At 68.6% G+C, this 56,604-nt stretch carries 54 protein-coding genes (2 of these 54 running past the window's edge); 33 read left to right on the top strand and 21 right to left on the bottom strand.

The window, feature by feature from the left end; all coding sequences use genetic code 11:
- Both IJ15_RS0119875 and IJ15_RS0119870 read left to right on the top strand, forming a co-directional pair.
- Positions 1–106: the final stretch of a response regulator gene (locus IJ15_RS0119875; RefSeq protein ID WP_031940094.1), read on the top strand. The gene continues 521 nt to the left of window position 1, outside the view; 106 of the gene's 627 nt are visible here — the last part of the coding sequence; its start codon lies beyond the left edge, outside the window; the stop codon is at positions 104–106.
- 22 nt (positions 107–128) lie between these two features.
- A complete protein-coding gene (locus IJ15_RS0119870) occupies positions 129–635 on the top strand; it encodes a DUF2505 domain-containing protein (protein ID WP_031940093.1) in 507 nt (168 codons plus the stop codon).
- Positions 636–642: 7 nt separating this feature from the next.
- Here IJ15_RS0119870 and soxR read toward each other — a convergent pair whose 3' ends face one another.
- Positions 643–1,104, bottom strand: a complete 462-nt coding sequence (soxR, locus tag IJ15_RS0119865) for a redox-sensitive transcriptional activator SoxR (RefSeq protein ID WP_031940092.1) — start codon at positions 1,102–1,104, stop codon at positions 643–645.
- Between the two features lie 124 nt (positions 1,105–1,228).
- On the opposite strand from soxR, the gene IJ15_RS0119860 reads away from it, so the two are divergent.
- Positions 1,229–2,455, top strand: a complete 1,227-nt coding sequence (locus tag IJ15_RS0119860) for an arginine deiminase (protein ID WP_031940091.1) — start codon at positions 1,229–1,231, stop codon at positions 2,453–2,455.
- 7 nt (positions 2,456–2,462) lie between these two features.
- Here IJ15_RS0119860 and arsC read toward each other — a convergent pair whose 3' ends face one another.
- Positions 2,463–2,810 carry an arsenate reductase (glutaredoxin) gene (gene arsC / locus IJ15_RS0119855; RefSeq protein ID WP_197059870.1) on the bottom strand — a complete coding sequence of 116 codons (348 nt, stop codon included), beginning with the start codon at positions 2,808–2,810 and terminating at the stop codon, positions 2,463–2,465.
- Positions 2,811–2,881: 71 nt separating this feature from the next.
- On the opposite strand from arsC, the gene IJ15_RS0119850 reads away from it, so the two are divergent.
- The 4 genes from IJ15_RS0119850 to IJ15_RS0119835 all read left to right on the top strand — a co-directional run bounded on the left by IJ15_RS0119850 (position 2,882) and on the right by IJ15_RS0119835 (position 6,140).
- Positions 2,882–3,568, top strand: a complete 687-nt coding sequence (locus tag IJ15_RS0119850; protein WP_031940089.1) for an NAD(P)-binding oxidoreductase — start codon at positions 2,882–2,884, stop codon at positions 3,566–3,568.
- A 42-nt stretch (positions 3,569–3,610) separates the two neighbouring features.
- A complete protein-coding gene (locus IJ15_RS0119845) occupies positions 3,611–3,970 on the top strand; it encodes a GntR family transcriptional regulator (RefSeq protein ID WP_031940088.1) in 360 nt (119 codons plus the stop codon).
- A gap of 99 nt (positions 3,971–4,069) precedes the next feature.
- A complete protein-coding gene (locus IJ15_RS0119840) occupies positions 4,070–4,501 on the top strand; it encodes a DoxX family protein (RefSeq protein WP_031940087.1) in 432 nt (143 codons plus the stop codon).
- 82 nt (positions 4,502–4,583) lie between these two features.
- Positions 4,584–6,140, top strand: coding sequence for a BCCT family transporter (locus IJ15_RS0119835; RefSeq protein WP_031940086.1), 1,557 nt, complete (start codon positions 4,584–4,586; stop codon positions 6,138–6,140).
- Positions 6,141–6,151: 11 nt separating this feature from the next.
- Here IJ15_RS0119835 and IJ15_RS0119830 read toward each other — a convergent pair whose 3' ends face one another.
- On the bottom strand, positions 6,152–7,225 hold the full coding sequence (locus tag IJ15_RS0119830; RefSeq protein ID WP_031940085.1) for a phosphatidylinositol-specific phospholipase C domain-containing protein: 1,074 nt from the start codon (positions 7,223–7,225) through the stop codon (positions 6,152–6,154).
- 64 nt (positions 7,226–7,289) lie between these two features.
- Positions 7,290–8,822, bottom strand: coding sequence for a dolichyl-phosphate-mannose--protein mannosyltransferase (locus tag IJ15_RS0119825; protein ID WP_031940084.1), 1,533 nt, complete (start codon positions 8,820–8,822; stop codon positions 7,290–7,292).
- A 50-nt stretch (positions 8,823–8,872) separates the two neighbouring features.
- Here IJ15_RS0119825 and rsmI point away from each other — a divergent pair, with 50 nt between their 5' ends.
- Positions 8,873–9,712, top strand: coding sequence for a 16S rRNA (cytidine(1402)-2'-O)-methyltransferase (gene rsmI / locus IJ15_RS0119820; protein WP_031940083.1), 840 nt, complete (start codon positions 8,873–8,875; stop codon positions 9,710–9,712).
- 100 nt (positions 9,713–9,812) lie between these two features.
- Here rsmI and IJ15_RS26170 read toward each other — a convergent pair whose 3' ends face one another.
- The gene (locus IJ15_RS26170; protein WP_156112167.1) at positions 9,813–9,986 is read right to left on the bottom strand and encodes a hypothetical protein; all 174 of its coding nucleotides are present in this window, start codon (positions 9,984–9,986) and stop codon (positions 9,813–9,815) included.
- A 280-nt stretch (positions 9,987–10,266) separates the two neighbouring features.
- On the opposite strand from IJ15_RS26170, the gene IJ15_RS0119810 reads away from it, so the two are divergent.
- Entirely contained in the window at positions 10,267–14,319 is a 4,053-nt protein-coding gene (locus IJ15_RS0119810) for an nSTAND1 domain-containing NTPase (protein WP_031940082.1), read from the top strand.
- On the opposite strand, the gene IJ15_RS0119805 is transcribed toward IJ15_RS0119810, so the two are convergent.
- The 3 genes from IJ15_RS0119805 to metG form a co-directional block, all read right to left on the bottom strand.
- On the bottom strand, positions 14,240–15,541 hold the full coding sequence (locus IJ15_RS0119805; RefSeq protein ID WP_031940081.1) for an aminodeoxychorismate synthase component I: 1,302 nt from the start codon (positions 15,539–15,541) through the stop codon (positions 14,240–14,242). The genes IJ15_RS0119810 and IJ15_RS0119805 overlap by 80 nt on opposite strands.
- 88 nt (positions 15,542–15,629) lie before the next feature.
- Positions 15,630–16,931, bottom strand: coding sequence for a DUF2786 domain-containing protein (locus IJ15_RS0119800; RefSeq protein ID WP_031940080.1), 1,302 nt, complete (start codon positions 16,929–16,931; stop codon positions 15,630–15,632).
- Between the two features lie 42 nt (positions 16,932–16,973).
- On the bottom strand, positions 16,974–18,551 hold the full coding sequence (metG, locus tag IJ15_RS0119795) for a methionine--tRNA ligase (RefSeq protein ID WP_031940079.1): 1,578 nt from the start codon (positions 18,549–18,551) through the stop codon (positions 16,974–16,976).
- A gap of 20 nt (positions 18,552–18,571) precedes the next feature.
- Here metG and IJ15_RS0119790 point away from each other — a divergent pair, with 20 nt between their 5' ends.
- Entirely contained in the window at positions 18,572–19,411 is an 840-nt protein-coding gene (locus IJ15_RS0119790) for a TatD family hydrolase (RefSeq protein ID WP_031940078.1), read from the top strand.
- 64 nt (positions 19,412–19,475) lie between these two features.
- On the opposite strand, the gene IJ15_RS0119785 is transcribed toward IJ15_RS0119790, so the two are convergent.
- A complete protein-coding gene (locus IJ15_RS0119785; RefSeq protein ID WP_031940077.1) occupies positions 19,476–20,480 on the bottom strand; it encodes a pirin family protein in 1,005 nt (334 codons plus the stop codon).
- Between the two features lie 202 nt (positions 20,481–20,682).
- On the opposite strand from IJ15_RS0119785, the gene IJ15_RS0119780 reads away from it, so the two are divergent.
- The 5 genes from IJ15_RS0119780 to IJ15_RS0119760 all read left to right on the top strand — a co-directional run bounded on the left by IJ15_RS0119780 (position 20,683) and on the right by IJ15_RS0119760 (position 26,450).
- A complete protein-coding gene (locus IJ15_RS0119780; RefSeq protein ID WP_031940076.1) occupies positions 20,683–21,810 on the top strand; it encodes a resuscitation-promoting factor in 1,128 nt (375 codons plus the stop codon).
- Positions 21,811–21,819: 9 nt separating this feature from the next.
- Entirely contained in the window at positions 21,820–22,947 is a 1,128-nt protein-coding gene (locus IJ15_RS0119775) for a resuscitation-promoting factor (RefSeq protein WP_031940075.1), read from the top strand.
- Positions 22,948–22,976: 29 nt separating this feature from the next.
- Positions 22,977–23,870 carry a 16S rRNA (adenine(1518)-N(6)/adenine(1519)-N(6))-dimethyltransferase RsmA gene (rsmA, locus tag IJ15_RS0119770; RefSeq protein WP_031940074.1) on the top strand — a complete coding sequence of 298 codons (894 nt, stop codon included), beginning with the start codon at positions 22,977–22,979 and terminating at the stop codon, positions 23,868–23,870.
- A gap of 134 nt (positions 23,871–24,004) precedes the next feature.
- A complete protein-coding gene (gene lppU / locus IJ15_RS0119765; RefSeq protein ID WP_456238386.1) occupies positions 24,005–24,658 on the top strand; it encodes an LppU family putative lipoprotein in 654 nt (217 codons plus the stop codon).
- A 184-nt stretch (positions 24,659–24,842) separates the two neighbouring features.
- Positions 24,843–26,450, top strand: a complete 1,608-nt coding sequence (locus tag IJ15_RS0119760) for an ABC transporter substrate-binding protein (RefSeq protein ID WP_031940072.1) — start codon at positions 24,843–24,845, stop codon at positions 26,448–26,450.
- Positions 26,451–26,512: 62 nt separating this feature from the next.
- On the opposite strand, the gene IJ15_RS0119755 is transcribed toward IJ15_RS0119760, so the two are convergent.
- The 3 genes from IJ15_RS0119755 to IJ15_RS0119745 are packed head-to-tail and all read right to left on the bottom strand — an operon-like array spanning position 26,513 to position 29,882.
- Complete coding sequence (locus IJ15_RS0119755; RefSeq protein ID WP_031940071.1) at positions 26,513–28,774, bottom strand: heavy metal translocating P-type ATPase; 2,262 nt, start codon at positions 28,772–28,774, stop codon at positions 26,513–26,515.
- The gene (locus IJ15_RS0119750) at positions 28,774–29,664 is read right to left on the bottom strand and encodes a hypothetical protein (protein ID WP_031940070.1); all 891 of its coding nucleotides are present in this window, start codon (positions 29,662–29,664) and stop codon (positions 28,774–28,776) included. The genes IJ15_RS0119755 and IJ15_RS0119750 overlap by 1 nt, the downstream gene beginning before the upstream one ends.
- An 8-nt stretch (positions 29,665–29,672) precedes the next feature.
- The gene (locus IJ15_RS0119745; protein WP_031940069.1) at positions 29,673–29,882 is read right to left on the bottom strand and encodes a heavy-metal-associated domain-containing protein; all 210 of its coding nucleotides are present in this window, start codon (positions 29,880–29,882) and stop codon (positions 29,673–29,675) included.
- 322 nt (positions 29,883–30,204) lie between these two features.
- On the opposite strand from IJ15_RS0119745, the gene cspE reads away from it, so the two are divergent.
- A complete protein-coding gene (gene cspE, locus IJ15_RS0119740) occupies positions 30,205–30,408 on the top strand; it encodes a transcription antiterminator/RNA stability regulator CspE (RefSeq protein WP_031940068.1) in 204 nt (67 codons plus the stop codon).
- Positions 30,409–30,570: 162 nt separating this feature from the next.
- A complete protein-coding gene (locus IJ15_RS0119735; protein ID WP_231569600.1) occupies positions 30,571–31,050 on the top strand; it encodes a nuclear transport factor 2 family protein in 480 nt (159 codons plus the stop codon).
- On the opposite strand, the gene IJ15_RS0119730 is transcribed toward IJ15_RS0119735, so the two are convergent.
- Positions 31,035–32,003 (bottom strand): helix-turn-helix transcriptional regulator, encoded by a 969-nt coding sequence (locus tag IJ15_RS0119730; RefSeq protein WP_031940066.1) that lies wholly within the window; start codon positions 32,001–32,003, stop codon positions 31,035–31,037. The two genes, IJ15_RS0119735 and IJ15_RS0119730, sit on opposite strands and share 16 nt — an antisense overlap.
- 109 nt (positions 32,004–32,112) lie before the next feature.
- Between IJ15_RS0119730 and IJ15_RS0119725 the strand changes: the two genes are divergently transcribed.
- From IJ15_RS0119725 to IJ15_RS0119690, 8 genes are all read left to right on the top strand, one after another.
- Positions 32,113–33,072: an ATP-binding cassette domain-containing protein gene (locus IJ15_RS0119725; RefSeq protein WP_031940065.1), complete on the top strand. Its 960-nt coding sequence runs from the start codon at positions 32,113–32,115 to the stop codon at positions 33,070–33,072.
- Between the two features lie 49 nt (positions 33,073–33,121).
- Positions 33,122–33,865, top strand: coding sequence for an ABC transporter permease (locus IJ15_RS0119720; protein ID WP_031940064.1), 744 nt, complete (start codon positions 33,122–33,124; stop codon positions 33,863–33,865).
- Positions 33,866–33,927: 62 nt separating this feature from the next.
- Positions 33,928–34,866, top strand: coding sequence for a 4-(cytidine 5'-diphospho)-2-C-methyl-D-erythritol kinase (locus tag IJ15_RS0119715; protein ID WP_031940063.1), 939 nt, complete (start codon positions 33,928–33,930; stop codon positions 34,864–34,866).
- A complete protein-coding gene (locus IJ15_RS0119710) occupies positions 34,866–36,656 on the top strand; it encodes an ABC-F family ATP-binding cassette domain-containing protein (RefSeq protein ID WP_031940062.1) in 1,791 nt (596 codons plus the stop codon). The genes IJ15_RS0119715 and IJ15_RS0119710 overlap by 1 nt, the downstream gene beginning before the upstream one ends.
- Before the next feature lie 112 nt (positions 36,657–36,768).
- Entirely contained in the window at positions 36,769–37,266 is a 498-nt protein-coding gene (locus IJ15_RS0119705; protein WP_031940061.1) for a nuclear transport factor 2 family protein, read from the top strand.
- The gene (locus tag IJ15_RS0119700; protein WP_031940060.1) at positions 37,263–37,661 is read left to right on the top strand and encodes a VOC family protein; all 399 of its coding nucleotides are present in this window, start codon (positions 37,263–37,265) and stop codon (positions 37,659–37,661) included. The genes IJ15_RS0119705 and IJ15_RS0119700 overlap by 4 nt, the downstream gene beginning before the upstream one ends.
- Positions 37,662–37,678: 17 nt before the next feature.
- On the top strand, positions 37,679–38,395 hold the full coding sequence (locus IJ15_RS0119695) for a pyridoxine/pyridoxamine 5'-phosphate oxidase (protein ID WP_031940059.1): 717 nt from the start codon (positions 37,679–37,681) through the stop codon (positions 38,393–38,395).
- 29 nt (positions 38,396–38,424) lie between these two features.
- Complete coding sequence (locus tag IJ15_RS0119690; protein WP_031940058.1) at positions 38,425–39,459, top strand: enoyl-CoA hydratase/isomerase family protein; 1,035 nt, start codon at positions 38,425–38,427, stop codon at positions 39,457–39,459.
- Positions 39,460–39,465: 6 nt separating this feature from the next.
- On the opposite strand, the gene IJ15_RS0119685 is transcribed toward IJ15_RS0119690, so the two are convergent.
- From IJ15_RS0119685 to IJ15_RS0119655, 7 genes are all read right to left on the bottom strand, one after another.
- Positions 39,466–40,758, bottom strand: a complete 1,293-nt coding sequence (locus tag IJ15_RS0119685) for a HAMP domain-containing sensor histidine kinase (protein ID WP_031940057.1) — start codon at positions 40,756–40,758, stop codon at positions 39,466–39,468.
- Positions 40,755–41,456 carry a response regulator transcription factor gene (locus IJ15_RS0119680; RefSeq protein ID WP_031940056.1) on the bottom strand — a complete coding sequence of 234 codons (702 nt, stop codon included), beginning with the start codon at positions 41,454–41,456 and terminating at the stop codon, positions 40,755–40,757. Before IJ15_RS0119680 ends, IJ15_RS0119685 begins: the two co-directional genes overlap by 4 nt.
- 22 nt (positions 41,457–41,478) lie before the next feature.
- On the bottom strand, positions 41,479–41,877 hold the full coding sequence (locus tag IJ15_RS0119675; RefSeq protein WP_031940055.1) for a hypothetical protein: 399 nt from the start codon (positions 41,875–41,877) through the stop codon (positions 41,479–41,481).
- 108 nt (positions 41,878–41,985) lie between these two features.
- Positions 41,986–42,858 carry an LLM class F420-dependent oxidoreductase gene (locus tag IJ15_RS0119670; protein WP_031940054.1) on the bottom strand — a complete coding sequence of 291 codons (873 nt, stop codon included), beginning with the start codon at positions 42,856–42,858 and terminating at the stop codon, positions 41,986–41,988.
- 28 nt (positions 42,859–42,886) lie between these two features.
- Complete coding sequence (gene pnuC / locus IJ15_RS0119665; RefSeq protein ID WP_031940053.1) at positions 42,887–43,555, bottom strand: nicotinamide riboside transporter PnuC; 669 nt, start codon at positions 43,553–43,555, stop codon at positions 42,887–42,889.
- 34 nt (positions 43,556–43,589) lie between these two features.
- Positions 43,590–44,165, bottom strand: a complete 576-nt coding sequence (locus tag IJ15_RS0119660; RefSeq protein ID WP_031940052.1) for an NADPH-dependent FMN reductase — start codon at positions 44,163–44,165, stop codon at positions 43,590–43,592.
- A gap of 114 nt (positions 44,166–44,279) precedes the next feature.
- Positions 44,280–45,962: a peptide chain release factor 3 gene (locus tag IJ15_RS0119655; RefSeq protein ID WP_031940051.1), complete on the bottom strand. Its 1,683-nt coding sequence runs from the start codon at positions 45,960–45,962 to the stop codon at positions 44,280–44,282.
- Positions 45,963–46,113: 151 nt separating this feature from the next.
- On the opposite strand from IJ15_RS0119655, the gene IJ15_RS0119650 reads away from it, so the two are divergent.
- The 4 genes from IJ15_RS0119650 to IJ15_RS26165 all read left to right on the top strand — a co-directional run bounded on the left by IJ15_RS0119650 (position 46,114) and on the right by IJ15_RS26165 (position 50,343).
- Positions 46,114–47,742: a fatty acyl-AMP ligase gene (locus tag IJ15_RS0119650; protein ID WP_031940050.1), complete on the top strand. Its 1,629-nt coding sequence runs from the start codon at positions 46,114–46,116 to the stop codon at positions 47,740–47,742.
- A 98-nt stretch (positions 47,743–47,840) separates the two neighbouring features.
- A complete protein-coding gene (locus tag IJ15_RS24915; protein ID WP_037135733.1) occupies positions 47,841–48,134 on the top strand; it encodes a hypothetical protein in 294 nt (97 codons plus the stop codon).
- On the top strand, positions 48,131–49,474 hold the full coding sequence (locus IJ15_RS0119640) for a hypothetical protein (protein ID WP_031940049.1): 1,344 nt from the start codon (positions 48,131–48,133) through the stop codon (positions 49,472–49,474). Before IJ15_RS24915 ends, IJ15_RS0119640 begins: the two co-directional genes overlap by 4 nt.
- A gap of 92 nt (positions 49,475–49,566) precedes the next feature.
- Positions 49,567–50,343: a hypothetical protein gene (locus IJ15_RS26165; protein ID WP_156112166.1), complete on the top strand. Its 777-nt coding sequence runs from the start codon at positions 49,567–49,569 to the stop codon at positions 50,341–50,343.
- A 1-nt stretch (position 50,344) separates the two neighbouring features.
- Here the strand turns inward: IJ15_RS26165 and IJ15_RS25315 are convergent, their stop codons facing one another.
- On the bottom strand, positions 50,345–51,202 hold the full coding sequence (locus IJ15_RS25315; protein WP_051919251.1) for an RNase H family protein: 858 nt from the start codon (positions 51,200–51,202) through the stop codon (positions 50,345–50,347).
- 201 nt (positions 51,203–51,403) lie between these two features.
- Here IJ15_RS25315 and IJ15_RS0119620 point away from each other — a divergent pair, with 201 nt between their 5' ends.
- The 4 genes in view from IJ15_RS0119620 to IJ15_RS0119605 are tightly spaced (at most 14 nt apart) and all read left to right on the top strand, a layout consistent with a single transcriptional unit that may run on beyond the window.
- Positions 51,404–53,476 (top strand): hypothetical protein, encoded by a 2,073-nt coding sequence (locus tag IJ15_RS0119620; protein WP_051919249.1) that lies wholly within the window; start codon positions 51,404–51,406, stop codon positions 53,474–53,476.
- 2 nt (positions 53,477–53,478) lie between these two features.
- A complete protein-coding gene (locus IJ15_RS0119615; RefSeq protein WP_031940045.1) occupies positions 53,479–55,092 on the top strand; it encodes a class I SAM-dependent DNA methyltransferase in 1,614 nt (537 codons plus the stop codon).
- Entirely contained in the window at positions 55,089–56,375 is a 1,287-nt protein-coding gene (locus tag IJ15_RS0119610) for a restriction endonuclease subunit S (RefSeq protein WP_081880830.1), read from the top strand. The genes IJ15_RS0119615 and IJ15_RS0119610 overlap by 4 nt, the downstream gene beginning before the upstream one ends.
- A gap of 14 nt (positions 56,376–56,389) precedes the next feature.
- Positions 56,390–56,604 carry the 5' end (the start) of a hypothetical protein gene (locus IJ15_RS0119605; protein ID WP_031940043.1) on the top strand. 229 nt of this gene lie beyond the right edge of the window, so only the first 215 of its 444 coding nucleotides appear in the window; it begins with the start codon at positions 56,390–56,392; its stop codon lies off the right edge, out of view.

Raw genomic sequence — 56,604 nt, 5'->3', positions numbered from 1 at the left:
TGAGGCGACGGTGAAATCGCACCTGGTTCATGCGTTCACGAAACTCGAGGTCGACAGTCGCACGGCCGCGGTGGCGGCGGCTCGCGAACGCGGCCTGATCACCTGAGCTCTCCGGTAGCGTCGGCAGGATGCCGAAGCGATTCGAGTTCTCGGCCGATTTCGATCATCCCGTCGACCGGGTCCATGCGCTCCTGACCGACGAGGACTACTGGCGTGCGCGGATGCCGCCGCAGTCGCACGGATCGGTACGGGTCGACCGGGCGTCCGATGCCGACGGGTCTGCGCTCGTGACGGTGACGATGACCGAGACGGCCGACACCGACAGGTTGCCGGCGCTGGTACGCAAGGTCGTTCGCGGTGAGATGCGGATGCGCCGGATCGATACGTGGCGCGCGGTCCACGAGGGGCGAGCGTCCGGGACGCTCGAGGGATCGGCCACCGGCATTCCCGTCACGATCGACGGCGAGTACGTCCTCCGCCCGGACGAGCGCGGATCGGTGCTGGAGGTCCGCGGCACCGCCACGGTGCGAATCCCGCTGGTGGGCGGCCAGATCGAACTCCTGGTGCGGCAGATGGTGTCGCAGATGGTCGAGCGGGACCGAGCGGAGGCGCACCGGCGTCTCGACGGACGCTGACCGGATCTCAGTCGATCTCGACGTCGATCACCCGCGCGCCCGGACCCGCGGTGCCCAGTTCGTCGTGCGGGTTCGCCAGTGTGCAGCTCGCGAGGGACAGGCACCCGCATCCGATGCAGTTGGTGAGGTCGTCGCGCAGTCGGACGAGCTGCTCGATCCGCCGATCGAGATCCTGGTGCCACCTGCTCGACAGTCGGGCCCAGTCGGAGCGGGTCGGTGTCCGGCCGTCCGGCAGCGTGGAGAGCGCGTCGCGAATCTCGGCGAGGGGGATGCCGACCTTCTGCGACAACCGGATGAACGCGACCCGGCGCAGCACGTCCCGCTTGTAACGGCGCTGGTTCCCGCTGGTGCGGCGGCTCGAGATCAGGCCCTCACGCTCGTAGAAGTGCAGCGCCGAGACGGCGACGCCGCTGCGCTCGGAGAGCTGCCCGGGCGTCAGTTCCCGGGTGTTCCAATCGGGCATGTCCACGGTGCTCTCCCTTTCTGCGATGGCCACCGACGGCCCCAGACGACAACTGACGACAACCTGAACAATACTCGAGGATCCCGGGGTGGCGGGTGCCGACGGCCCGGTGCGGGACTACCGTTTATGCATGAGCGTGTTGGATCAGTCCGAACTGGGAGTCGACACCGAAGTGGGTGCGCTGCGGTCGGTGCTGCTGCATCGCCCCGGCGACGAGCTGCGACGCCTCACGCCCCGCAACAACGATCAACTGCTGTTCGACGGACTGCCCTGGGTGGATCGCGCGCAGGACGAGCACGACGCGTTCGCGGACGTGCTGCGCGGCCGCGGCGTCGAGGTCCTGCTCCTGTCCGATCTGCTCACCGAGACACTCACCACCAGCGGGGCCGCCCGGATGCAGGGCATCTCGGCGGCCGTCGACCCGCGCAAGCTCGGACACGTGCTGGCGCAGGACCTGGCGGCGTACCTGCGCGGGGTCCCGGCGGCCGACCTGTCGACGATCCTCACGTCCGGGATGACGTTCGACGAGTTGCCGATCGGGACCGGCGCGGCGACCCCGTCGCTGGTGCGGTTGATGCACCACGGCGCGGATTTCGTGATCGACCCGCTGCCGAACCTGCTGTTCACTCGGGATTCGTCGTTCTGGATCGGCGATCGGGTCGCGATCACCTCTCTCGCGCTGCCGGCGCGGGTGCGGGAGGCGTCGCTGACCGACCTGATCTACGCGCACCACCCGCGGTTCCGTGGGGTGCGGCGGGCGTACGAGTCCCACACCGCGCCCGTCGAGGGCGGGGACGTCCTACTGCTCGCGCCGGGGGTCATCGCGGTCGGGGTGGGGGAGCGGACCACTCCGGCCGGAGCGGAGGCGTTGGCACGCAGCGTGTTCGAGGACGGGCTGGCGCACACGGTCCTCGCTGTGCCGATCGAGCAGCGGCGCGCGTCGATGCACCTCGACACGGTGCTGACGATGGTGGACTCCGACGCCGTCGTGATGTACCCGGCCGTGCGGGACACCCTGTCGGCGTTCACCATTCGACGGGAGGACGGCGTCGTCGGGATCGGTGGGCCGGAGCCGTTCCTGGAGGCCGCGGCGACCGCGATGGGCATCGGCAAGCTCCGGGTGATCGACACCGGGCTCGACCACGTGACCGCCGAACGGGAGCAGTGGGACGACGGCAACAACACCCTTGCGCTGGCCCCCGGCGTCGTCGTGGCCTACGAGCGCAACGTCGAGACGAACGCCCGGATGGAGGCGGCGGGCATCGAGGTCCTGCGCATCTCGGGATCCGAGCTGGGGTCGGGCCGGGGCGGACCGCGCTGCATGTCGTGTCCGCTCGCGCGCGGTCCGCTGGACTGACCGACGGTTACAGGATCTCGCGGACCTTCTCGTACGGGCGGGCCAGGACGGTGCCCAGGTCGGTGACCACGAGCGGACGTTCGATCAGGATCGGGTTGGAGGCCATCGCGTCGAGCAGTTCGTCCTCCGACGCCTCGGTCAGCCCGAGCTCCTTGTACAGCGCCTCCTTCTTGCGGATCGCCTCGCTCGGGCGCAGGCCCGCGTCGTCGAGCAGCTTGCGCAGGCCGTCGCGGGACGGTGGCGTCTCGAGGTAGTTGACGACGGTCGGTTCGATGCCGGCCTCCTCGATGAGCTTCAACGTGTTCCGCGACGTGCTGCAGCGGGAATTGTGATAAATCGTTGCGGTCTTCGCCATGACAGCCATTCTGCACGGGGACAATGGCAGGGAGTGCGTATGCAGGTCGAATCCAGTGCGAGGAGTCCCAAATGACAGGTCGACGCATCGTCATCGCCGGAGGGCACGGCAAGATCGCCCGCCACCTGACCAAACTGCTCACCGCGTCGGGGGACCGTGCGGTGGCGCTGATCCGCAATCCGGACCACGAGGGGCCGGTGCGTGCGCTGGGTGCCCTGCCCGAGATCGTCGACCTGGAGCGGGCGACGGTCGACGAGGTCGCGGCTGTGCTGCACGACGCCGACGCGGTGGTGTTCGCGGCGGGCGCGGGTCCGGGCAGCGGTGCCGCGCGAAAGGACACCGTCGATCGCGGCGCGGCGGTGCTGTTGGCGGACGCCGCCGAACGGGCCGGTGTCCGGCGTTTCGTCCAGATCAGTTCGTTCGGTGCGGGCGAGCCGGTGCCCCCGGGCACGGACGCGGTCTTCGCCGCGTATCTCGAGGCGAAGACCGCCGCCGAGGACGATCTCCGACGGCGGGAGGGGCTGGACTGGACCATCCTGCGTCCCGGCGGGCTCACCGATGACGACCCGACCGGGGAGGTGACGCTCACCGAACCACCGCTCGACCGTGGCACGGTTCCCCGCGCCGACGTCGCAGCGGTGATCGCGGCGCTGCTCGAGCCCGGCGCGGACGGCGACGCGCCCCGGGCGGTGCGCCGCACATTGATGCTCACGAAAGGCTCGATTCCGATCCGGGACGCCGTAGCCGCATTACGGTGAGGTCACCGGCCTCGACGGCCGCGAAACGATGAGAGGGATGCAGTGGACATCGAGATCGACCACGACTCGACGACGCCACCGTTCGAGCAGTTGCGGGTGCGCATCCTCGAACTGGTGCACAACGAGGAGTTGGTGGCGGGCACGAAGATTCCGACGGTCCGCAAGCTCGCGTCCGACCTCGGCATCGCGCCGAACACGGTCGCCCGCACCTACCGTGAGCTCGAACAGCTCGGGGTCATCGAGACCCGTGGACGGCTCGGTTCGTTCATCGCGGCCTCCGGGGATCCGACGCGGACGAAGGCGCAGCAGGCGGCCACGGAGTACGTCGCGGCGGTTCGTCGTCTGGGGATTTCCGATGCCGATGCCGCGACCTTCGTGGCCACGGCGTTGAAGGGCGCGTGACACGTTTAGGTTGACGCTTCAACCTAAACGTGTCAGGGTGGAACCACCGAGAACGCGCTTCCGGTTCGTCCGCGCGTCCCACCACTTTCGAGGACCCTCATGAATTCCACCGCATTCCGCGACGCCAGCCTGCTCATCGCCCGGATCGGCCTGGGCGTGATCTTCATCGCGCACGGGTGGCAGAAGTTCTCCACCTGGGGCATCGACGGCACCCAGGCCGCATTCGCCGGAATGGACGTCCCGCTGGCGGACGTCTCCGCGATCGTCGCCGCGACGATCGAACTGGTCGGCGGTATCGCCCTGCTCATCGGATTCGCCACCCGGATCGCCGGCGTCCTGCTGTTCCTGAACATGCTCGGCGCGTTCTTCATCGTGCACGTCGGTAACGGCATCTTCGTCGGCGACGGCGGCTACGAACTGGTCCTGGCGCTCGGCGTCGGCGCGCTGCTGATCGCGGGCGTCGGAGCGGGCCGGCTCAGCGTCGACGCGGTCGTCGGCAAGAACTCGCGGGGCGTGCTGTCCGCCGGCTGATCGCACCGCCGCAAGCACCCGGGACGTCGCCACGACGCCCGGGTGCTTGCTTTTGCCGGTCCGGGTGAGCACCGTGTGAGGAATGGCAGGCGCACGCGAGCTGTCCGGGACCGATCGTGTCGTGTTCGGCGTGGCCGCAAGTGCCGTCGCCGCCATCGTGGTGTGGGGTCTCGCGGCCCCCGACAACCTCGAATCGGTCACCGGCGACATGCTGGACTGGCTCGTCACCAACCTGGGCTGGCTGTTCGTCATCGCTGCGTCGGGGTTCGTGGTCTTCACGCTGTGGCTGGCCGCGAGCCGGTACGGCCGCGTCCCGCTCGGCAAGGACGGGGAGAAACCCGAGTTCACCACCGTCAGCTGGATCGCGATGATGTTCAGCGCCGGCATGGGCATCGGGCTGATGTTCTTCGGAGTGGCCGAACCGCTGGCCCACTTCGTCGATCCGCCACCGGGAACCGACGGCGGAGTCGGTACGGCCATGGCCACCACGATGTTCCACTGGAGCCTGCACCCGTGGTCGATCTACGCGGTGATGGGGCTGTCCATCGCGTACGGCACCTACCGGCGGGGCCGACCGCAGTTGATCAGTGCGGCGTTCTTCCCGCTGCTGGGGCGGCGGAGCGAGGGGCCGATCGGCCGCATCATCGACATCCTCGCGATCTTCGCCACGATGTTCGGCACCGCCGCATCCCTGGGACTGGGTGCGCTGCAGATCGGATCCGGGCTCGAGGTGGTCGGCTGGATGGGCGAGGTCGGCACGCTGCTGCTGGTCGCGGTCGTCGCCGTCCTCACCCTCGCCTTCGTCGCGTCGGCGGTCTCCGGGGTCTCGAAGGGAATCCAGTGGCTCTCCAACACCAACATGGTGTTGGCGCTGGTCCTCGCGGTGTTCGTGTTCGTGCTCGGTCCGACCGTCCTGATCCTCAACCTGATTCCGACGACCATCGGCAACTACGCGGCCGATCTCGCGTCGATGTCCGCCCGGACGGCGGCGTCGAGCAATCCGGAGACGGGGGAGTGGCTGTCGTCGTGGACGATCTTCTACTGGGCGTGGTGGATCTCCTGGACCCCGTTCGTCGGGATGTTCCTCGCCCGGATCAGTCGCGGCCGCAGCATCCGGCAGTTCGTCGTCGGTGTGATCCTGATCCCCAGCCTGGTCAGTCTGCTGTGGTTCGCGATCTTCGGTGGCACCGGAATCAACGAACAACGCGAGGGCATCGACCTCGCTGGACGCGACACCACGGAGAGTCAGCTGTTCGGGATGCTCGAGCACCTGCCGCTCTTCGGCATCACGACCGTCCTCGTGATGGTCCTCGTCGCGATCTTCTTCGTCTCCGGGGCCGACGCCGCCTCGATGGTGATGGGCACGCTGTCACAGCGGGGCTCGCTCGCGCCCGCCCGCTGGGTGGTCGTCTTCTGGGGCCTGCTCACCGGTGGTGTCGCCGCACTGATCCTGTGGACCGGCGGCGCCGACGCACTCAACGGGCTGCAGACCATGACCATCATCGCCGCAGCGCCGTTCGTGATCGTCATGATCGGCCTGTGCGTCTCGCTGTACCGGGACCTGACCCGGGATCCGTTGATCCTCGCCGAACGGAAGGAACGCCGACTGTCGGTGCGGGCCCGGCAGCGCTGGACCTGACGCCCCGGTCGTCAGGACCGCTCGACGACCAGCGACAGCACCTGCGGAAGCGTCGTCCAGTCCGAGGACACGACGCTCGCCGAGCGCCCCGCCAGTTCGGTGACCCGAGCGCGCGCGGCGTCCTCGGCCGGGGCGACCGCGTCGAGCGTCGGTGCCACGTCGTGGGCGTCGGTCATCACCACCAGGTACCCGTTGTCCCGGTACCACCGCATGTCGATCCCGTCGTCGAGGAAGGCGCGTGCGTCACCGTCGAACACGACGAACCACGGCCGCAGATCCTCGTCGTACCGGGCCACGCGGGGATCGCCGGGCTGGGCCCGGTGCACCGCCGGGAACGCGGTCGCCAGATCCAGCCCACCCACGCGTGCCAGGTCGCGTAGGTGTGTCGCGTACGCGCGGTCGGTCCACCAGGTGTCGAGCGGATTCGTTTCCTCCACCGTCCCGGGGATCAGTTCGATCAGGAACTTGCCGCGCAGTTCGGCGAGATCGGGCCAGCCCCTGGCGCGGACCGCGTCGTCGAGGGTGGCCGCTCCGGACCGTTCGACGAGATCGCCCGGCCCGAACACCGCGTCGCCGAGTCGACTGCGCACCAGCGCGTCGAACTCGCGGGGACCGCGGCCCAGCGGATCGGTGAACCCGTCCTTCATCTCGACCTTGACCATGACCGGCGGGTGCGCGGGGTTGGCATCGTGCCACGCACGCAGATCGGCGAGACATCCGCCGAGGAACTGGTCGCGCGGGCCGGTCCGCAACTGCGCCGCCGACGTCGCGCCCGCACAGTTGTTGTCGTTGCCCACCGGGTTCGAGTGCGACACACGCCAATCCGGTCCGGCTGCGTTGGTCCACACGTCGATCTCGATCATGCCTGCGCCGGCGTCCAACGCGTCCGCGAGGAACGCGTAGCGCTGCTTCTCGTACGTGTTGTGCACCCCGACCGACGTGACGTCGGAGAATCGCGGACCGCCGTCCCGACCGGAATCGGCCTGCGCGGCCGGTACCGACGTCACGGCGATGGCGAGCAGAGCGACGAAAGCCGACACGGCCGCCGCGGTGGACCCAGCGGCGGAAACGCGAAATCTGGACATCCGGTGCACACTACCCGGCGGTGTGCGCGGGCGGATCCCATTGCCGGAACGGAGAATCGGGAGGTCAGCGCCAGCTGGGCAGCCACAACTGCTGCTGCCACAACTCCGGGCTGATCGGCACGGCCGTCAGGATCGGCCACAACCACACGAAGTTCGCGACCACCAGGCCCAGGTACAGACACACCGCGAGAAGTCCGGTGCCGCGGCGCTCCAGGGAATCCTTCGCGGTACCGAGTATCTCGCCGAGCACCAGTGCGATCGCCATGACGAGGAACGGGGCGAGCGCGACCGCGTAGAAGTAGTACATCTGCCGGTCCAGGGTGACGAACCAGGGCAGGAAGGCGGCTGCGTAGCCGGTGAGGACCGTGGCATACCGCCAGTCCCGGCTCACGAACGTCCGCCACATCGCCCACGCGAGAACCGGCAGCGCGAGCCACCACATCGCGGGCGTGCCGATGAGCATGACGGCCTTGACGCACGTCGGGCCGCCGCAGCCGGACACCTGCTCGCCCTCGGCGAAGTAGTACAGCATCGGCCGCAGGCCCATCGGCCACGTCCACGGCTTCGACTCCCACGGATGGACGTTGCCCGCCGAATTGGTCAGTCCCGAATGGAACTCGAGAACCTTGGCGCTGTAGTACCACAGCGACCGCAGCGCATCGGGGACGAACGAGAAGGTGCCGCCGGTGCCGATCTGATTGCCGGCCGCGTGCCGGTCGACACCGGTCTCGCTCGCGAACCACGCCCAGTACGTCGCGAGATAGACCCCGAGCGGGACGAGCACCAGCGCGTACAGCGACGGACCGATGTCGCGGACCGCGGTGCCGACCCACGGCCGCCGAACCCCGTATCCGCGCCGGGCCGAGACGTCGAACGCGACGCAGAGCAGGCCGAAAAACGCGATGATGTAGAGCCCGGACCACTTGGTGCCGCACGCGAGCCCGAGCATGATGCCCGCGCCGAACCGCCACCAGCGCACCCCGAGCCGCGGACCGAGGTCGCTGACACCGATGCGGCCCTCCGCCCGCACCCGGGCCATCCGTTCCCGCACCTGGTCGCGGTCCACCACGAGACAACCCAGCGCCGCGACGGTGAACAGCGCCAGGAAGATGTCGAGCATGCCGAGCCGTGAGGAGACGAACGAGACACCGTCGACGATCATCAGGAGGCCGGCGATCGCGCCGACCAGGGTGGAACGGGTCATGCGCCGCACGATCCGGACCACGAGCAGGACCAGGATCGTCCCGGCGACCGCCGACGCGAACCGCCATCCCCACGCGTTGTAGCCGAAGATCGCCTCGCCCAGCGCGATCAACTGCTTGCCGACGGGGGGATGCACCACCAGGCCGTACCCGGGGTTGTCCTCGATCCCGCCGCCGGTGAGGACCTGCCACCCCTGGGGCGCGTAATGCTTCTCGTCGAACACGGGCGTACCCGCGTCGGTGGGATAGTTCAGCATCGTGAAGCGGGTGATCGCGGCGAGCGCGGTGATCACCAGCGTCACGACCCAACCTCGTCGCCGGTCCGTCGGACCGAAGTCCGGGTCGGGCGCGAGCGGCGCCGGACTGACGGTGCGGACGCTGCCGGACGGCGGCATCGGGCGCTCGTCCGTCAGTTGGGTCACGTGTCGATCGTAGGCTGTCCCTCATGACTGGTCGCCTCGTCCTTGCCGCAACTCCGATGGGCGACGTCGGTGACGCCTCCGAACGACTGCGCGCGGCGCTCGGCTCCGCCGAGGTCGTCGCCGCGGAGGACACCCGAAGGACCAAGTCCTTGGCCGCCGCGCTGGGGGTCACGATCACCGGACGGGTGGTCAGCTTCTACGACCAGGTCGAGGTCACCCGGCTGCCCGCGCTCGTCGCCGACATCGAGGAGGGGAAGACGGTGCTGCTGGTGACCGACGCCGGCATGCCGTCCGTCAGCGATCCCGGCTACCGACTGGTGGCGGCGTGCGTCGAGAAGAACCTGCCGGTGACCTGCCTGCCGGGCCCGTCGGCGGTCACCACCGCGCTCGCGCTGTCCGGTCTGCCGGTGGAACGGTTCTGCTTCGACGGGTTCCCTCCGCGCAAGCAGGGGCAGCGGCGGACCTGGTTCGCAGGACTCCGTACCGAGGCGCGTGCCTGCGTGTTCTTCGAGGCACCGCACCGACTGGCCGCGTGCCTGGCCGACGCCGTCGAGGTGCTCGGCGGCGAGCGGCGCGCCGCGGTGTGCCGGGAGCTGACCAAGACGTACGAGGAGGTGCGGCGCGGCACCCTCGCCGAACTGGCGGAATGGGCCGTCGACGGCGCGCGGGGCGAGATCACCGTCGTGCTCGAGGGTGCACAGCCGACGTCGGCGGATCCGGAGGATCTCGTCGCGGAGGTGGAACGACTGGTGGCCGACGGCGTCCGTCTCAAGGATGCGTGCGCACAGGTCGCCACGGAGACGTCGCCGGGAGTGTCCAAGCGGGAGTTGTACGAGACGGTCCTCGCGGCCCGGCGGGACTGAGGTCCACCGCCGGTCGCGGACACGTGGGTGCGGAACTGCGCACTACGGAACTGCGCACTACGGAACTGCGCACTGCCCCCGCCGACCCTCCGACGGGCCGCTACCTGTGGGTGGGAGCTTCGACCGAAGTCGAAGTCCCACCCGACAGGGTCGCGGCCGCATCGGCGGGGGCCGCACCCAACAGCACCATCAGGCCCACTGTCGCGGCGATGATCAGACCGGCAGCGACTGCGGGCGGCGTCTTGGCCGTCAATCTCGTCGCTCGTTCGATCATCTCGCGCTCCTTTCACCGTGGCGTGCACCGGCAGGGACTACCCCTCGTCTAACTCAGCCCCAACCGGCGACCGCGCCGCCGGCTCAGGGCCGTTGTGCGTCGATGTCGACTTTGCCCCGCTTCGGCCGACAGAAAAACCGACGGGTCCGCACCGGGGGCTATCATCGCAGTTCGCGGGTGGTGAGGAATTAATCCGCAGCGGAATTCCGCAGGCCTGCGGAAGCGGCAGACAGGTCGATTCGGTGGAACCGGTCGGAGACCGAGAGAGGGTGCGCGGACGATGACGTCCGAGACGGGACAGACTCCGGAGACGGAGCGGTCGGGCGCTCAGGCCCGACTGTTCTTCGCCGACCAGATGCGGTTGCTGTTCGCGACCGCCGGCGGTCCGCCACTCAAAAAGGTCGTCACCGAGGCGTCGACGCTGACCCGGTCCCTGGGAGGCGACAAGCCCGCCTCCGTCCAACGTGTGAGCGACTGGCGTTCGGGCAAGCGCATGCCCGCGACGTTCGAATCCGTCCGTCCGGTGCTGGCGGTGCTGATCCGGATGGCTCGGCCACTACACGGGGGACCGCCGCCGGCCGACGGGCTCTTCTCGATGCGCCAGTGGGAGACGTGGTGGCGGAGCGCGAACGCGGTCCAGCAGGGGCGCACCGCCGCTGCGGGGGCCGAGGCGTCGGCTCCGGCCCTGCCAGCCGGGGTGCGTCCCTACCGTGGTCTGGCGCCCTACCGCGAGAAGGACGAGCGGCTCTTCTTCGGGCGCCGCCACAGCGTGAGTGCCCTCGTCGACTCGGTGCTGTCGGCGCAGGGCCAGGGGCTGGTGGTCGTCACCGGCGCATCGGGTGTCGGCAAATCGTCGTTCGTGCAGGCCGGGCTGATCCCGGAACTGCGGGGGCACGACCGGGACGGCGGCCGCGCCTTCGCGCCCGTCGTCTTCGCCCCCGGCGCCCATCCGCTCGCGGCCCTGGTCGCCGCGGTCCCGGAACTCGGCGACTGCGTGGCCGAGCCCGACCACCAGCAGATCGAGTCGGCGCTCGCGCGAGCCGTGGACCGGATGCAGGCCAACCAGCTGCTGCTCGTCGTCGACCAGATCGAGGAACTGTTCACCCAGTGCACCGATCCGGACGAGCGGGCACGGTTCCTCACGATTCTGGACTTCGCGGCCACGGCACGGGCCGGCTCGGAGCCGTCGGAGACCGCGTCGGTGGTCGCGACGATGCGGTCCGACTTCTACGCGCAGGCCCTCGCGTACCCGGTGCTGGCGCGTGCGCTCGAACAGCGCAGCAAGGCGGTGTCGCCGCTGCTGCGCGAGGACGTCGTCGAGGTCATCACCCAGCCGGCGCGGATGATCGGGCTCAAACTGGAGCCCGGACTGGTCGACCTGATCCTCAACGACCTCGGGGTGCTGACCGCCGGTGAGGGCAGCGGCACTGTCCTGCCGCTCGTCTCGCACCTGCTCGACACGATGTGGGAGCGTCGACGCGGCGGCCAGCTGACGATCGCGAACTATCGCGCCACCGGGGGCGTGCTCGGGTCGATCGCCGCCGCCGCCGAACGAGCCTGGGAACAACTCGACGAACACGGCCGCGTCCTGGCCCGGGCGATCATGGTCCACCTCGTCTACGTCACCAGTACCGGCACCGACGTCAAGATCCGGCGGAGCCTGAGCCAGCTGGTGGCGTTCGAGAGCAACGACACCGGGGCCGGACGTCGCGTCATCGACCACTTCGTCAACGCGCGGGTCCTCGTGGTCGACGGCGACGACGTCGAACTCGTCCACGACGCGGTCATCGACACCTGGCCCCGGCTCAAGACGTGGATCCAGGAGGACCGCTCGTACTCGGCGCTGCGGCAGCAGGTCGAGACCGATGCCGTGCACTGGGAGCACGCCGACCGCAATCACAGCCTGCTCTACCACCGTGGCCGGCTCGACCTGCTCGCCGAGCACGCCGCGAACCGAGCGGACAGTGCCGCCGCGGCGGCACCGGGTGGGATCGCAGCGGTCGCGGCGTCGCTGACCCCTGCGGCCGAGGATTTCCTCGAGTTGTCGGAACGGCAGGTTCGTCGCCAGGCGTGGATGCAGCGGACCGTGATGGCTGCGCTGGCGTTCTCCACCGTCGTCGCCATCGTGATGGGTGCGATGGCGCTGGGGGCGAAGTCTCGCGCCGAAAGCGAAAGGAGCACCGCCCAGTTCCAGCAGGTGGTCGCCCTGGCGGACGCCGTGCGGGACACCGATCCGACCACCGCGGCCCAGTTGTCGCTCGCGGCGTGGCAGATGCGGCCCGACAATGCGGACGCGTTCACTCGCCTGGTCGCGACGGAGAACACGCCGATCTCCCGTTCGCTGCGCGGCCATTCCGGTCCGATCTACGGCGTCGCGATGTCCTCCGACGGGCGCACGCTGGCCACCGCGAGCGACGATCGCTCGGTGCGGTTGTGGGATTTCACGGACCGCTCCGCGCCGGTGCAACTCGGTGCCGAACTCACCGGGCCCGACCAGTACATGGCGTCGGTGTCGTTCAGCCGCGACGGTCGACTCCTGGCGGCGGGCAGCGGCGACGGTTCCCTGTGGATCTGGGACGTCACCGACCGCTCGGCGCCGCGTCCCCTGCTCTCGGGGCTGCGCACCGCGCCCGGTGCGGTGCACAACGTGCGTTTCAGTCCCGACGGGCGCCTTCTGGCGGCCCCGCACGACGACGGCTCCGTCACCCTGATCGACACGTCCGACCCGGATTCCGGAGTGTTCCCGATGTGGACTCTGCGCGGGCATTCCGGTGCCGTGCGGACGGTGTCGTTCCGGGACGACTCGGTGCTCGCGACGTCGAGCGACGATCGCACCGTCAAGGTGTGGGACATCGCCGATCCCTCCCGGCCGGTGCAGTTGGGGGCCGAGTTGTCGGGGTTCGACGACGTCGTGCACTCGGTGGCGTTCAGCCCGGACGGCCGAAATCTCGCGGCCAGCAGTGACGACGGGCTGATCCGGATGTTCGATGCGACCGACATCGCCGCGATTCGTCCGATCGGCACTCCCGTGCAGGCGCACACCGGCGGCATCTGGACCATCGCGTTCGCGGCCGACGGCGACACCCTCGCGAGCGCGTCGTGGGACGGGACCACCAAGCTGTGGTCGATGGATCCGTCCACCCGGACGCTGCACGAGTTGCGGCCGAGTCTCAGCGGCAACGGTGGCGGCGTCCCGGCTCTGGCCCTGTCACCGGACGGCGGCACGATCGTCACCGGCGGGCAGGATTCGCTGGTGCGGGTGTGGACATTGCCGGGCGGGACGGTGCCGGTGTCGGATTCGTCGATGACGTTGCCGTCGATGAGTCGTGACGGATCGTTGCTCGCGACCGCGGGCTACGACTCGGCGGTTCGGCTGTGGTCGGTGGACCGGGAGGGCCGGATCGAGCGGGCGGGAGTCATCGACGTGCCGCGCCCGTTGGGTGGCGCCAATGTCGCGGTGCTCTCCCCGGACGGTCGGATCCTCGCCACCACACAAACCTCGGGAGGGCACGTCCAGTTGTGGGACGTGCACGATCCGGCGCGGCCGGTGCCGATGGGGCCGCCGATCACGACGGCGACGCGGTTCACGTGGGAGATGGCGTTCAGTCCCGACGGCCGGACCCTGGTGCTCGGGGACGACGACTTCCGGGTCGCGCTGTGGAACATCGAGGACCCGACCGCGCCGGTGCGGGTGGGGTCGAGCCTGGCGGGCCCGCACAACCTGATCCGCAGTGCGGTGTTCGGTCCGACCGGGGACGTCCTCGTCGTGGCCAGCGCCGACGGCGACATCCACGCCTGGGACGTCACCGATCCGTCGGCGCCGGAACCTCGTCCGGTGGGGGAGGGCGGCCACGACGGCGGTGTGAACTCGCTCGCGTTCAGTCCGGACGGGTCCACGCTGGTCACCGCGAGCGACGACCACACCCTGCTGTTGTGGGACAGGAACGACGAGGGCGGCTTCACGCCGCGCACGACGGCGATGAGCGGGCACACCGGGACGGTCTACAGTGTCGCGTTCAGTGCGGACGGATCGCACGTCGTCAGCGGCAGCGACGACGGCTCGGTCCGGCTGTGGGGCGTCGACGGGGACACCGGCGGTGAGGCCGTCGGCGGTCCGTTGACCACGATCGGCACGGGACGCTGGCAGGTGATGTTCCTCCCGGGTTCCTCCGTGGTGATCGCGGGTGGAGGTGACGGCGTGCTGCGCACGTGGCGACTCGACGCGGACGTGGTCACCGCGCGGATCTGTTCGGCTACCGCCGAACTGACTCAGGACCGGCCGGCGCACTTCGAGATGCCGGAGTCCGGTCGGGGCGCGTGCGCGACGGCGTGAGCGTGACGATGCTCGACGCCTTGTCGAGGCATTCCTGCCACTCGGCGTCGGGATCGGAGTCGATGGTGATACCCCCGCCCACTCCGAGCGCGACGCGGCCGGACGCGTCGAATTCGACGGTGCGGATCGCGACGTTGAGTTCGAGTCCCGCGATCGGGCTGTGCATGCCGACCGTGCCGCAGTAGACGCCGCGAGGATCGGGTTCCCAGTCGCGGAGTAGTTGTCGGGCAGAGTGTTTGGGGCATCCGGTGACGGAGGCCGGGGGGAACGCGGCGTCGAGGAGTGTGGGGGTGTCGATCGTCTCGGGCACCGTGGCCGACACCGTGGAGACCAGGTGCCACACTCCGGGCGCCGGCTTGACCCGCAGCAGGTCGGTGACCCGCACCGAGCCCGGATCGGCGACCCTGCCCAGGTCGTTGCGGACCAGGTCGACGATCATCACGTTCTCGGCGACGTCCTTGGTCGAACGGCGAAGCGCGGCAGGGTCTTCGCTGAGCGGGAGGGTGCCCTTGATGGGGCTCGACGTGACGGTGCCGGAGCGTCGGGACAGGAACAGTTCCGGTGACAGTGACGCGACCGCGCCCCACGGTCCCTCGACGAATGCGGCCCGGCCGGGTCGGGTCTGTTCGACGGCGTCGGCGAAGAAGTCCACCGGGGCGCCCGTGCCGGTGCCGTGGAATCGCGCGCACACGCATGCCTGGTAGACGTCGCCGCGGGCGATGGCGTCGAGGCAGTCCTCGACGCCGCGACGGTGCGCGCGTCGATCCGGGGTGCGCCAGTCGATGTGCCACGGCCGAGGCGCCGTGTCGGTCTCGCGGACCGCTGCGGCCACATCGTCGGGGCAGGACATGTCGGTGAGGCTCTCGAACCACCAGCACCCCGAGCTGTCCAGCCGCAGAACGTGATCCGTCCAGCCTCCGGCAGCTGCCGGCAATGCACCCGATCGGTCCGGGTACGCGCGGTACCCGATCCAGCCGCCGCCGATGAGCGGTCCGGAGGGTAGCGGCGCGGGTGTTTCACGTGAGACGGACGCCGGGAGAGTGAACGCGGTCTCGGGCGGACAGGGGACTGCCTCCACGCTGGGGGCGATCACGGCGGCCGCGTCGAACCAGGTTCCGATCAGCCCGGCCGGCGGTGGAAGCTCCCGCGTGACAGCCCGCCGAGCCAGTGCGCGGAACACGGCGGCGGCACTGCCGCCGTGTCCGAGTCGCTCGATCCGCATCGGTCCAGCTTTCCATGTGGAACCGGCCGATCCGTCATCGGTCCGCGGTGATGCCGCCCCGGTCGGCACCCCCGCGGTGGCCGGTGTCTCACCGGGGGAGGGCCCGGCCACCCGGCGACAGCGACGCGTCGTCGGCGGCGGACTGCCCGGCGTGCCACCCGTTCGCGTCGACGGTCCGGGTCCGCGACGACCGGGTGGCCGGGAACAGCCGATCGAACTCGGCGTCGACCGCCTCGGTCCGTGCGGCGAGCACCGGCAGCAGGTCGTCGATCCGGACGTCGGCGTCCACCGCGGCCTCGGCGGTGGCCCGGCTGGCTGTCTCCTTGAGGCGCTGCCCGATGCGGACGGCGAACCCGAACAGGAAGGCCTTCCGGAACGACGTGGTGCGCGAGCCGCGTTTCCCGCGCGGTGACGACTCCTGCATCGCGCGGGTGGCCTGGACGAGCAGCGAGGTGAACAGCAGGTCCACCTGGTCGAGATCGAGGGCACCGCCGACGACCGTCGCGATGCCGAATCTGTCGAACCACACGGTGCGCACCCGGTTGGCGTCACCGATAGCGGTGAGCAGGTGCACCTTCTCCTCGACGTAGGGATTGTCGAGGTGGATGCGCCGGCTGCGCACGGCGAGGGAATCCGAGGCGGCCGCGTGCAACAGGGCCGTGCTGATCGCGTACCTCGTCATGAGTTCCTGCGCCTTGGCGGTGAAGGTCTCGGCTTCCTCCACGAACTCGGTGGCCTCCGCCTTGGCCAGCAGTCCTCGAACCTTGTTGAGCACCTTGGGATCAGCGGTCTCGTCGGCGGCTGTCGGTGCGGACTCGAGGCGGATCCGTGGCCACCTCGACGGCGGCACGCCCAGTTCGGTGACTCGAGGCAGCTCGAGCCACAGCAGTGTCATCGCCGTCGACTCGTTCTCGCCGAGATGCCACCCGGATGCGTCCAGCGCCGCACTGAATGCGGTGCTGTCGCAGTCGGCCGGGAGGCCGGCCGCGAACTTCACGGCAGCGGACTCCCGCTCCACGATCTGGTCGACCTGGGTGACCCAGGTGAGCGGCGCCCGCTCCGCGGCGCCGGTCACCCGGTAGTGGTACAGCAGTGTGGCGGCCGTGACTGCCGTCGAGTCCTTCCCGAGGGCACGCCGCGTCACGTGCATGACGTCGGCCGGCTGCCACCCACGCTCGTAGGCGTCCGACAGTGCGATCAGTAGGCCGGTGATGGAACGCTCCCGTGGTGGTGGGCACTCGAACCGCTCGAAGTCGTCGAACATGCCGTCATCGAAGGGACCCGAGTACGGATCCGCGAACGATCCGTCCTCGAAGTCGTCGACGTCCGCGAACTCGTCGGACATCGAGCCGGTCAGGTTTTCTCGAATGTATGTTCTATTGCTCCCCATGCGTGCGAGTGTGCACGAGGGGACCGACAACTTTCGTGGGCGCTACACCGCGGCTTCTTCCTCGACGTAGCGCGGGAACACGCCGACAGGCTTGGGGAGCGGCGTGCCTGCGGCGATGCGGGTCTCGACGTCGGCGAACGTGCGGGCGTCGGGGGCCTGGCCGAGCAGGTCGAGGATCTTCGCGGCGGAGTCCGGCATCACCGGCTGGACCAGGAGTCCGACGATGCGGACCACCTCGAGGGTCACGTACAGGACCGTCGCCATCCGGGCCGGATCGGTCTTGCGCAGGACCCACGGTTCCTGCTGCGAGAAGTAGCGGTTGGTCTCGCCCAGCACGTGCCAGATCGCCTCGAGGCCCAGGTGCAGTGCCTGCACGTCGAACTCGGCGCGGACCTTGGCGAGCAGTGCGTCGGCCTGCGCGAGCAGCGCCCGGTCGTCGTCGGTGAGTTCGCCCGGCGTCGGGACCTGCGCGTCGCAGTTCTTCGCGACCATCGACAGCGAGCGCTGCGCCAGGTTGCCCAGTTCGTTCGCCAGATCCGTGTTCATCCGGGTGACGATCGCCTCGTGGCTGTAGCTGCCGTCCTGGCCGTACGAGATCTCGCGCAGCAGGAAGAAGCGGACGGCGTCGAGGCCGTACTGCTCCACCATCGCGAGCGGGTCGACGACGTTGCCGACCGACTTCGACATCTTCTCGCCCTTGTTGTAGAGGAAGCCGTGCACGAAGACGCGCTCGGGCAACTCCACACCGGCCGACATCAGGAAGGCCGGCCAGTACACGGTGTGGAACCGGGTGATGTCCTTGCCGATGATGTGCAGGTTCGCCGGCCAGTAGCGCTCGAACTTCTCGGAATCGGTGTTCGGGAAGCCGGCGCCGGTGAGGTAGTTGGTGAGCGCGTCCACCCACACGTACATGACGTGCTCGGGGTCGCCCGGGACCGGGACACCCCAGTCGAACGTGGTGCGCGAGATCGACAGGTCCTTGAGCCCGCTCTTGACGAAGCTGAGGATCTCGTTGCGGCGCGTCGACGGCGCGATGAAGTCGGGGTTCTCCTCGTAGTGGGCGAGGAGACGGTCCTGGTACTTCGAGAGGCGGAACGTGTAGTTCGACTCCTCGGTCCACTCGACCGGCGTGCCGGTCTCGGTGGCGATGCGGGTGCCGTCCTCCTGGAGGGTCGTCTCCTCCTCCGAGAAGAACGCCTCGTCGCGCACCGAGTACCAGCCCGAGTACGTGTCGAGGTAGATGTCGCCGGACGCCTCCATCCGTTCCCAGATCGCCTTGCACGACTCGAAGTGGTCGGCGTCGGTGGTCCGGATGAACCGGTTGTACGAGATGTTCAGGACCTTGTCCATGGCCTGGAACACGTCCGAGTTACGCGTCGCGAGGTCGCGGACGTCGATGCCTTCCTTGGCCGCCGTCTGCTGCATCTTCAGGCCGTGCTCGTCCGTGCCGGTCATGAAGAACACGTCGAATCCGTCGAGACGCTTGAAGCGCGCGATCGCGTCGGACGAGATGTACTCGTAGGCGTGCCCGATGTGCGGGACGCCGTTCGGGTACGCGATGGCGGTCGTCAGATAGAACGGGGGCCGGGCGGGCGAGGCAGGCGAGGAGGACACAGTCATGGTGGCCATACTCTATCTACGTGAGCAAAGATCGTCCCGCCCCGGACCTGCCCGAGCCGCTTTTTCCACTCGTCGACGCGCACACGCACCTCGATGCCTGCGGCGGCACCGACGCGCCGAGCGTGCGGGCGATCGTCGACCGCGCGGCCTCGGTCGGGGTGGAGCGGGTCGTGACGGTGGCCGACGACCTGGCCGCCGCACAGTTCGCGGTCGACGCCGCGCACTGGGACGACCGGGTCTTCGCGGCCGTCGCGATCCACCCCACCCGGGCGAATGCTCTCGACGACGCCACCAGAGCGGAGATCGAGCGGCTGGCATCCGATCCCCGCGTCGTCGCGGTCGGCGAGACCGGCCTCGACCTGTACTGGCCCGGCAAGCTCGACGGCTGCGCGACACCCGAGGAGCAGGAGGAAGGCTTCCGCTGGCACATCGATCTCGCGAAGCGCCTCGGCAAGCCGCTGATGATCCACAACCGTGAGGCCGACACCGACCTGCTGCGGGTCCTCGACTCCGCGGGTGCCCCGGAGACGGTGATCTTCCACTGCTTCTCGTCCGACGCCACGATGGCACGGGCCTGCGTCGACGCCGGCTACGTGCTGAGCTTCTCCGGCACCGTCAGCTTCAAGAATGCGAAGGCGCTGCGGGAGGCCGCACTGCTGGTCCCGTCGGATCAGTTGCTGGTCGAGACGGATGCGCCGTATCTCACGCCGCATCCGTTCCGCGGTGCGCCCAACCAGTCGTACTGCCTGCCGTACACGCTGCGGGCGCTCGCCGAGGTGCGCGGCGAGGACCCCGTCGAACTGGCGAAGGCGTCGACCGCGACCGCCGAGCGGGTGTACCGCATCCCGGCCCGCGCCTGAGCCTCACCGCCCATTCCGGCCCGAGAAATGCGGGATCCCGCGCCGGTGCCCCAAGAATGGGCGCTCAGGCCGACGGCGGATTCTTCCGCGGCGTGATCCGCGCGTTCGGCAGCGGCGGCGCGGGCAGTCGCGGCACGTCGCCGGTGTAGCCGTCCACCGTGCCGAAGCGGTCCGATTCGGCCTGCCACGCGGCGCGGAACGCCTCGATCTCGTCGTGGCTGCGGCCGACGAAGTTCCACCACATCACGATGTCCTCGCCGAAGGGCGTACCGCCGAGCAGCACGACGCGGGCGGGTTCGCCGGTGAGGTTCGTCAGGGTCAGGTGGGATGCTCCGGTGCCGGCGTAGCCGAGGTCGGCGCGGGCGAGATCGACGCTGTCGACGGCCTCGAGCCGCACCGACCCGGTGTCGACGAGGACGCCGTGCTCGAACGCCGGATCGACGTCCAGTCGCACCGCGGCGTGAGGTTCGAGTGTCAGTTCCGCGCCGAGCAGGGGCGTGAAGGTGTGAACGGGCGACGTCGATCCGGCCAGCGAGCCGAGGAAGACACGCGCAGATCCACCGTCCAGATCCACGACCGGCGGCACGTGGTGCTCGAAGTTGCGGGGGGTGTCCCGGGCCCGGGCCGCGTCGGGCAGGGCGACCCACAGCTGGACGCCGTGCAGGGTCGTCGTCTCCGGCGTCGAGACCTCCGAATGGCAGATGCCGTGCCCGCCGGTCATGAGGTTGACCTCGCCGGGCCGAACCATCGCGTGCACGCCCTTGCTGTCGCGGTGCTCGATCTCGCCGGTGAACAGCCAGCTGACGGTCTGCAGCCCGGTGTGCGGGTGCGGTGCGACGTCCATGCCGCCGGTGCTTGCGACGTCGTCGGGGCCGTAGTGGTCGACGAAGCACCACGCGCCGATCAGCGACCGCTGTCGCTGCGGCAGTGTGCGGCGGACGCGCATCGCGCGCGGGCCGCCGAGCGGTACCTCGCGGGAGGAGATGACCTCGAGCAGGGGGCCTGCGGGTCCCGTGTCGGGGCCGTGCTCGCACTCGATCTCGACAGGATGGCGTTCGGCGTTGCTCATGCACCCACCCTTCCATGCGGTGTCGACACGCGCGGACGGGCATCGTCCCACTCGGGGGTCGTGATCGATTTGTGATTGACCAGCGGCGATTCCGAAATCGTTGTCGCAGTGTAGGTGCTGATCGACACGTGAAAGTTGCCAGATCACAGCCCCGCCGTTACCGTGCTGTGATCGAAACCTGTCGTCGGCCTTGGGACTTTTTGTGTCGCCTTTCGTTCGGATCAACACCACCAAGTCGCCCCTTCTCTACGTCGTGGTCGCCGCTCTCTTCGCGACCTTGCTCGTCGGTGGCGGCCTGGTCGTGACGCAGCACAAGACGGTCACCCTCGACGTCGACGGCGAGACGATCGCACTCAGCACGCTGCGGTCCGAGGTCGGATCGGTGCTGGACACCGCGGGCTACCCGATCGGTGAGCACGACGTCGTCGCGCCCGCTTCCGACGCGAAGTTGTCCGACGGCGACACCGTCGTCCTGCGTCGCGCCCGCGAGATCGTGCTGACGGTCGACGGCGAGCGTCGCACCGTGTGGTCGACGGCGTTGACCGTCGACGACGCGATGCGGCAACTGGCCCTCGCCGGGGACGCGTACGTGTCGGCGTCGCGCGGTCAGCGCATCCCGCTCGAGGGAGTCGAACTCGACGTCGTCAACGCCAAGGCCGTGAAGATCTCCGACGGCGGCGCGCCGCCGGCCGACGTCCGCGTCGCCGCCCCCACGGTGGGCGAGTTCCTGGCCGTGACGAACGCGGGACTCGAACAGGCCGACAGCGTGACGCCGGCACCGGAGACAGCGCTCGTCGACGGCCTGGAGATCGTCGTCACCCGCAACCGCACCGAGACCCGCACCGAGACCCAGCCGATCCAGGTCCCCGAGCACCGCGTCGACGATCCGGAACTCGAGCAGGGCAAGACGACCGTCGAGAACCCGGGTGCGGCGGGCGAGCGGACCGTGACGGTGACGGTGACGTCGGTCAACGGTGCGGAGACGCACCGGCAGGAACTGTCGTCCGAGGTGGTCCGCGAGGCGGCCCCCGCGGTCGTGCGGGTCGGTACCAAGCCCAAGCCGTCGGTGCCGTCGGTGGCCGGCGGTTCGGTGTGGGATGCGCTCGCGCAGTGCGAGGCCACGGGTAACTGGTCGATCAACAACGGCAACGGTTACTACGGCGGCCTCCAGTTCAGTCAGAGCACGTGGGCCGCGCACGGCGGCACGCAGTACGCGCCGACCGCCGACCGTGCGACCCGCGAACAGCAGATCGCGGTGGCCGAGAAGGTCCAGGCCTCGCAGGGCTGGGGTGCCTGGCCGTCGTGCACCAGCAAACTAGGTCTCCGGTAAGGAATCCCGATGTCGCCGCTGTCGAAGATCAACTCGAGTCGCTCACCCGTCCTGTACGGCGTGGTGGCCGCGACGCTCGTCACTCTCACGGCCGGTGGCGGCGTCGCCATCGCGCAGCACAAGACGGTGACCGTCGACGTCGACGGTGAACTGGTCAGTGTCGGCACGATGGCGTCCGACGTCAACGGTGCGCTCGCGGCGGCCGGGTACTCGCTCGGTGACCACGATGTGGTTGCGCCCGCGGCGGACTCGGATCTGAGTGACGGTGACACCGTGGTGCTGCGCCGCGGCCGCGAGGTCGTGCTCACGGTCGACGGTGAACCTCGCACCCTGTGGACGACGGCGCTCACCGTCGACGAGGCGCTGGACCAGTTCCGGCTGGCCGGCGACGTGCACGTGTCGGCGTCGCGGTCGCAGCGCCTGCCGCTCGACGGCGCGGATCTCGACGTGTTGAACCCGCGCACCGTGAAGCTGGTCGACGGCGCCGCCGACTCGGCCGACGTTCGGTTGGCCGCCCCCACGGTGGGTGAGTTCCTCGCCGCGCACGGCGCCCCGCTCGAGCAGGCCGACACCGTCGTGCCGGCCGCGGAGACCCCGCTCGCCGAAGGCATGGAGGTCACGGTGACCCGCGGGCGTGTCGAGACCCGTGTCGTCACCGAAGCGGTCGCGCCGCCGGAGGAGCGGATCGAGGACCCGACACTGAACATGAGCCGGACGGTCGTCGAGAACCCGGGTGTCGCAGGTGTCGCGGACGTCACGTACGAGGTCACCACCGTCAACGGCGTCGAGACGGTCCGCACGCCGGTCGGTTCGACCGTGACGACCCCGGCACAGCCGAAGGTGGTCCGCGTGGGTGCCAAGCCGGGCACCGAGGTGCCGCCGGTGCAGAACGGTGCGACGTGGGATGCGCTCGCGCAGTGCGAGGCCACGGGCAACTGGGCGATCAACACCGGCAACGGCTACTACGGCGGCGTCCAGTTCGATCAGAACACGTGGGAACGGCAGGGCGGCCTCAAGTACGCGCCCCGCGCGGACCTCGCGACCCGTGAGGAGCAGATCGCGATCGCGTCCCGCACGCAGGAGACGCAGGGCTGGGGTGCGTGGCCGTCGTGCACCAGCAGGCTGGGCCTGCGGTGATCGCAACCGGCGTGCGTTAGGTTCTTCAGGTGTCAGACGCCGTGCCGCCCCCCATCAGCCCACGAGGACAGGCCGCCCTCCTGGGCCCCGCCGAGGTCCGTGCACTCGCCGAAGAGTTCGGGGTGCGCCCCACCAAGCAGCTCGGTCAGAACTTCGTGCACGACGCCAACACGGTGCGCCGGATCGTCACGGTGGCAGGCGTCGGCCCGCAGGACACCGTCCTCGAGGTCGGTCCGGGCCTCGGGTCGCTGACGCTGGCCCTGCTCGACGTGGTCGACCGGGTGGTCGCCGTCGAGATCGACCCCAAGCTCGCCGCCCGACTGCCCGCGACGGTCGCCGATCGTGCGCCGGAACTCGCGGATCGACTCACGGTGGTCGGCGCCGATGCGATGCGGGTGATGCCCGAGGACGTTCCCGCGGAGCCCACCGCGGTCGTCGCGAACCTGCCCTACAACGTGGCCGTTCCGGTGCTGTTGCACCTGTTCGCCGAGTTCCCGAGTCTGCGCACCGCGCTGGTGATGGTGCAGGCCGAGGTGGCGGATCGTCTGGCGGCCGCCCCGGGCAACAAGGTGTACGGCGTACCGAGTGTGAAGGCCAACTTCTTCGGCACCGTCCGGCGCGCCGGTCACGTCGGCCGCGCGGTGTTCTGGCCGGTGCCGCAGGTGGAGTCCGGTCTGGTGCGAGTCGACCGCTACGAGGACGCGCCGTGGCCGATCGACGCCGACCATCGGCGCAAGGTCTTCGCAGTCATCGACGCCGCCTTCGCGCAGCGCCGGAAGACGCTGCGCGCGGCACTCGCCGGTTGGGCCGGTTCGCCGGCCGAGGCCGAGCGTCGTCTCGTCGCTGCCGGAATCGAGCCATCCACGCGCGGTGAGAAACTCGACGCGGCCGCGTTCGTGCGACTGGCGTCCGTGGAGCCCTGAGCAGTTTCACGCGAATACCGTTTCCAGGTAACGCGATTCACCTCAGTGAGTCGATGACCCGACCGGTCCGTTTCGTGGAAGCGGGCCGATCGGGGAGAATGCAACGGTGATTCGGCGTGTCCGGATCGCCGGGAATGTGCTCCCGGACGGGCGATTGCTTGAGGAATGTGGTTGTGAACAAGGGAATTCGGGCGGTAGTGCGGCGGTCCGGTGTGGTCGTGGTCGCGCTTGCGGCGTTGGCGGTGGCGGGATGCGGATCGTCGGTCGAGGGTAGTGCGGCAGCGGCCGACACCTCGTCCTCGGCGGCGGCGTCCTCGTCCTCGTCCTCGGCCCCGACGTCGGTCGCGGGCCAGGGCGCCGACGGCGGCGGTTCGGTGGACATCGACGTCGAGATCGGCGACTGCGTGCTGCTCGGCGGGACGACGGACGACGCGACCATCGACGAAGCGGTCTGCGGCAGTACGGGATCCAACTACCGGGTGGTCGCAAAGGCCGAGAAGAACGCGCAGTGCCCGTCGGACGTCGACCAGGTGTACTACGAAACCCGTTGGGGCAGTGAGCGTGGGGCGCTGTGCCTCGACATCGACTGGGTGATCGGCGGATGCATGACTCTGCCGGACGGTGAGGACGAACCGCAGCGCGTCGACTGCGACGACCCGACTGCGGAGAGCATCGAGCGGGCCGTCGAGGTCATCGAGGGCGCGACGGACGTCGAGCAGTGCTCGGAGGGCGGCTTCGTCCACGACGAGCGCCGATTCACGGTGTGCACCGAGACGGTGCGCGCGTAGCGCAGGTGCGTGACGGTCGGCCGGGTCCGAAGGGCCCGGCCGACCTCGTCCCCCGAAGTTCCCACTCGGAAACTCCCACCCGGAAATTCTCACTCAATGGGAGCGGGCATTCCGTGCGTTTCGCCGCGGGCTAACGTCCACTCCAGCGTGTGGCGGGCGTCACACCTGGGTGACTGGAGGGTGCGTGGGTAGCAGGACGAGGTTCGGTAAGAGCCTGACAGCAGTGATGGTGGCCGGTGCGTTGGCTCTCGCGGGCTGTGCGAGTTCGGAGAGCAGCGGCAGTGGCGAGAGCGGCGACACCCGGACCCCGCCCGCGGTGGGATTGGTGGGGGAGCAGGCCGGGGACCCGACTGGTTCGACGCCGCAGCTGACATTCAGCGTGCAGGCCCTCGCGGCCGTCCTGGACCCGGCGAAGACCGCGGCCCGCGGTGGTAGCGGCGGCGACGAGTTGGCGGCCGTCTACGACGTGCTGCTGCGCTACGACGGCGACACCAACGAGTACGAACCGCGACTGGCGGAGTCGTTGACGGGGAACGACGCCGGCACGGTGTGGACGCTGAAGCTGCGCCCGGGAGTGACGTTCAGTGACGGTACGCCGCTCGACGCGAACGCGGTGGTGGCCAGCATCGATCGCTACAACACCAACAAGGGCAACGGCGCCGCGGTGTGGCTCGAGGCTGTCGAATCGACCACCGCGGTGGATCCGCAGACGGTCGAGTTCCGTCTCCGCACGGCGTGGCCGACCTTCCCGTCGATGCTCGCACTCGGCCACGGCATGATCGTCGCCCCCGGTGCCGGTGAGGGCGAGGCCTTCAAGCCGATCGGCGCCGGCCCCTTCGTGATGGAGCGCTACGCGCCCAACGAGGAGCGGATGCTCACCGCGCGTGCCGACTACTGGAACGGCAAGCCGAAGGCCGACAAGCTGAAGTTCGTCGCGCTCAGCGGCTCCCGGGAAAACCTCGAGTCGATGAAGACCGACGGCATCGACATCGGCTTCCTGCGCGGTAACCCGCAGGCCATCTACGACACGATCGACGCCGGCTACCCCGGCTACTTCAGCATCCTCAACAGCGGTGGTGCCGAGTTGGTCAACAACCGCGAGGGACGTCCGGGCGCGGATGTCCGGGTGCGCCGGGCGATCGCGCTGGCGATCGATCCGGAACTGGTCGGTCAGCGCGGCGACAACGGTCTCGGGCTGCCCGGCAAGGCGATGTTCAACGACCTCTCCCGCTGGGCCACGGATGTGGACGGCGTGCCCTTCGACCCGGAGGCCGCCCGCAAGCTGCTCGACGAGGCGAAGGCCGACGGCTACGACGGCACGCTGAACTACATCGTGCTGCAGGAGCCGAGCGAGGCCGCGATCGGCATGGCCGTGCAGTCGCTGCTGCAGGCGGTCGGCTTCACGGTGAACATCATTAACGCCAACAACGCCGGTGACATCGTCAAGCAGGTGTACGTCCAGCGGGACTTCGACATGGCGCACGCCGGTATCGGCCTGTACGAGGCCATTCCGTTCCTGGGACTGCAGACCACCCTGGCCGGGAACTCCACGTCGAACTTCTCCGGATACTCGAATCCGCAGATGGACGCGCTGCTCGGGAAGCTGCAGGCGGCCGACGGCGACGATCAGATCCGCGGTGTGCTGGCCGAGATCCAGACGTTGTGGAACGAGACTGTTCCCAGCGTCCCGGTGAGCTCGGTGATGATCTACGTGGCGTGGCAGGAGAACGTCGGCGGCGTCGTGCCGACCGCGACGGGAATCATGCTGCTCGACAAGGCGGGTCGCAACTGACCCGATGACACGACGAGGCCCGGCGACCGTGGTGTGGTCGCCGGGCCTCGTGGTCGGTGCGTCTACGTCGACGGGCGGAACCGTCGCAGCCGCAGGCTGTTGCTGACGACGAACACACTCGAGAACGCCATCGCGGCACCGGCGAGCATCGGATTCAGCAGACCCGCCGCGGCCAGTGGGATCGCCGCCGCGTTGTAGGCGAAGGCCCAGAACAGGTTGCCCTTGATGGTGCGAAGAGTCCTGCGCGACAACTCGATCGCATCGGCCGCGGACCGCAGGTCGCCGCGGACTAGGGTGATGTCGCTGGCCTCGATCGCGACGTCGGTGCCGGTGCCCATCGCCAGGCCGAGGTCGGCTTGGGCGAGCGCTGCGGCGTCGTTGACGCCGTCGCCGACCATCGCGACGACCTTGCCGCGCGCCTGCAGGTCCTTGACCGCCTCGACCTTGTCGCCGGGCAGGACCTCGGCGATGACGGTGTCGATGCCGACCTGCGCGGCGACGGTGCGGGCCACCGTCTCGTTGTCGCCGGTGAGCAGCACCGGGGTCAGTCCCAGTTCCTTGAAGCGTCGGACCGCATCCGCGCTGGTGTCCTTGATCGCGTCGGCGACGACGAACACGGCGCGCGCCTGTCCGTCCCAGCCGGCTGCGATCGCGGTCTGCCCTCGCCGCTCGGCGTCCTGCTTGGCCTCCGCGAGGTCCGCCGGTAGATGCTGCGACCAGTCGGCGAGCAGGCTCTCGCGTCCGGCGACCACGGCGTGGCCGTCGACGATGCCCTGCACTCCCTTGCCTTCGACGTTGACGAAGTCCTCGACGCCGGGCAGCGTGCCGACGGTATCGGCGGCGCCGGCCGCGAGGGCCTGGGCGATCGGATGCTCGGACGCGTTCTCCAGCGCGCCCACCAGGCGCAGGGCCTGGTCCCGGTCGGTGCCGTCGGCGGTGACGACGTCGACGAGGGTCATCTTGCCGGTGGTGACGGTGCCGGTCTTGTCGAGCACGATGGTGTCGACGCCGCGGGTGGTCTCGAGGACCTCGGGTCCCTTGATGAGCACACCCAGTTGGGCACCGCGGCCGGTGCCGACCAGCAGTGCGGTCGGCGTCGCGAGGCCCAGGGCACACGGGCACGCGATGATGAGCACCGCGACGGCGGCAGTGAACGCCACCTGCAGCGGGTTGCCGGTGCCGATCCAGTAGCCCAGGGCGGCAACGGAAATCGCGATCGCGATGGGGACGAACACCCCAGAGATGCGGTCGGCGAGCCGCTGCACCTCGGCCTTGCCGTTCTGGGCGTCCTCGACGAGGGCTGCCATCTGCGCGAGTTGGGTGTCGCTGCCGATGCGGCGGGCCCGGACCACGAGGCGTCCACCCGCGTTGACGGTGGCGCCGACGACGTCGTCGCCGACGCCGACCTCGACGGGTACCGATTCGCCGGTGAGCATGCTCATGTCGACCGCGGAGCTGCCCTCGACGACGACACCGTCGGTGGCGATCTTCTCGCCGGGGCGGACGACGAATAGGTCGTCGACGCTCAACTGGTCTGCGGGGATGCGGGATTCGACCCCGTCACGGAGCACCGAGACTTCCTTGGCACCCAGCTCGAGGAGGGCCCGCAGCGCGGCGCCGGCGGTGCGCTTGGACTTGGCCTCGAAGTACCGGCCCGCGAGCACGAACGTGATGACCCCGGCCGCGACCTCGAGGTAGATGTTCGCGGCGCCGTCCATCCGGTTGATCGTCAGTTCGAACTCGTGCGTCATGCCGGGGGTGCCGGCGGTGCCGAAGAACAGCGCGTACAGCGACCACGCGAACGCGGCGAACGTGCCCAGCGAGATGAGGGTGTCCATCGTCGCGGCGCCGTGGCGCAGGTTGGTCCACGCAGCGCGGTGGAACGGCAGTCCCGCCCACACGATCACCGGTGCGGCCAGTGCCAGTGAGAGCCACTGCCAGTTGGTGAACTGCAGCGCCGGGATCATCGCCATCGCGATCACAGGAACCGACAGCACGGTCGAGACGATCAGCCGGGTGCGCAGCGCGGTGAGTTCGCGATCGTGAGGGTCCTCGCTGCCCGCGCCGTCGTCCGCCGCGGCGGGGGGAAGGGGCAGGGTCGCGGTGTACCCGGCGCTCTCCACGGCCGTGACGAGATCGTCGGTGCTGACCGAACCGTCGAAGGTCACCTTCGCCTTCTCGGTGGCGTAGTTGACGGTGGCGGTGACGCCCTCGATCTTGTTGAGCTTCTTCTCGACTCGTGCGGCGCACGAGGCGCACGTCATGCCGCCGATCGCGAGTTCGACGGTGCCGTCACGCGTGGTTGCGAGTTCGGTGGTGGTCATCAGTGCCCTCCTTCGTGTCCGTCGGGGCCGACCGGAACGGTGAACTCGGCGGTACGGACGCCTCCTTCGTGCTGGAAGTCGAGGTACAGCCGGTAGGTGCCGGGGCTCGGGGCCTGCGCGTGGAACGTGACGTCGGGTCCGGGGGCGGTGACCCCGTCCCCGGGTTCACCCTCCGGGTGGACGTGCAGGTAGGCGAGGTCGCCGGCGCGCAGTGCGACCAGATGGCCGTACGCGCCGAGGTAGGGGTCGAGGTCGGTGACCGGGACACCGTCTCGTGAGACCGTCAGTGCGAGCGGTCCGCCGGCGGTGGTGAGGTCACCGGTGAGGGTGACGGTGTAGCCGTCGACGCTCGCGGTGTCCGTCGCCGCGGGCAGCGGCGCCGGTTCCAGATCGCCCGCGACGTCGACGTTGCGGCCGAGGGTGAGTTGCGCGGGAGCGCCGGTGGCCTGGAAGTCCGCGAACACCCGGTAGGTGCCGCCGGTGGGCCAGGTCCAGTCGATCGTCCACGTGCCGTCGGCGCCGAGCGTGGGATGGACGTGCCGGAACTCGCTGGTGTCGGAGCGGACGACGATCAGATGGAGCTGCTTCTCGTGCAGGTCGTCGTACGCGGTGACCGGGGCGCCGTCGGCGTCCTCGATGCGGAAGCCGAGCGTGCCGGCCTCGCCGGCGCGGGTGGGCGAGGTGATCTCGCCGAGGGTGTAGCCGTCCTGCGAGACCTGCAGCCCCGCGGGGACTCCCGACGTCGATGTCGTGTCGGCGGCTGCGTGGCCGTCGGTGTGTGTGCTCGTCATGTCGATCGGGCTTCCCGTGACGGCGCCCACGCCGAGGGCAGCGGCGAAGACGACCGCGAGACCCCCGGCGTAGGCGATGAGCGTGGTGGACGTGCGCATCGGATGTCCTAGATCGGCTGTGCGGTGTAGCCGGCTTCCTCGACCGCGGCGGTGATCGCGGAGTCGGGGAGCGGGGCGGCGGAGGTGACCGTGAGGCGGCCCGACGCGAGATCGACGGTGACGTCGGAGACGCCGGCGATCTCGCCGACCTCCTCCTTCACCGAGGAGACGCAGTGTCCGCAGGTCATTCCGGTGACGGTGTACTCGGCGGTGCTCATGGTGATCTCCCTCTGTGTTACCACTACCCCGTGTGGGTATTGACGAACACTTCGAAAGGTACCCCCAGGGGGTATCGAGCGCAAGGTGTCGATTCGAGATGTAGGCCACTTCTGGGCCGAGTCGATGCGCATCGGCGCTGGTTGTGGTTGACTGATGTCGGTCGTAGTTTTTGTGTTTGTGATAGTCCACGCTCGCAAATCCTGAAGTTGCGGGCGGACGAGGTCTCTCCTGAGAGCGACGTAGCCGCCGAGTAACACCGGCCCGGGAACCCCTGACCTGGAGTTTCCCGAGTTTGCACTGTGTAAGAGGAGAGAAAGAAACATGGCAGAAGGCACCGTGAAGTGGTTCAACGCTGAAAAGGGCTTCGGCTTCATCGCGCCCGACGACGGCTCCGCCGACGTCTTCGTCCACTACTCGGCCATTCAGACCAACGGCTTCCGCACCCTGGAAGAGAACCAGCGCGTGCGCTTCGAGGTCGGCCAGGGCAACAAGGGCCCGCAGGCCACCGACGTCACCGCTGTCTGAGCTGACACGGATCTGTCCGGCTGAGCCGGACTGACGCCGAGGACGGGGCCCCACTCCTTCGGGAGTGGGGCCCCGTTCCGTGTGTCCGGGCCCGAATCGTCGCCTCGTCCCCGAATCGGAAGTATGGTTCGGCAACCGCGCCCGCGTGACGGAAGGACCGAGGTGACGCCCTACGAGCCCCGTGCACTCAGCGATCGAGCCGAGATCGGTGACGTGCTCCACCGCTACTACCGCGGCGTCGACCGGCGCGACTGGGGCCTGGTGCGGGAGTGTTTCTTCGACGACGCCCACAACGATTACGCCCCCTTCTACCAGGGCGGCGTCGACGAGTTCATGGACTTCCTCGGTGACCCCGCCGGCTTCGGACTGTTCGACCGGACATTCCACTTCGTGGGGAACATGCTGATCGACCTCGCCGGCGATACGGCCGACACCGAGACCTACGTGATGGCGCAGCACACCAGCGCAGCCGACGCCGGCAATCCCACCCGCAACTTCCTCACCGTGTGGCTGCGGTATCTCGACCGATTCGAGCGCCGCGACGGCCGGTGGGCCATCGCGGACCGGCGGATCGAGGTCGAGTGGATCCGCAACGACGTCGGCGGCAGTTGGATGGACGTGCCCGGTCAGGCGCCGCGGTAGCGCTCGGCGACCTGTGCGTGCCGTTCCGCCCTGCGCAGGCACTCGTCGCGCAGCTCGGGCGGGTCGAGCACGGTGAAGTCGACGTCGAACGCGCTGAGCCAGCGCGCGATGGACTGCAGTGAGTCGCCGCCCAGCGCCACCACGCAGCGGTCGTCCGGGGCGTCCTCGAGGGTGGCCCACGCGGCGTCCACCATCGGGGCGATCTCGTCGATCTCGGCGTGGAGCAGTACGCGCGCGCGGACCTGCGTGACGGCCCGGTCGACGCCGCGGGCCACGAATTCGGCGGCGCCCCCGGGCGGCAGTTCGCGGGGCGTGAATCTGGGCCCGGTCGGGATCTTGGGTTCCATTCGGTCGACCCGGAAGGAGCGCCAGTCGTCGCGCATCGTGTCCCACGCGACCAGGTACCAGCGCTGCCCGGACCGGACGAGCCGATGCGGCTCCACCTCGCGCCGGCTCTCGCTGCCGTCGTGGGTGCGGTAGTCGAACCTCAACCGCTCGTGGTTGTGGCACACGGACGCGATCGCCGACAGCACCGCGGCGTCGACGGCGCTCGGCGCCGGTTCCCGGTGCACGACGTCCACCTGCAGTGATTCGAGGCGGTGCCGCAGCCGCGACGGCATCACCTGCCGCAGCTTGGTCAGCGCCCGCAGTGACGAATCGCCGATCCCGACCACGGATCCGGTGGCACCGGACTGCAGGCCGAGCGCGACGGCGAGGACCTCGTCGTCGTCGAGCAGCAGGGGCGGCATCTCGGCGCCGGCACCGAGTCGGTAACCGCCCCCGACGCCCACCGTCGCATCCACCGGGTAGCCGATGCGACGCAGCTTGTCCACGTCGCGCCGGACGGTGCGTGGCGTGATGTCGAGCCGCTCCGCCAGTTCGTCACCGGACCAGTCCCGGCGGGTCTGGAGCAGGGACAGCAGTCGCAGCAGTCGTGCCGATGTTTCCCGCATGCGTTCGAGCATCCCATCGAAAGCGGACGGTAGGTGTCCGCAATTGCTCCTAGTTTCGTGGCGACAGGGAACGGGCCACTGACACCGGGAGGCAGGAACGATGCACGCGATGATCCGCACGGAGGCGTTGACCAAACGTTTCAAGCAGGGCAAGAACACGGTGGACGCGGTGGTGGGCGTCGAACTCGAGGTGGCCGACGGCGAGCTGGTGGCGCTGCTCGGACCCAACGGTGCGGGCAAGTCGACGACGCTCCGAATGCTGACCACGCTGTTGGCGCCGACGTCAGGTCGGGCGAGTGTCGCGGGCTTCGACGTCACCGTCGACCGCGACGAGGTCCGCCGCCGGATCGGGTATGTGGGGCAGGGCAGCGGGGCCGGCCACAACCAGCGGGTCCGGGACGAACTGGTGACGCAGGGGCAGTGCTACGGCATGGCGAAGGCGGCGTCGGGTGCCCGGGCGGACGAGCTCCTCGAGGCGCTGGAGCTCGCCGACCTGGCCGCGCGGAAGGTGAGCACGCTGTCGGGCGGTCAGCGGAGACGCCTCGACATCGCCCTCGGGCTCGTGCACCGGCCGCCGTTGCTGTTCCTCGACGAGCCGACCACCGGGATGGACCCGCAGAGCCGCGCCAACCTGTGGGAACACATCCTGCGGCTCCGGGCGCAGAGCGGCACGACGATCGTGCTCACGACGCACTACCTCGAGGAGGCCGACGCGATGGCCGAGCGGGTGATCGTGATCGACCGCGGCACGGTGATCGCCGACGACACCGCGACCGCCCTGAAGTCCGATCTCGCGGGGGACCTGCTGACCATCGGGCTCGACGACCCGGCGGCGGCGACCCGGGTCGCGGGGCTTGCGGAAACGCTGGTCACGGTCCGCGGCGTCGAGGTGGCCGGTGCCACCGTGCTGGTCCGGACGAGTCAGGGCGACGTGACCCTGCCGGAGCTGTTGCGGATCGCGGAGGGACACGGCCTGCGGGTCGCGACCGCGGAGATCACCCGCCCCACCCTCGACGACGTCTTCCTCGGCCTGACCGGACGCAGCCTGCGTGAGACGGCCGCCGCGTGAGCGCGTTCCCTTCCACACCACTCGACTTCCAGACCCGAGGAGACCTCTCATGACCGGCATCGTCCGCGACAGCAGCATCGTCATGGCGCGTGAACTGCGACCGACACTGCGCGACCCGGTGAGCGTCGTGTTCAGCCTCGCGCAGCCGCTGATCCTGCTCGCCCTGTTCGGCCCACTGCTGAAGGGCGTGCCCGGGATGGAGGAGGGCGTGTGGAACTGGTTCATCCCCGGTGTGCTGGTGATGATCGCGATCTTCGGCACCTCGATGACCGGCTCGAATCTGCTGATGGAGATGCAGCAGGGCTCGCACGAGCGGATGCTGGTGACGCCGGTGCACCGGTCCTCGTTGCTGATCGGGCGGGCGGCGAAGGAGATGGTTCCCCTTGCCGCGCAGGCCGTCCTGATCATCCTGGTGGCGCTGCCGCTGGGTCTGGACGTCGATCCGCTCGGTGCCCTGGTCGGCATCGTGTTGCTCGGGGTGTTCGGCGTGGGCCTCGGCGCCCTGTCCTACGCGCTCGCGCTGGCGGTGCGGGAGCAGGACTGGATGTTCTGGGTGGTGCAGCAGACGTTGATGTTCCCGATGCTGATCCTGTCGGGCACGATGCTGCCTCTCGACGACGCCCCGGGTTGGATGCGGGCACTCGTCGCGATCAACCCGCTCGGGTACGTCGTCGACGCCGAGCGCGCCCTGTTCGCGGGCGATCTCGCGTCGGGAGCGGTGCTTTCCGGGGTGGTCGCGGCAGTCACCGTCGCGGTCGTCGGACTGGGTGTCGGCGTCCGGTCCGTGCGATAGGCGGAAGTGGCGCCTGAGGTGCGTTTTCGTGACCCCGCGCCGAGCGCCTATTGTTGGAAATTGTGCTTTCCGTCGTCCCACGCCCCGTCACGGTCCGGGCCCCGTCCAAGGTCAACCTGCACCTTGCCGTCGGCGACCTGCGCGAGGACGGCTATCACGAACTCAGCACGGTCTTCCAGGCGCTCTCCCTCAGCGACGACCTCTCGGTGGTGCCCGCGGAGACCCTGACGGTCCGGGTGCGCGGAGAGGGCGCGGCGACGGTCCCGACCGACCACACGAACCTGGTGTGGAAGGCCGCCGAGTTGCTGGCCGCCGAGGCGGGGGTCGCACCCGACGTCGAGATCTCGATCGTCAAGGGCATCCCGGTCGCCGGCGGCATGGCGGGCGGCAGCGCCGACGCGGCCGCGGCGCTGGTGGCCCTCGACCAGCTGTGGGGTCTGGGTCTGAGCCGCGACGAGTTGAGCGGTTTCGCGGCACGCCTGGGCAGCGACGTCCCGTTCTCCCTGCACGGTGGGACCGCGGTCGGCACCGGGCGCGGCGAGAAGCTGCTGCCGGTGCTCTCACGCAACACGTTCCACTGGGTGCTGGCGCTCGCGAAGGGCGGGCTGTCGACGCCGACGGTGTTCCGCGAACTCGATCGGCTCCGCGCGGAGGGCGATCCGCCGCGGGTAGGTGACGTCGCGGACCTGATGCGCGCGCTCGCGACCGGTGACGCGGCCGCGTTGGCGCCACTGCTCGGCAACGACCTGCAGGCGGCGGCGCTGTCGCTGGCCCCCGATCTTCGTCGCACCCTGCGCGCCGGCGTCACCGCGGGCGCACTGGCCGGGATCGTGTCGGGTTCCGGCCCGACGTGCGCGTTCCTGTGCGAGGACGCCGACGCCGCGGTCGCGGTGGGGGCCGAACTCTCGGGTGCGGGAGTGTGCCGCACCGTACGCGTCGCGAGCGGGCCCGTCCCCGGCGCACGCGTGATCGATCCCGAGCCGGAAGAAGGCAGCCACTGATGGCGAATTTGATCAATCTCGAACAGGTTTCGAAGTCCTTCGGCGTCAAGCCGCTGCTCGACTCCGTCTCGCTCGGCGTGCAGGAGGGCGAGCGAATCGGCGTCGTCGGCCTCAACGGTGGCGGCAAGACCACGATGCTCGAGGTGCTCGCCGGTCTCGAGGAGCCCGACTCCGGCCGGGTCAGCCGGGTCGGCGGTCTGCGGATGGCGGTCGTCACCCAGCGCGGCGTCCTGCCCGAGGGCTCGACGGTCGGCGACGTGGTTCTCGGACCGCTCGGCGTCGCGGACCACGAGTGGGCGGGCGACGCGCGGATCCGCAGCATCCTCGCGGGGATCGGCATCGACAACCTCGGCCTGGACGCCAAGGTCGACGGACTCTCCGGTGGTGAGCGGCGGCGGGTGGCGCTGGCGGCAGCGCTGGTGCAGGATCTCGATCTGCTGGTGCTCGACGAGCCCACCAACCACCTCGACGTCGAGGGCGTGCAGTGGCTCGCCGAGCATCTCGTCGCGCGGCGTTCGGCGCTGGTCGTCGTCACCCACGATCGCTGGTTCCTCGACACCATCGCCAACCGCACGTGGGAAGTGGTGGGCGGCAAGGTCGAAAGCTACGAGGGTGGCTACAACGACTGGATCTTCGCCCGCGCCGAACGGTCCCGGCAGGCCGACGCCGCCGAGGAGCGCCGGCAGAACCTGGCGCGCAAGGAACTCGCGTGGCTGCGGCGCGGCCCGCAGGCCCGCACCTCCAAGCCCAAGTACCGGGTCGAGGCGGCCGAGGCGCTCATCGCCGATGTCCCCGCGCCACGCGACAGCATCGCGCTCGCATCGTTCGCGAAGCGGCGCCTGGGCCGGGTCGTCATCGAACTCGAGGACGCCAAGCTGACCACCCCGGACGGCCGCGAACTGGTCCACGACCTCACGTGGCGGCTCGCCCCGGGTGAGCGCGTCGGCCTGGTCGGCGTCAACGGCTCCGGCAAGACGACGCTGCTGCGCACCCTCGCGGGCGAACTGGAACCGGCGACCGGCAAGCGGATCCAGGGTCAGACGGTGAAGATCGGCTGGCTGCGCCAGGAACTCGACGACCTGCCCACCGACATGCGGGTGCTCGACGCCGTCAAGGATGTCGCGGAGCGGATCACGCTGGGCGACAAGGAGGTCTCGGCCGGCCAGCTCGCCGAGCGGCTCGGTTTCGCCCCGGCCCGTCAGCGCACCCCGGTCGGTGACCTGTCCGGTGGCGAGCGCCGTCGCCTGCAGCTGACCCGCGTGCTGATGGCCGAGCCGAACGTCCTGTTGCTCGACGAGCCCACCAACGACCTCGACATCGACACCCTGCAGCAGCTCGAGGATCTTCTCGACGGTTGGGCGGGCACGATGGTCGTCATCTCCCACGACCGGTACCTGATCGAGCGCATCTGCGACACCACGTGGGCGTTGTTCGGGGACGGCAAGCTGACCAACCTGCCCGGTGGGATCGAGGAGTACCTGCGGCGGCGCGCGGTGCTGGCACAGAAGCCGGAGAACGTGGCGCAGTCGGTGGCGTCCACGGCCGGGGCGTCCGGGCCGAAGGTGGCCCGGGACGGCGCCGCCGATCGGGCGGCCCGCAAGGAACTGTCCCGGCTCGAGCGGGCGGTCGCCAAGCTCGACGACCGCGAGGCGAAACTGCACGCCCAGCTCGCGGAGGCGGCCACCGATCCGGCGAAGCTGATGGCCCTCGACGCGGAGCTCAAGCAGGTGGTGGCCGAGAAGGAGGCCGCGGAGGAGCAGTGGATGGAGCTCGCGGCCGAGTTCGACTGAGGCGCGGCGATGTAGCTGCCCGGCAACGATAATCGCACTACGGACCCCAAAAGTCCGTGGTGACGGTTAGCCTGCACTTGTACCGTACGGGTTCGGGCGGAGGGCGGGCAGCGTGGATCTGGAGGCGATTGCCGAGATCAGTCGGCTCAAGTACCGGTACGTGCGTGCCCTCGACACCAAGTCGTGGGTCGACTTCGCGGACACCCTCCTGCCCGAGGCCACGGCCACGTACGCCGAGCATCTCCGATTCGATTCGCGGGATGCATTCGTATCGTTCCTGCAGGACACTCTCGGTCCGCACGTGATCACCGAGCACCACTGCGGCCATCCGGAGATCGACGTGCACGGGGACACCGCGACGGGGATCTGGTACCTGTCCGACACCGTCGTGGTGCCCGGCGACCAGATGATGATGCACGGCGCGGCCTTCTACCAGGACAGCTACCGGCGGGATGCCGCCGGCCGGTGGAAGATCGCGCAGACCTCGTACGAGCGCACCTACGAGTCGGTGTACTCGCTCGCGGACATGCCGAGTTTCCGCCTCACGTCGAACCGGTGGGCCCTGATCGGGTCGCCGCCGTCCGGAACGGCGTCCGGGATCGTGCCGTGACGGATCTTCCTGCCGCAGGGGCCCTGCCGTATCTCACGGTGCGCGGGGCGGTGCAGGCGATCGAGTGGTACCGAAAGGCGTTCGGTGCCCAGTTGGTGGGCGAACCGATCGTGATGGACGACGGCCGGATCGGGCACGCCGAACTACGACTGCAGTCCGGGATGATCTATCTGGCCGAGGAGTTCCCGGAGATGGGGCTCAGCGCACCGGAATCGGGTGCCACGTCGGTGAGTCTGATGCTGCCCGTCGACGACACCGACCTGGTGCTCGAACGTGCCCACGACGCCGGCGGCACGGTGGAGCGGTGGATCTCGGAGAACCACGGCCGCCGCAACGCGACGCTGATCGACCCGTTCGGGCATCGCTGGATGCTGTCCGGCCCGATCAAGGAGTGACGACTAGGGTTCGGCGTATGTCCGCCAAGCAGACCCGTGCGTCGTATCCGGACACCCGTAGCTGGATCCGAGCCATTCCCGGTGCATCGGCCACTGCCCCCACGACCGGTCTCCCCATGCCCGGCGCTGCGGCAGGCGCGGCGCTGCCCGCCGATCCGATGGCGCTGTTCGTGGACTGGCTCGAGGAGGCCGTCGAGGCCGGGGTGGTCGAACCGCACGTCGCGACGCTGTCGACGGTGGACGAGGCCGGCGCACCCGACGCCCGCACTCTGTTGCTGAAGGACGTCACTGAGGCCGGTTGGTGGTTCTCGTCGGACCGGCGTTCGCCCAAGGCGCGGCAGTTGGACGCTGATCCGGTTGCCGCGCTGACCTTCTACTGGCGGGAGCAGGGCCGTCAGGTGCGGGTGCGGGGTCCGGTCGTGCGCGGTGAGGCGGAGGTGAGCGCACGCGACTTCCGGGAACGGTCCGTGACGGCGCGTGCGGTGGCCGCGGCCAGTCGGCAGAGCGAGATCCTCACCGATGTCGGCGAGTACGACGCCGCGGTGCGGGCGTCGGTGGCCGAGGTGGAGGCCGATCCGTCCTACGTCGAGGACACCTGGCAGGCTTGGCGTCTGGTCCCGGAGACGGTGGAGTTCTGGCACGCCGATCCGGGCCGCCGGCACCTGCGGGTGCGGTACCGGCGCAGCCTGGAAGTCGAGGGCGTGGGCTGGGTCCGTGACGCGCTGTGGCCGTGAACCGATCGAGAAGAACATAAGGAGGTCCGGTGACGTCGTTCATCCAGACCCGGGTACACGGAAACGTCGCGGAGATCGTGCTCGATCGCCCGAGGGCACTCAACGCCTTGGATGCGAGCATGATCCGGGACATACATGCGGCACTGGTGCAGTGGCGGGACGACGACGCCATCGCGGCGGTGCTGGTGACCAGTTCGTCGGACCGGGCATTCTGCGCCGGTGGCGACATCAAGTCGGTGCGGCAGTCCGCACTGGACCGTGACCACAATGCCGTCCACAAGTTCTTCTCCACCGAGTACGAACTCAATGCGCTCATCGCGAACTATCCCAAGCCGTATGTTGCGCTGATCGACGGGCACGCGATGGGCGGCGGCCTCGGCATCTCGGTGCACGGGTCGGTGCGTGTGGTGACCGAGAAGGCCGTGCTCGCGATGCCCGAGACCGCGATCGGCTTCTTCCCCGATGTCGGGGCCAGCTACTTCCTGCCCCGGCTGACCGGCGCTACGGGCATGTACCTGGGCCTGACCGGTGCCCGCGCCTCCGCCGCCGATGCCGTCGTCACCGGACTGGCCACCCACTTCGTGCCCAGCGACAAGCTCGGCGCCCTCGCCGACGAGATCCGAGCCGGGAGCGGCGGGGATCTGGACGGCGTGCTCGCCCGCTACAGCGTCGACGCGCCGGCGTCGGAGCTGAAGGAGCAGCTCGGCGAGATCGACCGGGTCTTCGGGTCGGGCAGTGTCACCGACATGATCGCGCGGCTGACCGGCGACGACGAGTGGTCCAAGCAGACTCGTGAGGCGCTCACGACGCTGGCTCCCAGCAGCCTGTGGATCACCGCGGAGTTGGTGCGCCGGGGTGCGGGGCTGACGCTGCAGCAGTGCCTGGCGCTCGAACTGGTCCTCGGTGCCGAGGTCACCCGCAACGCCGACTTCGTCGAGGGTGTGCGCGCGGTGCTGGTCGACAAGGACCGCACGCCGTCGTGGAATCCGCCGTCGATCGACGACATCGATGCCGAGGCGATCGAGGCGTTGTTCACGGAGATCACGGCCGACCTGGCGGACTAGCTGCGGTCAGTGGGCTGCCGGCAGGTCGATCCGCAGCCGGGCGCCGCCGAGTGGACTGTCGGTCAGCTCGGCGGTGCCCCGGTGCAGCGCTGCCTGCTGCGCGATCAGGGCCAGCCCCAGCCCGGAGCCGTCGGGGTGCGCGGACACGCCTCGTGCGAAGCGCTCGAACGCCGTTGTCCGCTCGTCCTCCGGGACGCCGATGCCGTTGTCGTCGACGGTGATCGTGACTGCGTGCGTGGTCCCGGCGACGGTGATCTCGATGCGGTCGGCGCGCCCGTGCCGGTCGGCATTCGCGATCGCGTTCTCGAGCACCATCCGGAGACCCGACGGCAGCCCGCGCATCGGTAGCGTCGGCGGGGCGGTCAGTGTGATCGCCACGTGAGGCAGGCGTCGGGACGATTCCTGCACGCAGCGGTCCGCGAGCTCCACGAGATCGATGTCCTCGTGATCGGCGACGTCGGACAACTCGCCCACCGCCAGACTCTCGAGGTCGGTGAGGGTGGCATCGATCTGCCGTTCGGTGGCGCGTAGTTCGCAAAGGATCTCGGTGCGCTGTTCGTCGGTGAGCGGCATGGTCGCGAGTACCTCGAGATCGGTGCGCATCGAGGTGAGCGGCGTGCGCAGTTCGTGGGCGGAGACGGCCGCGAAGTCGCGGGCCGCGCCGAGTGCTTCCCGGGTCCGATTCTGGGCCTTGCCTATCCGGTCGAGCATGTGCCGGATCGCGTCGCCGAGTTCTTCCGCTTCGCGGGCACCGCGGATGTCGGGGAGCGCCGCGGGCAACTCGTCTCCCACCGTGTGGGTGGCGGCGGCGAGGCGCTGCAGTGGCCGTACCGCCCGCCCGGCGAGGAGCCAGCCGAGTCCGGCGGCGACCGCGATCGCGGCGGCGGCGACCGCGGCGACCTGCCACTGCTGTTCCCGGATGGCGCGGCTGAGTGCGTCCTCGGGAACCGACACGGCGACCACCTGGCCGACCGCTCCGCCGATCGGAACGTCCTTCGCCCGCACGGAGGTACCGTCGATCGTCGTCGTGCGGACCGGCTCGGGTTCGGTGGCCGTCACCGAGGGGACGGTGCCGACGTCGGGGGAACCCATCGCAGGGCTGGTCTCGCTCGCTGCGGTGACCTGCGAGGCGACACTGAGGGACACCGCGTCGAGGGTGCGGTCGAGTTGGTCGGATTCGTTGACGCGCAGGAACACTGCGAAAGCCGCCCCGATCGCGACGATGACGATGGCGGCGGCCAGTCCGGAGACCAGTGCGACCCGGGTCCGCAGCGACAGCGAGGATCGGCGGGCCGTCACGGCTGTTCCCGCAGCACGAAGCCGACACCGCGGACGGTGTGGAGTACTCGCGGCATTCCGTTCGCCTCCAGCTTCTTCCGCAGGTAGGTCACGAAGACGTCGACGACGTTGGTGTCGGCGTCGAAGTCGTAGCCCCATACCAACTCCAGCAGACGCACCCGGCTCAGCACGATGCCGGCGTTCTCCGCGAGCACCGCCAGCAGATCGAATTCCCGTTTCGTGAGTTCGACCCGCGTGCCGCCCATGTGGACCCGCCGTCCCGGCAGGTCCACCTCGAGCGGTCCCACCGTGATGGTGCCGGCGGGCGCCGGGGTGCGCGGTGCGCGGCGCAGCAGCGCTCGTAGCCGGGCCACCAGTTCGCCGAGCTCGAAGGGTTTGGTGAGGTAGTCGTCGGCGCCGGCCTCGAGTCCCGCGATCCGGTCGCCGACTGTGCTGCGCGCGCTGAGCACACAGATCGGGACGTCGTTGCCCATCGCCCGCAGTGCGGTCACGACACTGACCCCGTCGAGTCCAGGCATGTTGACGTCGAGAACGATCGCATCCGGGCACGACGCGGCGACTGCCCCCAACGCGGTGGCCCCGTCCGCCGCGGTCTCCAGTTGGAATCCGGACAGTCGGAGCCCCCGCGTGAGGGAGGACAGGACCTTGACGTCGTCGTCGACGAGCAGGATGCGGGCGTTATCGGTCACTCGATCCATAGTGCCCGTCCTCGAGGCGTGCTCAGCAGGCGCGCGCTGTGATCATCACCGCGTCGGTGCTGTCGGTGCTGTCGGTGCTGTCGGTCGGCTCCGCGACTGCGGGTGCGGGGTCGACCGAGATCGCCGCGGTCATCTCGGACGCGGGGATGGACTCCGTGGATGCGACGGCGTCGGTGCCGACGGTGCCGTTCTCGGCTCCCTCGTCCTTCAGCTTCTGGATCTCCTCGTCCGACAGGTTCTCGGTCGAGCAGGCTGCGGTGACTTCCGCGGCGGGAGTCGAGACGGCGACCGGTTCGCCGCCGGGAAGGGCGTTCTGTGCCCACGCGACGCCGGGGACGGCCAGGGCGCCGACCGCGGCGATGCTCGCGGCGGCGACGGCGACCTTGCGGCGGCTGACATTGCGGATGAGGGACTTGGTCATGGTCGGACTCCTCGTTCGGTGTCGGAGCCCCGGCGGCCCCGACACCGACCAAGCTACGAGCGCAGAACTCGGTATCCGTTGGCGAAGTCTTAGGGATTGGTGAGGGATTCACACCCCGCCGATTTCGAGTTCGGCGGCCAGCTCGCGCAGTGCCGGGAGCGGGTCGCCGGCCATCGGTAGCGCCTGGATCGCGACGTGGTCGGCTCCGGCATCGAGGTGTGCGGTGAGCCGCGGGGCGATCGTGGCCGCATCGCCGTGCGCGACCAGGGCGTCGATCACCCGGTCGCTGCCGCCGTCGTCGAGTTCCTCGGTTGGGAAACCGAGGCGCTCGAGGTTGCGGCGGTAGTTGCGCAGGTGCAGGTACGGGTTCTCGACGGCGTCGCGGCCGATCGTCCGAGCGGATTCGACGTCGGTGCTCAGCACAATCTTCTGCTCGGGCGCGAGCAGCGCGTCCGGGCCGAGGATCTCCCGTGCCTGCCGGGTGTGCTCCGGCGGCGTCAGGTACGGGTGGGCGCCGGCGGATCGGTCGGCAGCCAGTTTCAGGACCTTCGGGCCGAGTGCCGCAAGGACGCGCCGGTTCTTCGGGACGCCCGCGTCGTCGAGGACGTCGAGGTAGCGGACGAGGGCGTCGTACGGCTTCTCGACTCCCATGCCGGGCACCTCGGGGTGTCCGACGCCGATGCCGAGGACGAAGCGTCCGGGATGGCGGGACTCGATGCGCTGGTAGGACTTCGCGATCTCGTCGGCCGGGGCGGAGAAGATGTTGACGATGCCGGTTGCGACGGTGATCTTCTCGGTGCCGGCGATCAGATCCTCGATCACCTGCAGGTCGGCGGGCGGGGAGCCGCCGGCCCAGATCGCGCCGTAACCGAGTCGTTCGATCTCGGCGCCCACCTCGGGTTGCAGCCCGAAGGCGTGGCGCCAGACGCCGAACTTTCCGTACGAAGGGGTATCTGCCGTGTCGTGTGTGACCGCTGCCATACCGGGTCCAACCGGACCGGTCGGTGGATCATTCCGCTGTGATCGCCTTCGACTGCTGCGCGGACTGCTTCTGGATGCGCAGCCACACCGCGAAACCCCACAGCACGAAGCCCGCGTAGACGAGATACAGGATCGCGGACGGGTAGAAGCCGCCGCTGAAGAGCAGCGGCACGCCGACGGCATCGACCCCGATCCAGATCAGCCAGAACTCGGTCCAGCCGCGGGCCATGCCGTAGGTGGCGAGGATCGAGCCGGTGAAGATCCAGGCGTCGGGCCACGGGCCCCATGAGCCGAGCGCCTCGAACACCTTCGCGAACACGACGGTGCCGACGATCATCGTCGCGATCATCCCGACCCGCGCGCGAGTCGATGCCCAGTGGGGGAGCACCGCCTTGCCGGAGTCGTGCCGCGACTGCAGCCAGCGCGTCCAGCCGTACACGCTCACCGTGATGAACAGCAGCTGGCGGCCGGCCTGCCCGTACAGGTTGAGGTCCTGCGGGGTGTGGAACACGGCGCCCATGAAGACCGTGAACAGCAGCGCGTTGCCGATGATGCCCACTGGCCACGCCCACACGACGCGCTTCATCCCGCCGATCGCCGACGCGATACCGAACGCGTTCCCGATGATCTCGCGCCACAGGATGACGGCCCCGCCGAGGTGCAGTTCGGCGTCGAAGAGGGCGGTCAGGGGATTCACTGCACCAGTTCTACTCGCAGCGGTTCACGGGCTGTCAGGCGGTGGCCATTGCGGACTCCCGGACGGACTTCATGGCGCGCGTCCACGGCACCAGCTGGTCGAGGACCGGGGCGAGCGAGGCGGCCTGCAGTTCGGTCGGGGCGAAGGTGGAGAAGTTCTCGAAGTCGGTGAACAGCGAGAACATTCCGGTCTTCTGCACGTGTGCGACCTGGAGCTCGGAAAGCATGCCGCGCAGGTGCTCGACGGCCCGGACCCCGAAGGCGGAGCCGTAGCTGACGATGCCGGCGGCCTTGTTCGCGAACTCGGCATTCAGGTACGAGATGGCGTTCGCCAGTGCTGGCGTCACGGAGTGGTTGTACTCGCCGGTGACGAAGATGTAGCCGTCGAACTCGGCGATCTTGGCGGACCAGTTCTTGGTGTGCTCGTGCTGGTAGTTCTGCATGCCGGCGGGGTAGGGCTCGTCGAGGACCGGCAGGGCGTAGTCGGCGATGTCGACCAGTTCGTAGTCGGCGTCGCCGCGCTGCTGGGCCTGTGTCAGTACCCACTCGGCGACCTGGCGGTTGACGCGGCCGGGGCGGGTGGATCCGGTGATGACGGCGATCTTGAGCATGGATGTCTCCTCGGTTCGGCTCCGATCAATGTAGTTGACGATTCAACTACATTTGGATGACTCCATCGTGTGCCGATGTGGTTGAAATGTCAACCAGTCGCGGGGTGAGCTCGGCTACTGATCGCCGGCGGCGACGAGCGCCTCGAGCGTGAGCTCCGGCATCTCCTTCTGGATGTACTGCAGGCGCCACTTGTCGCTGAACAGTGCCAGCAGGACGCCGTCGGTGCGCGTGAACACCTCCACGCCGCGCTGACGGCCCAGCTCGACGGCGGACTCGGCATCGGTGCGGCGGCACAGGGCGTAGCCCAGCGGCTCCATCCGGGCCTCGACGTTGAACTCGGCCTTCATGCGGGCCGCAACCACCTCGAACTGCATGGGACCGACTGCCGCCATGACGGGGGACGCGTCGCCGCGGATGTCGTTGCGCAGGATCTGCACGACACCCTCGGACTCGAGCTGGTCGACGGCCCGGCGGAACTGCTTGTACTTGCTGGCGCTCTCGGCGCGCAGCACCGAGAAGTGCTCGGGCGCGAACGACGGGATCGGCGGGAACTCCACCTTCTTTTCGCTGAACAGCGTGTGGCCGGGCGCGAGTGCGTTGGCGTTGACCAGGCCGACGATGTCGCCGGGGTACGCGCTCTCGACCGTGTTGCGGTCGCGGCCGAACACCGTCAACGCGTACTTGGTGGTGAACGGCTTGCCGGTCTGGGCGTGCGTGACGACCATGCCGCGCTCGAACACTCCGGACACTACGCGCATGAACGCCAGGCGGTCGCGGTGCGCGGTGTCCATGCCGGCCTGCACCTTGAACACGACGGCACTGAACGGGTCGGTGACCTCGCGCGGCTTGTCGGTGATGTCCAGGCGCTCCCGCGGCGGCGGCGCGAGCGCGATGAGGGCGTCGAGGATCTGCCGGACACCGAAGTTGAGCATCGCGGACGCGAAGATCACCGGTGACGTCTGCCCGGCGAGGAACAGTTCCTGGTCGTGGTCCTGGCCGGTCGCGGAGAGCAGTTCGCTCTCCTCGGCGGCGGTCGCCCACTCGTCACCCTCGCGTTCGAGCGCCTGATCGGGCGTCATCCGCTCCTCGGGCGCGATCTTCGCGCCACCGGCGGTGCGGGTGAAGCGGACGTACTCGCTCGCGGTGCCGTCCTCGCCTCGCCGCAGCAGTCCGCGGAAGTCGCCGGCGATACCGACCGGCCAGTACAGCGGGGTCGGGGTGAGGTTGATGCGTTCGTCGATCTCGTCGAGCAGTTCCAGCGGGGTGCGACCCGGGCGGTCCCACTTGTTGATCACGGTGATGACCGGGATGCCGCGGTGACGGCACACCTGGAACAGCTTCAGGGTCTGCGGCTCGAGGCCCTTGGCGGCGTCGATGAGCATGACGGCCGCGTCGACGGCGGTCAGCACCCGGTAGGTGTCCTCGGAGAAGTCGGAGTGACCGGGCGTGTCGACGAGGTTGATGACGTTGATCTGGTCGTCGGGGGCCTCGTCGGAGTGGTAGTTGAACTGCAGGGCCGTCGACGACACCGAGATGCCGCGCGCCTTCTCCATCTCCATCCAGTCCGACACCGTGGCCTTGCGGCCGGCCTTGCCGTGCACGGCACCGGCCTCGGAGATCTTCTTCGCGTGCAACGCGAGGGCCTCGGTGAGCGTGGACTTACCGGCGTCGGGGTGTGCGATGACCGCGAACGTGCGACGTCGCGCGACCTCGGACTTCAGGGACTTGGGGACGGCTCCCGTGGTGGACGCCGTCTCGGCGGTGGTGAGCTCGGCCGAGTCGGGCGCGCTGTTCAACGGTGAACCTCTCGAGAGTCGGTATTCGGGCCGCTACCAGGGTACTCGGGAGGTGGCGGGCGGTAACAGGTCGGCACCGCTTGCGGATATACGTGTCGGGTACCGGGTGGTGCAGTCGTAATGTCCCGACAGGGACCGGCAGGAGTTTGCGATGAGCAAGTTCACCGACGAGATGTATGCCACGGCCGCGACGTGTGCGCAGGCCCTGATCACTGGTGAGCCCGACTCGCCGCTGCGCCAGGAGTGGGGCGAGGTCCACGCGATCGCGCGCCGCATGGCCGGCGCGCTCGCCGCCGCCGGGATCGGGCATGGAGACGCGATCGGGGTCCTCGCCGGGATGCCGGTCGACATCGCCCCGGCCTGTCAGGCGACCTGGATGCGGGGCGCGTCGGTGACGATGCTGCACCAGCCGACGCCGCGCACCGATCTGCAGGTGTGGGCGCAGGACACCGAGGCGATCATCTCGATGATCGAGGCGACTGCGGTGATCGTCGGGTCGCCATTCGAGGCGGCGGTCCCGTTACTCGTCGAGCGGGGGATCGGCGTCGTGACCATCGAACAGATGCGCGCGGGAACCGACATCGACCCGGTCGAGACGGCCGAGGACGACATTGCGTTGCAGCAGTTGACGTCCGGGTCCACGGGCTCGCCGAAGGCCGTGCAGCTCACGCACGGCAACTTCTACGCCAACGCCTACGCGATGATCGATCGAGTCAAGGTCAACCCCGACCGCGACGTCATGATCAGTTGGCTGCCACTGTTCCACGACATGGGCATGATCGGATTCCTCACCGTCCCGATGCAGATCGGTGCCACCACGGTCCAGATCACCCCGCTCGACTTCCTGAAATCGCCGCTGCTGTGGGCGGAGCTGATGGGGAAGTATCGTGGAACCGTCACCGCGGCACCGAACTTCGCGTATTCCCTGCTGGCCCGCAGGTTGGCGCAGGCTCCCGACCGCGAGTACGACCTGTCGAGCATGCGGTGTCTGCTCAACGGGGCCGAACCGGTCGACCCGGACACGATGATCGCGCTCACCGAGGCCGGCGCCCGATTCGGCCTCGATCCGTTGGCGCTGGCTCCGACGTACGGCATGGCCGAGGTGACGCTCGCGGTCTCGGTGCCCGAACCCGGGCAGGGCATGGTGCTCGACCGTATCGACCCGGACCTGCTCGAGGCCGGCGGAATGGCGGTGCGCTCCAACCGAAGCAACGCGCGGCCCCTCCCCACGCTCGGACCGCTGGTTCCCGGTCTCGAGGGTCGGGTGGTCGCACGGGACGGATTGGAACTGCCGCGCCGGGCCGTCGGCGTCATCGAACTGCGCGGAAAGTCAGTCACCCCAGGCTATCTCACCGTCGACGGCCCCGTGGCGACGCAGGACGCCGACGGCTGGATCAACACCGGCGACATCGGCTACTTCACCGAGGACGGGCTGGTCGTGGTCTGCGGTCGCGTCAAGGACGTCATCATCATGGGGGGTCGCAACATCTATCCCACCGACATCGAGCGTGCCGCCGGTTCGGTCGCGGGTGTGCGCCCCGGCAATGCGGTCGCGATCCGACTTGACGCCGGTGACAAGCGGGAGAGTTTCGCAGTTGCGGTGGAGACCAACGCAATCGACGATGAGGACGAGGTCAGACGCATCGAGCGGGAGGTCGCGCACGCCGTGGTCTCCGAGGTCGGCGTCCGCCCCCGCACCGTCGCGGTCCTGGGACCGGGGTCGATCCCGAAGACGTCGTCGGGCAAGCTGCGGCGGTCGAGTTCGATCAGTCTGCTCTGACGGACCGCTTTGCCGCACCGGGGGTGCTGTGCAATCCTGTCCGGACCGATCGGCAGGGGACCGGCCGGTGGGGGAATCGGCGCAGGGGGAACTGTTCGATGCTGGTGGACCAGGGGATTCTGCGTGCCTTCGCGCGCGAGACCGCGGAGACGTCGGAGACGATCGCGGGTACGGATCTGCGTGAACCGATCGTCTCGGGGACCGCCGGCATGCCGGGGTCGACCTCGGAGTGGGCGGCACGAATGGTGAGCGACTTCCTCTCGGCATCAGGGCGCACCCTCGCCGACGGTTACGGCGCACTCGCGGCGACGGCATCCGGCAACGCCGAGTCCTACGAAGTCTCCGACGAGGACTTCGCGTCGTCGGTCGAGAAGGTGCTGCCCGCATCATGATCCCGTCACGAACCCGCCTGTCGTCGTGGAACTTCGACGCTCTCGTTCCCGGACAACGGACGCTGCGGGAGCGCGGCGTCCGAGTGGAGGACGCCGCGGTGTCCATCGAGGGCCGGTGCAACGACCTGCCCGAGATCCGGGCGTGGGACGGCGTCGCGCAGGCCGCCGCGGCCGACGCATTCGGACGGGCGAAGCGGAAAGCCGCCGACGTCCACGATCTGGCGTCCGCCCTCGCCGATGCCATGGAACAGGGGTTCCATGCGTTGACTGCGGCCAAGAGCTCACTCCTGAACCGGGTTGCCGAACTCGAGGCGGGACCGTTCGAGGTGTCCGATCGTTGGGTGGTGACGCTGAAGCCGAGCGAGATGTCGGCGGAAGCGGCGGTCGAGTTGATCGCACAGCGGAATTCAGAGCAGCTGGATCTGAACCCGCTGGTGACGGCGGTCGGACGGGTCGATGACGAGTTGTCGGATGCGTTGCGTGCGGCGGCGGCGAAGCACGGGCACATCGAGCCCGAACTGGGGGTCTTCGAGACTGTTGCGGGCCTCGGTGAGCCGCAGTCGGACATTCCGATGAATGCCGGAATCCCGCTACTCGACTATCAGCAGCAGGAACGGGATCTCGACGCCGCCGTGACCGTCGCCCGCACCGAGTTGTCGGTCAACGATCAGGGTGAGAAGACGAAGACGGTTTTCATGCAGGACGGCGGCCGGAAGGTATTCACCGAGTCCAGCACCTTCGCCGGTTCGTGGCAGGAGCGTCCGATGCTGATCCAGGAGGACTTCGACCCCGACGGCACTCGCGTGGCGACCACGAAGACGTACGAGTCCGACACCGGCGGCAAGGTCACATCCATCACCTACGAGGACCGGACCCGCGTCGAGAGCACCGAGTACAGGGACGGCCGGGTGCGAACCATGGTCTACCCGGAAGGGAAGGAGCCGCAGGAGATCCCACCGGACAGCGAGTTCTTCACGCACCCGGTACTGACCACCGCCGGAGGCGCCCTGTCGGCCGTCGAAACACACACGGGCAACGCGATGAAGAATGCGATACCGCATGTCGCGGCCGATACCCTCGAGAACCTGCACTACGGAGCGAAATTCGGCGGACCGGCGCTCGCCGTCGGTACGGCACTCTGGGATGTCTATGCCGCGGACTCGCCGGAAGCGAAGTGCCAGGCGGCAATCGCTGGGGCCGCTGGGACCGCGGGTGGTTGGGCGGGTGGTGCCAGCATGGGTGCTGCTTTCGGGCCAGTGGGCGCTGCTGTGGGGGGTTCCGGTGGTGCATGGTTCTTTGGATGGTTGGGAACTGAGTTGGGGAAGGCGGTGTGCTACTGATGGATTCTCAACGGATCCGTGCGGGCTCCAATGTTCCGCCAGGCTGGGATTACTCGCGAAAGATGCGTTGGCTCTCAATCGCAGGTTTGGTGATGGCGGCATCCATGGCGCTGCTGTGGGCGTGGCAGACCGTCACCGCTGTTGCTGATAGCAGATTCGGATACCTCTGGTTCTATCTGCCCGCGTTTCTCGGAGTTGCGCTCATGTGCGTGCCAGGCATCGAGGTGATCAGCGCACGCATGAGAACCAGAGCCAGTCGTGCATCGATCGCGCGGGATTCGGGAGGAACGATCGTATCGGGGAACAGGCTGTCGACCTGGACCCTTCCGGGCTCCCTCCTCGCTGGCGCGGTTGCCTGTGTAGTCTTCTCCATCGGAATGTTCACCGGCGCTTACACATTTCCGATGACTTCCGGTCAACAGCTGTTCTTTCCCTGCGTTGTCGGAGCAATGGGATTGTGGTTCGTGATCTATGGCGCGCTCCTCGCGACCGGTCAGCTGCAGCATCCTTGCATCGTCTGCACGCCTGAGGAACTCAGGGTACGACGGGGAATCGAGACGCAGTCGGTCGCGTGGGACCGGATCGAGTCGCTGGAGGCAATCAGTCTCCTTGAGTACCAGCGAAACTCCGCGATCAGGATCAGTTTGAGAACGGGGGACAGTCCTTCGGTGGACAAGCACTACCGCGGCCCGTTCGCGAGTGTGCTGAAGTCGCCGCCGACGATCACGATCAAGGCTGACCAGTTCGATGTCGGTGCGGTGCCGTTGTACTGGTTCCTCCGCTACTACCTCGAGCATCCGGAGGACCGCCAGGAACTGGCCGACGGTCGTGCCGTCGACCGGCTCCTGGGCGGCGCTCTGACGGCCTGAATCAGGCTGCAGCGAGGACGGGTTCGACGATTCGCTCCGCGACGGCCCGGCGGATCGCGGTGGGGATCTGTGCCTCGTGGGCGCGTCTGGCTGCGACGGCGAGTCGGTCGGCGGTCTCGTTCAGCAGGTGCCCGTTGTGCCCGCGCACCCAGGAGAACCGCACGGATCGACCGGTCAGCGAGTGCCGGATCCGGTCGACGACCGCGATGGCCTCCCCGTCACGCGGCAGTGACCGAGCGGACGGCAGGACCCCGAGGTACTGCAGTGCGGCCCGACTGTCGGTGAGAATGTGGAGGCGACGGTCGGTGAACCGGTCGATCGCGAGTTCGATTGCAAGCAGCTCGCCCGTGACCACCGTCTTGACGTTCGGAACCATTCGCTGATGACGGCCGCCTTCTTCGCTCACGCAGGCCACGCCGACACCCCGGCGGCGTGACTTGGAGGCGTCGGTGGCGACGGTCAACTCCGGCAACGCCGCGATCCGCAGGCGTTCGAGTTCTTCGTGGGCAGCGGTCCGTGCGCCGGCGTCGGCATCGAGGGCGTCGAGGCCCGTCCGCGAGAGGTCTGCGACGGCGCCGCGCGCCACCCCGGCCATGGTGACCGACGGGAACGCGTCGAGGACGTAGGCAATCTCCTTGCGGAGGGTGTTGTCGGTGACGTGGAGCAGGATGGGCTCCGCGCCGGCGGCCGAGAGGTCGAGGAGGAACGAGAACGCGTCGAGCGCGGCCGCGAAGTACGACGCTTCGGTCGCGTCCTCGCGGATGAACAGGCGCGTGTGGGTTTCGGCGTCCGACTGCCACACGGCGACTGCGCGGGCGACGCCGCCGTCGAGGCCGCGGTTCTTGCGGGCGTGAATCACAGCAAGCAAGGGCTTCTCCTTACGTTCGGGAACACGAACAGAATGCCCGGCCGGTACGACAAATTGCGGTCAACCTTTGATAATCGGGGTTATCGCCCAGTTCATTGCGGCAACTGTCTGGAAGATCGGTCGGATCGGATAGATTGCGTCAGGCGGCCGTCGATCGGGCCGGCTCGAGGCGAGGTGGGGGGAGTCCGACGCATGCGTCAGTCCGAACAGTCACCCCTGCTTCTCACCCGGCCGGACATCGCGAAGCTGGCGAAGGTGCGGCGTGCGGTCGTCTCCGCGTGGGCACGGCGCTACTGCGGTGAGGATCGCCCCTTCCCTCGGCCGACAGTCGTCGACGGCATCCTGGACAAGTTCGACGCAGACGAGGTTGTCGAGTGGCTGCGGTCTCGAGGGCTCGGCAACAACAGTTCCTTTGCCGAGGACGTCGCGATCCACGCCGCGCTCGACCACGGGACCTCGCTGCACCCGCATGCCGTGATCGACGGTGTGACGGCTCTGCTGGCGGTCAAGACGATGCTGGGGGAGTCGCTCGGTGAGCTGACTCCGGACGACCTGCTCGACGAGGTGGAGGAACTCGATCCGGACAACGAGTTCCTCTGCGACGAGATCGCGGCACTGGGTGAGGAACTCGGGACCTTTGCGCGGTACACCGATCGGATGTCCGACGCGGCGTTCACCGCGGTGGATGCGTTCGAGTCCGTGATGGCGCGCCGGTTCCGGATGCAGCGCCCCGAACTGTCCGACACGGCGCTGACCCCTGCCGCGTTGTCGCTGTGCGCACGGGTGAGTGTGGCTCTCGCGGACGACCACGACACGCTGTTCGTGGACCCGGCGCCGACGAGCACCGACTTGCTGGTCGCAGTGCGGGCCGCATTGCCCGAGTACGCGGAGCCGACGGTCATGACCGGAGCGTCGTCCGTTCCGGCGGCGCGCCTGGCGCTGCGGCGGCTGGCGGCGCACGGGTTGCGGCGCGAGAGTCCGCCGGAGGGTGGGTTCGGTGCCGACTTCAGCGTCGGCCGTCCTGCGGTCTTTCTCACCCAGTACCCGTCGGCGTCCACGATCGACTATTCGGATGTCGACGTCCTCGCGGAGATCGAGAACATCTCGTTGCAGATGGGTCCGGGTCAGTGCGCGGTGATCATCGGTCCGGCGGCGACGTTAGTCGACCCGCTTCGTGATCGCGACGCCGATTCGGTGCGCTCGGACCTGCTGCGCTCGGGCCACCTGCGGGCTGTCATCCGGCTGTCGGAGGGACTGCTGCCGGCCCGCCCAGGGACGTCGATGGCGTTGTGGGTGTTGGGTGCGCAGGACGGCACCATCTCGGTCGCAGAACGGCACACGGTGCTGGCCGATCTCAGCGCAGTCGAGCTCGCGGACGACGTCGTCGACGGCGTGATCGCGGACGTGGCTGCCGCGATGGGTACGTGGAAATCGGTGCGCGCCCATGCGTTTCGGTTCAGTCACGTCCACAAGATTGCGGAACTGCTGGCGACCGGCGGCGTGCTCACCGCGAAGCCGAAGGTGCACCGCCCTCGGGTCGATGCCGGTGAGGCCGCGGCCCGCGTGCTCGAGCTGGTGGGCGCCATCGACGCGGCTGAGGTTGCCGGCGGTGGACTCGATCTGTGGGTGGAGTACCGAGCGGCGAAGGACCAGCAGTTCCAGACGGCCGGCGAACTTGCAGCCGCGAAGGAACTCCGAGTGCTGTCGGGCAACCGGATCGACGCCGTCGACATCGAAGCAGACGGTGCGGTGCCGGTCATCGGTGCCGACGAGGTCCTCGGTCGCTGCGAGATCGGGTCACGGGGCATCGACCGTCTGACGTTCGTCACCGACTATCCCAGTGGCCGCTACACCGAGCCGGGAGACATCGTCTTCTGCACCAGCCCGTCGTTCGGGGTGATCGTCGATGTCGAGGGCTCATCGGTGGCGATGTGGCCGGCGCGGATCCTCCGGATCGCGGATTCGGCCGCATCCGGGCTGATCCCGGAACTTGTTGCGCGGCATCTGCAGAGCCGCGGGGTGGGGGCCAAACCGCCGGGGGCGATCCGCAGCGGATCGGCGTGGAAGACGTGGGAGATCCCGCGAGTGCAGGCCGACCAGGTGGGTGTGGTCACCGCCGCCCTCGCCGACCTCCGGGAGCGTCGGGCAGCTGCTCGACGACTGCTGCACACCATCGACGACTTGACCATCACACTGGTGGACGGCGTGGCGCACGGAGCGCTCACCGTCGCACCGGCACCACCGACCGTCCCAGAGAAAGGCTGACGATGCCACCGAGGAAGAAGGCCGCGGTCTCCGCGCCGTCGACGATGAAGGAACTCAAGGACACACTGTGGAAGGCCGCGGACAAGCTGCGCGGCTCCATGGATGCCTCGCAGTACAAGGACGTGATCCTCGGACTGGTGTTCCTCAAGTACGTCTCCGACGCGTTCGACGAGCGCCGTGAGCAGATCCGGGAGGAACTGATCGCGGAGGGGATGAACGACGAGCAGATCGGGACGCTCATCGACGACGAGGACGAATACCTCGGCAGCAGTGTCTTCTGGGTGCCGGAGTCGGCGCGTTGGTTGCATCTCGCGCAGAACGCCAAGGGCATCCAGGAGGCCGTCGGTGTCGAGGGTCGGACGGTCGGTCAGCTCATCGACGGTGCGATGCAGGAGCTGATGAAGGCCAATTCCACTCTCGCAGGCACGCTTCCGATGATCTTCAACCGGGAGAGTGTCGACCAGCGCCGGCTCGGTGAGCTGATCGACCTGTTCGGTGACACCCGCTTCACCGGGCACGGCGCCACGAAGGCGCGGGACCTGCTGGGCGAGGTGTACGAGTACTTCCTCGAGAAGTTCGCGCGTGCGGAGGGCAAGCGCGGTGGCGAGTTCTACACGCCCGCCGGTGTGGTGCGGGTGCTGGTCGAGATGCTCGAGCCGTACAGCGGTCGCGTGTACGACCCGGCTTGTGGTTCGGGTGGCATGTTCGTGCAGACCGAGAAGTTCGTGGAGCGGCACGGCGGCAACCCCACCGAGGTGGCGGTGTACGGCCAGGAACTCAACGAGCGCACGTGGCGGATGGCGAAGATGAACCTCGCGATCCACGGCATCACCGGCAACCTCGGGGACCGCTGGGAAGACACTTTCGCCCACGACAAGCATCCGGATCTGTTGGCGGACTTCATTCTTGCCAATCCGCCGTTCAACATCAAGGACTGGACCCGCAAGGAGGACGATAAGCGCTGGAAGTTCGGTGTTCCGCCGGCGGGCAACGCGAACTACGCGTGGATCCAGCACATCATCTCGAAGCTCGCCGAGCGCGGCAGCGCCGGCGTCGTCATGGCCAACGGTTCGATGTCGTCGAATTCCGGTGGCGAGGGCGAGATTCGGGCACAGTTGGTGGAGGCGGACCTGGTCTCGTGCATGATCGCGCTGCCGACACAATTGTTCCGTAGCACCGGTATCCCGGTGTGCGTGTGGTTCTTCGCGAAGGACAAGGCTGTCGGCCCCAAGGGCAAGATCGACCGCCAAGGTCAGGTGCTGTTCATCGACGCCCGCAGCATGGGCTACATGGTCGACCGCGCCGAGCGGGCACTGAGCGACGACGACATCGCCAAGATCGCCGGCACGTTCCACGCTTGGCGCGGAACGGAATCCGCTTCAGGTTCTGTCTACGAGGATGAGGCGGGCTTCTGCTACTCGGCCACCCTCGCCGAAATCAAGGAAGCCGACTACGCACTCACACCCGGCCGCTACGTCGGTGCTGCGCCGATTGAGGACGATGGCGAGCCGATCGCGGAGAAGCTGGAGCGGCTGACCAAGGAACTGTACGAGCAGTTCGACAAATCGGCGCGGTTGCAGGAAGTCGTGCGCGAGCAGTTGGGGAGGGTTTTGTGAGCCTAGGGATGCGCCATCTCGCCGAGCCTTCCCGAGCGGGGTGGTCCATCGAACCGCTGGCGAATTTTGTCGAGAGAATCACCTACGGCTTCACCAATCCGATGCCGACGACCGGTGAAGGCCCGTATTTGGTGACAGCGAAAGATATTCACGACGGCGCCATCGACTATTCGACTGCGCGACATACCTCAATTGACGCCTATTCCAACCTGCTCACGGAGAAGAGTCGGCCGCGCGTAGGTGATGTTCTTCTGACTAAGGACGGCAGCATAGGCCGAGTTGCGGTGTGTGATCGTGAGATGGTTTGCATCAACCAGTCCGTTGCCACCATGCGCCCGAACGAACGCATCAGTTCTGACTTTCTGTCATACCTGCTTCAGGCGCCGCACTACCAGAAGTTGATGGAAAACGATTCCGACGGATCGACCATCAAGCACATATACATTACACGTGTCGGCAAGATGTCAGTTAGCGTGCCGCCGATCGCCGAACAATCCGCTATTGCCGAAGTCCTCGGAGCCCTCGATGATAAGATCGCCGCGAACCGCAAGCTCGCGGAGACGATCGATTCTCTCGCAGATGCGCATTTCACGCGACTGACGAAGTCCAACTCTGAGCCCGCGGGGTCTGGCAGATCTGTCGGCTTTTCTGAGACGACAATTGGTGAATTGGCTGGGATGGGTGGTCTTCTTTTCAGTGATGGCTACCGGACTAAGAGTAGTGAGCTGAGGGAAAATGGCTTCCGAATCATTCGGGTTGCGGACATCGTTGGGGGGGAGGTAGCGGCTGAGGGGTCCGACTTCGTGTCGGCAGACCGCCGCTCGTCGATTGGGGCGAAAGCTGGTGAGCCCGGCGACATTCTCCTGACGACTAAGGGAACGGTTGGCCGGATCGCAGTGTACGAGGGAGGCGGCGACGAGGTGGTCTACAGTCCGCAGATCTGCTTCTTCCGTGTACGTGAGAATGCCGAGATCGAGCGGACGTACTTGCGGCGATGGCTGGCCTCGGACGAATTTCGGCGACAGGCGCTGTACCTCAAGTCGAATACTGACATGGCGGACTACATAAACCTCGCCGACATGCGATCGCTGAAGTTGAATCTGCCCGCAATCTCGAGGCAGCGCGAACTTGCCCGAACGCTAGAGCCGTTGGACTCACTGCTTGCGTCGTCCAGGAAGGAATCCCGCACCCTCGCCGCCACTCGCGACGCCTTGCTCCCACGTCTGATGTCCGGGGAACTCCGTGTCCGTGATGCGGAGCGTCAGGTCGAAGCGGTGCTGTGAGGGACGGGACTGGATTGGATGCGGGGCAGCCCGGGATCGTCGAATTCGGTGCCCCGCAGGTGATCGCGGATCTCGACCAGGAAGCCTGGGCGCACCTGCGGTCGCTGGTCGAGCGGATCGAAACGCATTGGCCGGCTGATGGATCGAACTTCCGGGTCCAGTGGAACCGTGAAGACGCACCCGATCCGATCGTGGACGAGATCGTGACTTTCCTCCATGACCACCAGTT

Source organism: Prescottella defluvii, from assembly GCF_000738775.1.
GTDB classification, from domain to species: domain Bacteria; phylum Actinomycetota; class Actinomycetes; order Mycobacteriales; family Mycobacteriaceae; genus Prescottella; species Prescottella defluvii.
This window is presented reverse-complemented; position numbering and strand designations above follow the sequence as displayed.

Bases quoted from the DNA above. Each gene is read 5' to 3' on its own strand.
- IJ15_RS0119830 (WP_031940085.1), bottom strand. From the start codon at position 7,225: ATGTCCAGATTTCGCGTTTCCGCCGCTGGGTCCACCGCGGCGGCCGTG.
- IJ15_RS0119620 (WP_051919249.1), top strand. From the start codon at position 51,404: ATGCGTCAGTCCGAACAGTCACCCCTGCTTCTCACCCGGCCGGACATC.
- metG (WP_031940079.1), bottom strand. From the start codon at position 18,551: ATGACTGTGTCCTCCTCGCCTGCCTCGCCCGCCCGGCCCCCGTTCTAT.
- IJ15_RS0119695 (WP_031940059.1), top strand. From the start codon at position 37,679: ATGTCCGCCAAGCAGACCCGTGCGTCGTATCCGGACACCCGTAGCTGG.
- IJ15_RS24915 (WP_037135733.1), top strand. From the start codon at position 47,841: ATGCTGGTGGACCAGGGGATTCTGCGTGCCTTCGCGCGCGAGACCGCG.
- lppU (WP_456238386.1), top strand. From the start codon at position 24,005: ATGTGCTCCCGGACGGGCGATTGCTTGAGGAATGTGGTTGTGAACAAG.
- IJ15_RS0119825 (WP_031940084.1), bottom strand. From the start codon at position 8,822: ATGCCGCCGTCCGGCAGCGTCCGCACCGTCAGTCCGGCGCCGCTCGCG.
- rsmI (WP_031940083.1), top strand. From the start codon at position 8,873: ATGACTGGTCGCCTCGTCCTTGCCGCAACTCCGATGGGCGACGTCGGT.
- IJ15_RS0119720 (WP_031940064.1), top strand. From the start codon at position 33,122: ATGACCGGCATCGTCCGCGACAGCAGCATCGTCATGGCGCGTGAACTG.
- IJ15_RS0119640 (WP_031940049.1), top strand. From the start codon at position 48,131: ATGATCCCGTCACGAACCCGCCTGTCGTCGTGGAACTTCGACGCTCTC.
- IJ15_RS0119745 (WP_031940069.1), bottom strand. From the start codon at position 29,882: ATGAGCACCGCCGAGTACACCGTCACCGGAATGACCTGCGGACACTGC.
- cspE (WP_031940068.1), top strand. From the start codon at position 30,205: ATGGCAGAAGGCACCGTGAAGTGGTTCAACGCTGAAAAGGGCTTCGGC.
- IJ15_RS0119850 (WP_031940089.1), top strand. From the start codon at position 2,882: ATGACAGGTCGACGCATCGTCATCGCCGGAGGGCACGGCAAGATCGCC.
- IJ15_RS0119615 (WP_031940045.1), top strand. From the start codon at position 53,479: ATGCCACCGAGGAAGAAGGCCGCGGTCTCCGCGCCGTCGACGATGAAG.
- IJ15_RS0119835 (WP_031940086.1), top strand. From the start codon at position 4,584: ATGGCAGGCGCACGCGAGCTGTCCGGGACCGATCGTGTCGTGTTCGGC.
- IJ15_RS26165 (WP_156112166.1), top strand. From the start codon at position 49,567: ATGGCGGCATCCATGGCGCTGCTGTGGGCGTGGCAGACCGTCACCGCT.
- IJ15_RS0119810 (WP_031940082.1), top strand. From the start codon at position 10,267: ATGACGTCCGAGACGGGACAGACTCCGGAGACGGAGCGGTCGGGCGCT.
- IJ15_RS0119800 (WP_031940080.1), bottom strand. From the start codon at position 16,931: ATGGGGAGCAATAGAACATACATTCGAGAAAACCTGACCGGCTCGATG.
- IJ15_RS0119725 (WP_031940065.1), top strand. From the start codon at position 32,113: ATGATCCGCACGGAGGCGTTGACCAAACGTTTCAAGCAGGGCAAGAAC.
- IJ15_RS0119750 (WP_031940070.1), bottom strand. From the start codon at position 29,664: ATGCGCACGTCCACCACGCTCATCGCCTACGCCGGGGGTCTCGCGGTC.
- IJ15_RS0119660 (WP_031940052.1), bottom strand. From the start codon at position 44,165: ATGCTCAAGATCGCCGTCATCACCGGATCCACCCGCCCCGGCCGCGTC.
- arsC (WP_197059870.1), bottom strand. From the start codon at position 2,810: ATGGCGAAGACCGCAACGATTTATCACAATTCCCGCTGCAGCACGTCG.
- IJ15_RS0119670 (WP_031940054.1), bottom strand. From the start codon at position 42,858: ATGGCAGCGGTCACACACGACACGGCAGATACCCCTTCGTACGGAAAG.
- IJ15_RS0119805 (WP_031940081.1), bottom strand. From the start codon at position 15,541: ATGCGGATCGAGCGACTCGGACACGGCGGCAGTGCCGCCGCCGTGTTC.
- IJ15_RS0119730 (WP_031940066.1), bottom strand. From the start codon at position 32,003: ATGCGGGAAACATCGGCACGACTGCTGCGACTGCTGTCCCTGCTCCAG.
- IJ15_RS0119785 (WP_031940077.1), bottom strand. From the start codon at position 20,480: ATGAGCAACGCCGAACGCCATCCTGTCGAGATCGAGTGCGAGCACGGC.
- IJ15_RS0119710 (WP_031940062.1), top strand. From the start codon at position 34,866: ATGGCGAATTTGATCAATCTCGAACAGGTTTCGAAGTCCTTCGGCGTC.
- IJ15_RS0119680 (WP_031940056.1), bottom strand. From the start codon at position 41,456: ATGGATCGAGTGACCGATAACGCCCGCATCCTGCTCGTCGACGACGAC.
- IJ15_RS0119675 (WP_031940055.1), bottom strand. From the start codon at position 41,877: ATGACCAAGTCCCTCATCCGCAATGTCAGCCGCCGCAAGGTCGCCGTC.
- IJ15_RS0119860 (WP_031940091.1), top strand. From the start codon at position 1,229: ATGAGCGTGTTGGATCAGTCCGAACTGGGAGTCGACACCGAAGTGGGT.
- IJ15_RS0119840 (WP_031940087.1), top strand. From the start codon at position 4,070: ATGAATTCCACCGCATTCCGCGACGCCAGCCTGCTCATCGCCCGGATC.
- IJ15_RS26170 (WP_156112167.1), bottom strand. From the start codon at position 9,986: ATGATCGAACGAGCGACGAGATTGACGGCCAAGACGCCGCCCGCAGTC.
- IJ15_RS0119775 (WP_031940075.1), top strand. From the start codon at position 21,820: ATGTCGCCGCTGTCGAAGATCAACTCGAGTCGCTCACCCGTCCTGTAC.
- IJ15_RS0119755 (WP_031940071.1), bottom strand. From the start codon at position 28,774: ATGACCACCACCGAACTCGCAACCACGCGTGACGGCACCGTCGAACTC.
- IJ15_RS0119650 (WP_031940050.1), top strand. From the start codon at position 46,114: ATGAGCAAGTTCACCGACGAGATGTATGCCACGGCCGCGACGTGTGCG.
- IJ15_RS0119870 (WP_031940093.1), top strand. From the start codon at position 129: ATGCCGAAGCGATTCGAGTTCTCGGCCGATTTCGATCATCCCGTCGAC.